At 67.5% G+C, this 55346-nt stretch carries 55 protein-coding genes (1 of these 55 only partly in view); 26 read left to right on the top strand and 29 right to left on the bottom strand.

From position 1 onward, the window contains the following. Positions 1-61, bottom strand: partial view of a polysaccharide deacetylase family protein gene (locus tag ABZ004_RS26130; RefSeq protein WP_355683669.1) — the start only. Its footprint begins 749 nt before the window's first position; 61 of the gene's 810 nt are visible here — the first part of the coding sequence; its start codon is at positions 59-61; its stop codon lies beyond the left edge, outside the window. A 131-nt stretch (positions 62-192) separates the two neighbouring features. On the opposite strand from ABZ004_RS26130, the gene ABZ004_RS26125 reads away from it, so the two are divergent. The 3 genes from ABZ004_RS26125 to ABZ004_RS26115 all read left to right on the top strand — a co-directional run bounded on the left by ABZ004_RS26125 (position 193) and on the right by ABZ004_RS26115 (position 2474). Then, complete coding sequence (locus ABZ004_RS26125) at positions 193-702, top strand: SigE family RNA polymerase sigma factor (protein WP_355683667.1); 510 nt, start codon at positions 193-195, stop codon at positions 700-702. Then, the gene (locus ABZ004_RS26120) at positions 699-1517 is read left to right on the top strand and encodes a hypothetical protein (protein ID WP_355683665.1); all 819 of its coding nucleotides are present in this window, start codon (positions 699-701) and stop codon (positions 1515-1517) included. The genes ABZ004_RS26125 and ABZ004_RS26120 overlap by 4 nt, the downstream gene beginning before the upstream one ends. 99 nt (positions 1518-1616) lie before the next feature. Further along, positions 1617-2474, top strand: a complete 858-nt coding sequence (locus ABZ004_RS26115; RefSeq protein WP_355683663.1) for an amino acid-binding protein — start codon at positions 1617-1619, stop codon at positions 2472-2474. Here ABZ004_RS26115 and ABZ004_RS26110 read toward each other — a convergent pair. From ABZ004_RS26110 to ABZ004_RS26090, 5 genes are all read right to left on the bottom strand, one after another. Then, the gene (locus tag ABZ004_RS26110) at positions 2448-3290 is read right to left on the bottom strand and encodes a hypothetical protein (RefSeq protein WP_355683661.1); all 843 of its coding nucleotides are present in this window, start codon (positions 3288-3290) and stop codon (positions 2448-2450) included. The genes ABZ004_RS26115 and ABZ004_RS26110 overlap by 27 nt on opposite strands. Positions 3291-3330: 40 nt before the next feature. Then, complete coding sequence (locus ABZ004_RS26105) at positions 3331-5016, bottom strand: Mur ligase family protein (protein ID WP_355683659.1); 1686 nt, start codon at positions 5014-5016, stop codon at positions 3331-3333. Positions 5017-5021: 5 nt separating this feature from the next. Then, positions 5022-5798, bottom strand: coding sequence for an enoyl-ACP reductase FabI (gene fabI / locus ABZ004_RS26100; RefSeq protein ID WP_355683657.1), 777 nt, complete (start codon positions 5796-5798; stop codon positions 5022-5024). A 19-nt stretch (positions 5799-5817) separates the two neighbouring features. Continuing rightward, positions 5818-6522: a 3-oxoacyl-[acyl-carrier-protein] reductase gene (fabG, locus tag ABZ004_RS26095; protein WP_355683656.1), complete on the bottom strand. Its 705-nt coding sequence runs from the start codon at positions 6520-6522 to the stop codon at positions 5818-5820. A 73-nt stretch (positions 6523-6595) separates the two neighbouring features. Continuing rightward, complete coding sequence (locus ABZ004_RS26090) at positions 6596-6808, bottom strand: dodecin (RefSeq protein WP_355683654.1); 213 nt, start codon at positions 6806-6808, stop codon at positions 6596-6598. Positions 6809-6880: 72 nt separating this feature from the next. On the opposite strand from ABZ004_RS26090, the gene ABZ004_RS26085 reads away from it, so the two are divergent. Continuing rightward, on the top strand, positions 6881-7252 hold the full coding sequence (locus tag ABZ004_RS26085) for a DUF3099 domain-containing protein (RefSeq protein ID WP_355683652.1): 372 nt from the start codon (positions 6881-6883) through the stop codon (positions 7250-7252). 193 nt (positions 7253-7445) lie between these two features. Then, positions 7446-7649 carry a hypothetical protein gene (locus tag ABZ004_RS26080; protein WP_355683650.1) on the top strand — a complete coding sequence of 68 codons (204 nt, stop codon included), beginning with the start codon at positions 7446-7448 and terminating at the stop codon, positions 7647-7649. A 56-nt stretch (positions 7650-7705) separates the two neighbouring features. Here the strand turns inward: ABZ004_RS26080 and moaA are convergent, their stop codons facing one another. Beyond that, a complete protein-coding gene (gene moaA, locus ABZ004_RS26075) occupies positions 7706-8722 on the bottom strand; it encodes a GTP 3',8-cyclase MoaA (RefSeq protein WP_355683648.1) in 1017 nt (338 codons plus the stop codon). Between the two features lie 58 nt (positions 8723-8780). On the opposite strand from moaA, the gene ABZ004_RS26070 reads away from it, so the two are divergent. Continuing rightward, positions 8781-9554, top strand: coding sequence for an SURF1 family cytochrome oxidase biogenesis protein (locus ABZ004_RS26070; protein WP_355683646.1), 774 nt, complete (start codon positions 8781-8783; stop codon positions 9552-9554). Positions 9555-9786: 232 nt separating this feature from the next. Continuing rightward, positions 9787-10542 carry an SDR family oxidoreductase gene (locus ABZ004_RS26065; protein WP_355683645.1) on the top strand — a complete coding sequence of 252 codons (756 nt, stop codon included), beginning with the start codon at positions 9787-9789 and terminating at the stop codon, positions 10540-10542. A gap of 136 nt (positions 10543-10678) precedes the next feature. Here the strand turns inward: ABZ004_RS26065 and ABZ004_RS26060 are convergent, their stop codons facing one another. Continuing rightward, positions 10679-11761, bottom strand: coding sequence for a DNA primase small subunit domain-containing protein (locus tag ABZ004_RS26060; protein WP_355683643.1), 1083 nt, complete (start codon positions 11759-11761; stop codon positions 10679-10681). Positions 11762-11955: 194 nt separating this feature from the next. On the opposite strand from ABZ004_RS26060, the gene ABZ004_RS26055 reads away from it, so the two are divergent. From ABZ004_RS26055 to msrB, 3 genes are all read left to right on the top strand, one after another. Then, complete coding sequence (locus ABZ004_RS26055) at positions 11956-13551, top strand: M4 family metallopeptidase (RefSeq protein ID WP_355683641.1); 1596 nt, start codon at positions 11956-11958, stop codon at positions 13549-13551. A gap of 143 nt (positions 13552-13694) precedes the next feature. Next, positions 13695-16100, top strand: coding sequence for a lamin tail domain-containing protein (locus ABZ004_RS26050; protein ID WP_355683639.1), 2406 nt, complete (start codon positions 13695-13697; stop codon positions 16098-16100). 129 nt (positions 16101-16229) lie between these two features. Continuing rightward, positions 16230-16649, top strand: coding sequence for a peptide-methionine (R)-S-oxide reductase MsrB (msrB, locus tag ABZ004_RS26045; protein ID WP_355683637.1), 420 nt, complete (start codon positions 16230-16232; stop codon positions 16647-16649). A gap of 24 nt (positions 16650-16673) precedes the next feature. Here msrB and ABZ004_RS26040 read toward each other — a convergent pair whose 3' ends face one another. Continuing rightward, positions 16674-17057: a VOC family protein gene (locus ABZ004_RS26040; RefSeq protein ID WP_355683635.1), complete on the bottom strand. Its 384-nt coding sequence runs from the start codon at positions 17055-17057 to the stop codon at positions 16674-16676. Then, positions 17054-17752, bottom strand: coding sequence for a hydrogen peroxide-dependent heme synthase (gene hemQ / locus ABZ004_RS26035; protein WP_355683633.1), 699 nt, complete (start codon positions 17750-17752; stop codon positions 17054-17056). Before hemQ ends, ABZ004_RS26040 begins: the two co-directional genes overlap by 4 nt. An 84-nt stretch (positions 17753-17836) precedes the next feature. Between hemQ and ABZ004_RS26030 the strand changes: the two genes are divergently transcribed. After that, entirely contained in the window at positions 17837-18547 is a 711-nt protein-coding gene (locus ABZ004_RS26030; RefSeq protein WP_355683631.1) for a DUF4328 domain-containing protein, read from the top strand. Continuing rightward, the gene (locus tag ABZ004_RS26025) at positions 18544-19206 is read left to right on the top strand and encodes a DUF4328 domain-containing protein (RefSeq protein ID WP_355683629.1); all 663 of its coding nucleotides are present in this window, start codon (positions 18544-18546) and stop codon (positions 19204-19206) included. Before ABZ004_RS26030 ends, ABZ004_RS26025 begins: the two co-directional genes overlap by 4 nt. On the opposite strand, the gene hemG is transcribed toward ABZ004_RS26025, so the two are convergent. From hemG to hemE, 3 genes are read right to left on the bottom strand one after another with little or no spacing between them, the layout of a single operon-like run. Beyond that, positions 19179-20639, bottom strand: coding sequence for a protoporphyrinogen oxidase (gene hemG / locus ABZ004_RS26020; protein ID WP_355683627.1), 1461 nt, complete (start codon positions 20637-20639; stop codon positions 19179-19181). The genes ABZ004_RS26025 and hemG overlap by 28 nt on opposite strands. Before the next feature lie 12 nt (positions 20640-20651). After that, complete coding sequence (locus ABZ004_RS26015; protein ID WP_355683626.1) at positions 20652-21164, bottom strand: GNAT family N-acetyltransferase; 513 nt, start codon at positions 21162-21164, stop codon at positions 20652-20654. After that, the gene (gene hemE / locus ABZ004_RS26010; RefSeq protein WP_355683702.1) at positions 21157-22167 is read right to left on the bottom strand and encodes a uroporphyrinogen decarboxylase; all 1011 of its coding nucleotides are present in this window, start codon (positions 22165-22167) and stop codon (positions 21157-21159) included. Before hemE ends, ABZ004_RS26015 begins: the two co-directional genes overlap by 8 nt. 146 nt (positions 22168-22313) lie before the next feature. Here hemE and ABZ004_RS26005 point away from each other — a divergent pair, with 146 nt between their 5' ends. Both ABZ004_RS26005 and ABZ004_RS26000 read left to right on the top strand, forming a co-directional pair. Then, entirely contained in the window at positions 22314-22916 is a 603-nt protein-coding gene (locus ABZ004_RS26005; protein WP_355683624.1) for a DUF3000 domain-containing protein, read from the top strand. Continuing rightward, complete coding sequence (locus tag ABZ004_RS26000; protein ID WP_355683622.1) at positions 22913-24187, top strand: HRDC domain-containing protein; 1275 nt, start codon at positions 22913-22915, stop codon at positions 24185-24187. The genes ABZ004_RS26005 and ABZ004_RS26000 overlap by 4 nt, the downstream gene beginning before the upstream one ends. Here the strand turns inward: ABZ004_RS26000 and ABZ004_RS25995 are convergent. Beyond that, positions 24184-25521 carry a hypothetical protein gene (locus ABZ004_RS25995; protein WP_355683620.1) on the bottom strand — a complete coding sequence of 446 codons (1338 nt, stop codon included), beginning with the start codon at positions 25519-25521 and terminating at the stop codon, positions 24184-24186. The two genes, ABZ004_RS26000 and ABZ004_RS25995, sit on opposite strands and share 4 nt — an antisense overlap. 83 nt (positions 25522-25604) lie before the next feature. On the opposite strand from ABZ004_RS25995, the gene ABZ004_RS25990 reads away from it, so the two are divergent. Further along, positions 25605-26450 (top strand): hypothetical protein, encoded by an 846-nt coding sequence (locus ABZ004_RS25990; RefSeq protein WP_355683618.1) that lies wholly within the window; start codon positions 25605-25607, stop codon positions 26448-26450. Here the strand turns inward: ABZ004_RS25990 and ABZ004_RS25985 are convergent. Beyond that, the gene (locus tag ABZ004_RS25985; protein WP_355683616.1) at positions 26382-27116 is read right to left on the bottom strand and encodes a DUF5995 family protein; all 735 of its coding nucleotides are present in this window, start codon (positions 27114-27116) and stop codon (positions 26382-26384) included. The genes ABZ004_RS25990 and ABZ004_RS25985 overlap by 69 nt on opposite strands. An 80-nt stretch (positions 27117-27196) precedes the next feature. Here ABZ004_RS25985 and ABZ004_RS25980 point away from each other — a divergent pair, with 80 nt between their 5' ends. Continuing rightward, on the top strand, positions 27197-28078 hold the full coding sequence (locus ABZ004_RS25980) for a class I SAM-dependent methyltransferase (RefSeq protein WP_355683614.1): 882 nt from the start codon (positions 27197-27199) through the stop codon (positions 28076-28078). Between the two features lie 55 nt (positions 28079-28133). On the opposite strand, the gene ABZ004_RS25975 is transcribed toward ABZ004_RS25980, so the two are convergent. From ABZ004_RS25975 to ABZ004_RS25965, 3 genes are read right to left on the bottom strand one after another with little or no spacing between them, the layout of a single operon-like run. After that, entirely contained in the window at positions 28134-28622 is a 489-nt protein-coding gene (locus tag ABZ004_RS25975; RefSeq protein ID WP_355683612.1) for a glutathione peroxidase, read from the bottom strand. Next, on the bottom strand, positions 28619-29302 hold the full coding sequence (locus ABZ004_RS25970; RefSeq protein WP_355683610.1) for a dienelactone hydrolase family protein: 684 nt from the start codon (positions 29300-29302) through the stop codon (positions 28619-28621). Before ABZ004_RS25970 ends, ABZ004_RS25975 begins: the two co-directional genes overlap by 4 nt. A 57-nt stretch (positions 29303-29359) precedes the next feature. Next, positions 29360-30031, bottom strand: a complete 672-nt coding sequence (locus ABZ004_RS25965; protein WP_355683608.1) for a hypothetical protein — start codon at positions 30029-30031, stop codon at positions 29360-29362. Positions 30032-30230: 199 nt separating this feature from the next. On the opposite strand from ABZ004_RS25965, the gene ABZ004_RS25960 reads away from it, so the two are divergent. The 3 genes from ABZ004_RS25960 to ABZ004_RS25950 all read left to right on the top strand — a co-directional run bounded on the left by ABZ004_RS25960 (position 30231) and on the right by ABZ004_RS25950 (position 34438). Further along, positions 30231-31436: a thiolase family protein gene (locus ABZ004_RS25960; RefSeq protein ID WP_355683606.1), complete on the top strand. Its 1206-nt coding sequence runs from the start codon at positions 30231-30233 to the stop codon at positions 31434-31436. Beyond that, entirely contained in the window at positions 31433-33547 is a 2115-nt protein-coding gene (locus tag ABZ004_RS25955; protein WP_355683604.1) for a 3-hydroxyacyl-CoA dehydrogenase NAD-binding domain-containing protein, read from the top strand. The genes ABZ004_RS25960 and ABZ004_RS25955 overlap by 4 nt, the downstream gene beginning before the upstream one ends. Positions 33548-33652: 105 nt before the next feature. Beyond that, on the top strand, positions 33653-34438 hold the full coding sequence (locus ABZ004_RS25950; RefSeq protein WP_355683603.1) for a class I SAM-dependent methyltransferase: 786 nt from the start codon (positions 33653-33655) through the stop codon (positions 34436-34438). On the opposite strand, the gene ABZ004_RS25945 is transcribed toward ABZ004_RS25950, so the two are convergent. The 6 genes from ABZ004_RS25945 to dxs all read right to left on the bottom strand — a co-directional run bounded on the left by ABZ004_RS25945 (position 34405) and on the right by dxs (position 42844). Continuing rightward, complete coding sequence (locus ABZ004_RS25945; RefSeq protein WP_355683601.1) at positions 34405-35034, bottom strand: class I SAM-dependent methyltransferase; 630 nt, start codon at positions 35032-35034, stop codon at positions 34405-34407. The genes ABZ004_RS25950 and ABZ004_RS25945 overlap by 34 nt on opposite strands. Next, a complete protein-coding gene (locus ABZ004_RS25940) occupies positions 35034-36335 on the bottom strand; it encodes a basic secretory protein-like protein (protein ID WP_355683599.1) in 1302 nt (433 codons plus the stop codon). Before ABZ004_RS25940 ends, ABZ004_RS25945 begins: the two co-directional genes overlap by 1 nt. Positions 36336-36446: 111 nt before the next feature. Then, positions 36447-37928: an amino acid permease gene (locus tag ABZ004_RS25935; protein ID WP_355683597.1), complete on the bottom strand. Its 1482-nt coding sequence runs from the start codon at positions 37926-37928 to the stop codon at positions 36447-36449. A gap of 219 nt (positions 37929-38147) precedes the next feature. Beyond that, positions 38148-39440: a hypothetical protein gene (locus ABZ004_RS25930; protein ID WP_355683596.1), complete on the bottom strand. Its 1293-nt coding sequence runs from the start codon at positions 39438-39440 to the stop codon at positions 38148-38150. Between the two features lie 172 nt (positions 39441-39612). Next, positions 39613-40989, bottom strand: a complete 1377-nt coding sequence (locus ABZ004_RS25925; protein ID WP_355683594.1) for a hypothetical protein — start codon at positions 40987-40989, stop codon at positions 39613-39615. Further along, positions 40949-42844: a 1-deoxy-D-xylulose-5-phosphate synthase gene (dxs, locus tag ABZ004_RS25920; RefSeq protein WP_355683592.1), complete on the bottom strand. Its 1896-nt coding sequence runs from the start codon at positions 42842-42844 to the stop codon at positions 40949-40951. The genes ABZ004_RS25925 and dxs overlap by 41 nt, the downstream gene beginning before the upstream one ends. Before the next feature lie 158 nt (positions 42845-43002). On the opposite strand from dxs, the gene ABZ004_RS25915 reads away from it, so the two are divergent. Beyond that, a complete protein-coding gene (locus tag ABZ004_RS25915; protein WP_355683590.1) occupies positions 43003-43515 on the top strand; it encodes a DUF402 domain-containing protein in 513 nt (170 codons plus the stop codon). 808 nt (positions 43516-44323) lie between these two features. Here the strand turns inward: ABZ004_RS25915 and ABZ004_RS25910 are convergent. Both ABZ004_RS25910 and rfbB read right to left on the bottom strand, forming a co-directional pair. After that, positions 44324-46114, bottom strand: a complete 1791-nt coding sequence (locus tag ABZ004_RS25910) for a LamG domain-containing protein (RefSeq protein ID WP_355683588.1) — start codon at positions 46112-46114, stop codon at positions 44324-44326. A 100-nt stretch (positions 46115-46214) separates the two neighbouring features. Further along, on the bottom strand, positions 46215-47213 hold the full coding sequence (rfbB, locus tag ABZ004_RS25905) for a dTDP-glucose 4,6-dehydratase (RefSeq protein WP_355683586.1): 999 nt from the start codon (positions 47211-47213) through the stop codon (positions 46215-46217). 54 nt (positions 47214-47267) lie between these two features. Here rfbB and ABZ004_RS25900 point away from each other — a divergent pair, with 54 nt between their 5' ends. Continuing rightward, the gene (locus tag ABZ004_RS25900; RefSeq protein ID WP_355683585.1) at positions 47268-47762 is read left to right on the top strand and encodes a DUF402 domain-containing protein; all 495 of its coding nucleotides are present in this window, start codon (positions 47268-47270) and stop codon (positions 47760-47762) included. On the opposite strand, the gene ABZ004_RS25895 is transcribed toward ABZ004_RS25900, so the two are convergent. Next, complete coding sequence (locus tag ABZ004_RS25895) at positions 47759-49276, bottom strand: CocE/NonD family hydrolase (RefSeq protein ID WP_355683583.1); 1518 nt, start codon at positions 49274-49276, stop codon at positions 47759-47761. The two genes, ABZ004_RS25900 and ABZ004_RS25895, sit on opposite strands and share 4 nt — an antisense overlap. A 107-nt stretch (positions 49277-49383) precedes the next feature. Here ABZ004_RS25895 and ABZ004_RS25890 point away from each other — a divergent pair, with 107 nt between their 5' ends. Genes ABZ004_RS25890 through ABZ004_RS25880 form a run of 3 tightly spaced genes read left to right on the top strand, consistent with a single transcriptional unit; the run spans position 49384 to position 52296 of the window. Beyond that, positions 49384-51327, top strand: coding sequence for a Na+/H+ antiporter (locus ABZ004_RS25890; RefSeq protein ID WP_355683581.1), 1944 nt, complete (start codon positions 49384-49386; stop codon positions 51325-51327). Continuing rightward, on the top strand, positions 51327-51743 hold the full coding sequence (locus ABZ004_RS25885; protein ID WP_355683579.1) for an HIT family protein: 417 nt from the start codon (positions 51327-51329) through the stop codon (positions 51741-51743). Before ABZ004_RS25890 ends, ABZ004_RS25885 begins: the two co-directional genes overlap by 1 nt. Positions 51744-51798: 55 nt before the next feature. Then, positions 51799-52296, top strand: a complete 498-nt coding sequence (locus ABZ004_RS25880; RefSeq protein ID WP_355683577.1) for a hypothetical protein — start codon at positions 51799-51801, stop codon at positions 52294-52296. A 77-nt stretch (positions 52297-52373) separates the two neighbouring features. Here ABZ004_RS25880 and ABZ004_RS25875 read toward each other — a convergent pair whose 3' ends face one another. Beyond that, positions 52374-52931, bottom strand: coding sequence for a HEAT repeat domain-containing protein (locus tag ABZ004_RS25875; RefSeq protein WP_355683575.1), 558 nt, complete (start codon positions 52929-52931; stop codon positions 52374-52376). Between the two features lie 81 nt (positions 52932-53012). On the opposite strand from ABZ004_RS25875, the gene ABZ004_RS25870 reads away from it, so the two are divergent. Both ABZ004_RS25870 and ABZ004_RS25865 read left to right on the top strand, forming a co-directional pair. Beyond that, positions 53013-53639, top strand: coding sequence for an RNA polymerase sigma factor (locus ABZ004_RS25870; protein WP_355683573.1), 627 nt, complete (start codon positions 53013-53015; stop codon positions 53637-53639). Beyond that, on the top strand, positions 53636-54697 hold the full coding sequence (locus ABZ004_RS25865) for a hypothetical protein (protein WP_355683571.1): 1062 nt from the start codon (positions 53636-53638) through the stop codon (positions 54695-54697). Before ABZ004_RS25870 ends, ABZ004_RS25865 begins: the two co-directional genes overlap by 4 nt. Positions 54698-54706: 9 nt before the next feature. Here ABZ004_RS25865 and ABZ004_RS25860 read toward each other — a convergent pair whose 3' ends face one another. Then, the gene (locus ABZ004_RS25860) at positions 54707-55282 is read right to left on the bottom strand and encodes a DUF3558 family protein (RefSeq protein ID WP_355683569.1); all 576 of its coding nucleotides are present in this window, start codon (positions 55280-55282) and stop codon (positions 54707-54709) included. Positions 55283-55346 lie beyond the last annotated feature (64 nt).

Genomic DNA, 55346 nt, shown 5'->3' with positions numbered 1-55346 from the left:
CCGCACCGACGGCCACTACTGCGACCGTTCGCGTGAAGACCGTGACGAACTTGCTGGACATGCCCTATCCCCCGTGACTGACGAACCCTTCGTCAGCAGTTGAGACGTCGTCCGGCCCGATTTTGTTGGACGTGGCCCGTGTCACCCTGAGGGTTCGGCCGACGCGTTGAGGGGGGTGAGGAAGGGATGCCGATGACCGACGACGAAGACTTCGACGCGTTCGTGCGCGCGCGGTGGACGACCACCGCGCGGCTCGCCTACGCGCTGACCCTGGACCATCAGAAGGCGGAGGACCTGGCGCAGGAGTCCTTCACCAAGCTCTGGTTCCACTGGCGCAAGGTGCGTCGCGAGAGCCCCGAGGGGTATCTCCGCAAGATCGTCACCACCACGTTCCTGTCCGGTGCCCGGCGAAGGTGGTCGGCCGAGCGACCGACCGAGACCCCGCCCGACACCGCGATCGGGTCCGCAACCGAGCAGGTGGACGACCGGTTGGCGCTGCACGCGGCGATGGGTCGCCTGAGCCCGAAACAACGGGCCGCGGTCTATCTGCGGTATGCCGAGGACCTGTCCGAGCAGACCGTCGCGAATCTGCTCGGCTGCTCCGTCGGATCGGTCAAGCAGCACACCCGGAGAGGGCTGGACGCACTCCGCATCAACACCACAGACCAGTTGGCCGACCTGGCCGGAAGGAACACAGCATGACCGACGACCTGCAGACCAAGTTCGCCGTACTGACCGATGCGCGTCCTGAGCCGTCGGATCCGGCTGCGCCCATCCGGTTGCGGATCAAGCGTCGGCAACGTCGCCGGCGTGGCGCTGCCGCAGTACTGGTGACTGCCGCGGCCGTCACCGTGACGCTCGCCGCCGGCCCCGTACTCGGTGCCTTTCAAGGTGACCCAGGTGGCGGGGGGTTCGCCGCGCCGCCTAGGCCGACTCCGACGCCGGGAGCCGCCCAGCAGCTCCACAAGTTGCCGCCACCCTGGTCGGACAAGAAGTTCACCAAGATGCCAGATGCCAACGCCTACCGGCCCGCTGCCTATTACGTTGCCCAGGGCAAGATTCCCACCGAGAGCTGGGCAATCCTGTCGACGGACGAGAGCTGCCTGGTCGCCGACGAAGGCAGCGCGCAGAGTTTCGGCGTACCGTTCGTCTGTTTCATCCACTGGCCGGCCGGCCGGAAGGCAGACTTCTTCGTGACACAAGGCCACACCAAGGAGAAGAGCACGGTCAAGATCGATCACACCCTCGTTCTGGGTGCGGTGGCGACCGAGGCCCGGAAAGTCCGGATCGTTGCCGGCGGCAAGGCTTACCTGACCGACGCAGTCGGTACGCCGACCACCGACCGGTTGCGGTTCTTCGCCCTCGAGATCCCGCAACGCGACCTCAAGGTCACGTCGGTCACTCCGCTCGACGCCGCGGGCCGTCCGGCACCGGCCCCGAGCAACCCGCCGACCGCGATCAAGTGCCCTGACACCTGCGGCACCGCCACCCCAGGCAACGGCACTCCCTCGAAGTGAAGGTCCGGCCCCTCCTCGGGGAGGGGCCGCTCTTCATGCCGAGGAAGCTCTTCATGCCGAGGCAATCCCCAGGCAACAAGTCGCTGCGAGCCTGGAGGTATGGAACAACTCCGGAGATCTGTCACGGCAGGGATGGCGTGTGACGTCTGCGGGCGGTTGCCCCATCCACACCGCCTGCGCCTGACCTTCGCCAAGCTCGCGGCGATCCTGCCGGTCGAGCTCGCCCTCCACGTGGCCGTGCTCGCGCTGCATCCGCCCTACCTGGCCGCCGTCGCGCTACTCGCGGTGACCACGACCGCCCTGGTGATCTGGGTGGTGGAACCCTCCGCGATGCGGCTGCTCCGGCGCTGGCTGCACGCACCCGGGCACCACCTCCGCCGCCGTACCCGCGACGAGCTGGCCCAGGCACCGTCGTTGTGGCGGATCAGGGTGACCCTCGACGACCGGGCCGGTGAACTCGAGCGGCTCACGCATCGACTCGCCGAACTGGACGCCAACATCCTCGGCCTGCACGTTCATCCGGTCGACGGCGGAGTCCGGGACGAACTGGTCGTCTCGACGCCGGACACGATCGGCCCGGACGATCTGCTGCTGGCCATCGCTGACGGCCGCGACGTCCAGGTCTGGCCGACCACCGCCTTGGCCCTCGTCGACGGGCAGACCCAAGCCCTCAACCTCGCTGCCCGCGTGGTGGCCGATCCCGCCGAACTCCCGCACGCGGTCTCCGAACTGCTCGGCGCTCGGCTGGTCACCGACCAACTCGCGATTGCCAAAGGCCTGCTGCCCGAGGACGGGACGATGCTCAAGATCCCGTCGCCGTGGAGCGGGCTCTTCGTCTTCACCCGGACCGGCGAGCCGTTCACCCCGGCCGAGTCGGCGCGGGCCCACCGGCTCGCCCAGGTCGCCGAGCTGGCGCGCGACCAGGATTGTCTAGACGGACTCGCGCCGGGCCAGTAGACGGCGTTTGGGTTCGGTCCGGTCGATCCAGTCCAGGTCGTCGGACAGCATCGCGTCGTTCCCGCGTTCGTCGTACGGCGTGGGTGGTGGCGGGGGCGGCGGGAGCGCGCGGATCTTCAGCGCGACCATCGGGATCGCCAGCAGCACCGCGACCGTGAGCCAGGGCCAGTAGTTGCGGAGCAGCGGAGCGAACGCCTTGAAGAACGCATCGGTGGCCCGGTTCGCGACGTCATCCGTCGAGCCGCCGCCGTCGATGCTCTTGAGCCCTGCCACCACGGCGAAGGAGACGAGGTAGGTCGCTGCCAACGGCAACCATGAGTACGCCGAGGGCCAGCCTCGCCGCCAGCATGCGACGTACAGGAGCCCGGCGAGTCCCGCACCGACCAGCAGACCATTGAGCTGCCAGATCCAATGCCAGTCAGCGAGCTTGTCGGCCGGGCGCAAGGCGTACCACGCGACCGGCAGAGCCAGCGCGAATGCGGCGATGACCGAACTACGGGTGCCCATGGCACCGAAGAGCCCGCCAATAGCACTTGCCACCAGCAAGCAGATCAGCAACTCCTTCCGGTCAAAGGAGTTGCCGCTCAGCCACCAGGTGCCCGCGGCAACCACCACGACGAGCGGCACGGCGATCCGCAGCCGTTGCACGAGCAGGCCGGCCAGCACTCCACCGGCGAACCCGCCCAGCACGACCAGATCGGTGCGTGGCTCGACGAAGGCGGTCGCGCCATCCGGCAGTCCGGCCAGGTAGGTGGGGCTGAAACCGACCACGAACCAGGCGATCACCGCCGCTGGGACCGACCACAAGTAGCGCACACGACCTCGATCCACCCCTCGGGGCGGAAAGCCTGAGGGGTCAGTGCTGGGCTCGTTCGACCTTCGCCTTCAAGGTCTCCGGGTTATCGACGGTAGCCCCCTCGGACCGCAACCAGGCGTCAAGACTCGCCCGATCCTGCAGAGACATCACCGCGACCACGTCGCCGGCCTTCGCCTCGGCCACCAGCGCCTGGGCGGCCTCGAGCTCGGTCGGGAAGGACGGCACGTCGTCGACACCTACCGAACTGGCACCCTCACGGAAGACCGCCTCCAGCTCCTCCGGCGGCCGGCCACGCAGGTACTCACCCTTATGCCCGATCACCACCCGGTCAGCACCGCGGGCACCGATCGCACCCATCGCGGAGACCATGTCGTCGGCCCGGTCACCCGGCGAACCGAGCGCGAGCAGCAGCCGGCTACCCGGTTCGCGGACACCGTTCATGATCTCGAGCAGCGCTTCGAGGCCGGCCTCGTTGTGGGCCAGGTCGATCACGACGGTGAAGTCGCGCACGGAGTACATGTTCATCCGTCCGGGGTTGTTCTCCCCCGGCGTGAACGAGCTGAGTCCGTCGATCACCGCGGCCCGGGGCAGCCCGAGTCCGAGCGCTGCCGAGGCCGCCGCGAGAGCGTTCTCCACGTTGTAGTGGGACAGACCGGACAACGTCATCGGTACGTCGACGATCTTGAGCAGCGGCTCCGCGTCGCGCGAGTTGTCGAGCACGGTGATGAAGCCGTCCAGCACCGTCGTCGCCCGGCCGCCCTCGTCGAGCACGGTCCGGATCGACGGTGAGTCGGGATCGCGGGAGAAGACCCAGCACTTGGCCGGCGAGCCGAGCCGCATCGCGAACGTCCGCGGGTCGTCGCCGTTCACCACACACCAGCCGCGCGGGCGGGTGATCTTCGTGATGACCGCCTTCACCTCGGCGAGCTGGTCGACCGTGTCGATCCCGCCCAGGCCGAGGTGGTCGGCGGTGACGTTCGTGACGACCGAGACGTCGTTGTACGCGACCCCGACGCCGCGGCGCAGGATCCCGCCTCGCGCGGTCTCGGTGACGGCGAGCTGGACGCCGGGCTGCGACAGCACCTGCCCGGCTCCGCTGGGACCGGAGAAGTCGCCGTACTTGACCAGCTCACCATCGAAGTACACGCCGTCCGTGCTCGACCAGCCGACGTGCAGCCCGGCGGCCCGGCCGATGTGCGCGATCATCCGCGAGGTCGTCGTCTTGCCGTTGGTACCGGTCACCGCGACGACGGGGATCTTCGGCCGCAGGGTCGGCGGCGGATCGCCGGCCGGCTCGTTGCGGACCCGCTCACCGACGCTGGCGACCAGCTCCGGCAGTTCCGCGGCGCCGAACGCGTCGACCACATCGACGATCGCGTGCCCGAGCGCCCGGGCCCGGCCTTCGTGCGCCCAGGGGAAGGCCACGACCAGCCGGTGCACATCGGACTCGGACCGCACCCGTACGCCGATCCGCCCGATCCCCGCCTCGCGGGCGATCCGCCGGACGATGTGCCCGACGACGCGGACCGCGAACCGCTGCCGGAAACCGGAGCCGATCCGGCCGGGCCGGGTGGCACCGAGTCCGAGCGCCGAGGCATAGGCCTTGGCCGCCGGAGCCGGCGCGTCGATCAGGGCGGTCAGGTCGAGCGTGAGCTTGACCGCCGCCCGGCTGAAGTAGAGGTTCGCCCCGTCCAGAACGCGGAGCTCGACCAGTGAACCGGACACGAGTACTAGGCACCCATCGCGTGGTAGCCGCCGTCGACGTGAATGATCTCGCCGGTGGTGGAGGGGAAGAAGTCACTGAGCAGGGCGACGATCGTCCTGCCGGTCGGTTCCAGGTCGGACGGGTCCCAGCCGAGCGGAGCCTTGTCCAGCCAGGGCTCCTCGAACTTCTCGAAGCCCGGGATCGCCTTCGCGGCCAGCGTCTTCAGCGGGCCGGCCGAGACCAGGTTGCAGCGGATGCCCTGCGCACCGAGATCGCGGGCCAGGTAGCGCGAGGTCGACTCGAGGGCTGCCTTCGCGACACCCATCCAGTCGTACCCCGGCCAGGCCACGGTCGCGTCGAAGGTCAGCCCGACGACACTGCTGCCGCGGCCCATCAGCGGTGCACACGCGACCGCCAGCGCCTTCAGGGAGTAGGCGGAGACATGCACGGCCCGCGAGACGTCGTCCCACGGACCTTCGAGGAACTTGCCGCCGAGGATCGTCTCCGGGTTGCCGTAGGCAATGGAGTGCACGACGCCGTCCAGGCCGTCGACGTGCTCGCGGATCGCGTCCGGCAGTCCGGCCAGATGGTCGGCATCGGTCACGTCCAGTTCGAGCACGGGCGGCTCGACCGGCAACCGCTTCGCGATCCGCTTGGTGATGCTCAGCGCACGGCCGAAGTTCGAGATCAGCACGGTCGCGCCTTGTTCCTGCGCGACCTTGGCCGTGGCGAACCCGATCGAGGAGTCCAGGGTGACTCCGGCGACCAGGATGCGCTTGCCGTCGAGGATGCCCACCGGCATGCCCTTTCTAGAGAGTTTGTTAGTGGCCCATACCGATACCGCCGTCGACCGGGATGACCGCGCCGGTGATGTAGCCGGCCTCCTCGGAGGCGATCCAGCGGACCGCGTTCGCGATCTCCTCGGTCAGCCCGAACCGGCCGAGCGGGATCTGCCCGAGGTACTGCTTCTGGGTCTCTTCCGGCAGCACCGCGGTCATGTCGGTCTCGACGAAACCGGGCGCGACCACGTTGGTGGTGATGCCGCGGCTGCCGAGTTCGCGGGCCATCGACCGGGCCATCCCGATCAGGCCGGACTTGCTGGCCGCGTAGTTCACCTGGCCGGGCGAGCCGAGCAGGCCGACCACCGAGGAGATGAACACGATCCGGCCCTTGCGCAGCCGCAGCATCCCCTTGGCCGCCCGCTTGGCGACCCGGAACGAGCCGGTCAGGTTGGTCGCGATGACCGAGTCCCAGTCGTCGTCGGACATCCGCAGCAGCAGCGTGTCGCGGGTGATCCCCGCGTTGGCGACCAGCACCTCGACCGGGCCGTGCTCGGCCTGGATGGTCTCGAACAGCGCCTCGACCTGCTCGGCGTCGGTGATGTCGCACTTGATCGCGAGGAAGCCGTCCGGCGGCGGGCTGCTGTTGTAGGTCACCGCGACCTGGTCGCCCGCCTCCTTGAAGGCGGTCGCGATGGCCAGTCCGATGCCCCGGTTGCCACCGGTGACGAGTACCGATCTCGACACGTCTGCGTCTCCTCACTCAGCTGTACGGCGGATTGCGGGACGAACGCTATCTCAGCCTCCCGGCCGCCGGATCTCAGGCGTCCTCGAGGCGGAAGCCGACCTTCAGGCCGACCTGGTAGTGGTCGATGGCGTTGTCGACGATGTGCCCGCGGATCTGGGTCACCTCGAACCAGTCCAGGTGCCGCAGTGTCTCGCCGGCCCGGCTGATCGCGTTCGTGATCGCCGCGTCGATGCCGTCCTTGGACGTGCCGACGATCTCGGTCACCCGGTAGGTGCGATCGGTCATCTCAGTTCCCCTTCGCCTGGGTGCGCCGCGATCTGGTCCGCGGCGTACCGTTGGTCCTGGTGAGGAGAATAGATGTCGCGACGCAGTGAACGGGCCGGCGAAACGGTCATCTCGGTGACCAGTGCGCAGCCGGGTGCCTCCGCGGACCTGGAGAGCCGGATCGCACGGTATGCCTGGATGATGTCGATCCGCATCGTCTGCTTCGTGCTGGCGGTGCTGACCCCGTCGCCGTGGCGGTGGATCTTCCTGGTCGGCGCGGTCTTCCTGCCGTCGGTCGCGGTGGTGCTGGCGAACGCCCGCAAGACCACCAAGGTGGCCGCGGCGGACTCCTACGTCGCACCGCCGCGACCCGAGATCGGGCCCGACTCTGGGCACGATGCCAGGTCGTTCCGCAGCCCCGATGTGATCCGCGATCCGGGGCCCGATCCCGACACCGAAAAGTGATCTTCGCCGGGACTGGATTCTCACGACTGATCCGTGTCAGAATCTCCCGCGTGCTCTGAAGTTCATGGATGGAATTCAGAGACTTGATGCGGCGTCGGACGGCTCCCCCCGTGGCTGTCCGACGTCGCTTCATTTCCGGCCCGCGGTATTTGCCCAGGCTATTGATTATTGAGTGATCAGGGACAATTGCCGGATGACAGAAGAAGCACTCCCGTCCGGCTGCTCCGCCCGCGGATGCAAGCAGCCCGCCCTCTGGGCGCTGCGCTGGAACAATCCGAGGATTCACACGCCCGACCGGCGCAAGACCTGGCTGGCGTGTGACGAGCACAAGCAGAGCCTGTCCGACTTCCTTGGTCAGCGGTCATTCCTGCGCGAGGTTGAGCCATTCACCGGCTGAAAGGCAGCACCCGCCGGGCGTTACACCGGAAAAAGTAAATTTCCGGTTCAGAAACTTCAGCCGCCGATCGCGGACATCGGGCGTGCCGGTTGGAGGAAGCTCGGATCGGCGATCCCGTGGCCCGGAAGTTTTCCACGCATCGCCTGTCGCCAACGCTCTGCGAGTTCCTCGTCGGAGGCACCCGACCGCAGCGCCGTCCGGAGATCGGATTCGGTCCGGGCGAACAGACAATCCCGCACCTGACCGTCAGCGGTCAGCCGCACCCGGTCGCAGTCACCACAGAACGGCCTCGTCACCGAAGCGATGATGCCGACCGTCGCCGGCCCACCCTGCACGGTGAACGATTCAGCCGGCGCACTCCCCCGCGTCGCCGCATCGACCGGCTCGAGCCCGAACGGCTCACCGAGCAGCTCGAGGATCTCGTCCGCGGTGACCATCGTGTCCCGGTTCCAGCCGTGCTGGGCGTCCAGCGGCATCTGCTCGATGAAGCGAAGCTCGTACCCGTGGTCGAGGCAGAACTGCAGCAGCTCCCCCGCCTGGTCGTCGTTCACCCCACGCATCAGGACAGCGTTCACCTTGACCGGCCGCAACCCGGCGCGCTGAGCCGCTTCGAGTCCGGCGAGTACGTCCTTCAGCCGGTCCCGCCTAGTCATCTCCTGGAAGGTCTCCGCGCGGACCGTGTCGAGGCTCACGTTCACCCGGTCCAGCCCGGCTTCCTTGAGCGCTTCGGCTTGCCGGGCCAGCCCGATGCCGTTGGTCGTCAGCGAGACCTGGGGACGGGGCTGCAGTTCCGTCGTACGGGAAACAATGTCCACGATGCCGCGGCGGAGCAGCGGTTCACCGCCGGTGAACCGGATCTCGTCGACTCCGAGGTGCGTGACGGCTACCGCGACGAGGCGGACGACCTCGTCGTCGGTGAGCAGTTCCGGCTTGGCGAGCCAGTCGAGGCCCTCCTCCGGCATGCAGTAGGTGCAGCGAAGATTGCACCGGTCCGTCAGCGAGACACGGAGATCGGTGGCCACCCGGCCGTAGTTGTCGGCTAGGCCTAGCGGCGAAGTACTCGGCCTGGTCATTTCACCAGGGTACGTGGGTGCGCGTAGGGAGTTTCAGCCGATGGCTTAAGTTCGAAGCGTGTCCCGAACGCTGCTGAACCCCCGGTGGATCCTCACAGCCCTGCTGATCCTCGTGTTGGCCGGCGTGTGCGTGGAGCTCGGCCGGTGGCAGCTGCACCGGCTGGACGACCGCAAGGCTCGCAACGAGGTGACCCGGTCCAACCTGGCGGCCGCTCCGGCACCGGTCGCGCAGATCGTTGGTCCGGACCACGTGGTCGGCCAGCAGCACGACTGGCGCACGGTGGTCGTCAGCGGCCGGTACGACGCCGCCAAGCAGGTCGTCATCCGCTATCGGAACATCGACGACCGGCCTGGTTTCGAGATCGTCACCCCTCTGATGCTGGACGACGGTACGGCGATCCTGGTCGACCGCGGGTTCCTCCCGCGGCAGGGTGCCGAACTCGCTCCCACGAAGATCCCGCCCGTGCCGACCGGTGAGGTGACCGTGACGGGGCGGCTCCGGCGGAGTGAGCAAGGCGGGCACACCACTGGCGGCGTACCGGTCGATGGCACTGCCCGGCTGATCAACGGTCCCGACTTCAGCAAGGCACTCGGTCTCACCTTGTACGACGGGTATGTGGCCCTGGACAAACAGGATCCCGCTTCCGACCAGGCGTTCGATACGCTCCCCGGTCCGGAGATCGACAACGGGCCGCACTTCTTCTACGCGTTGCAATGGTTCTTCTTTGCGCTGATGGCGATCGGCGGGTTGGTCTACTTCTCCCGGCGGGACGTGCAGGATTCCGCTGCCGAGCAAGCGGAACAGCCTTCCGAGACAGTCGCGGTCGACTGATCTCTGCTGCTTGCCATCCGCAACGATGAATCTGTTTGCCGTCGGCATCGACCGGTGACACAGATCGTGGGCACCGGCCGTCGGCGTGTCGGCCGGCCCGGCAGCCGGTACGCCGTACGCAGGCTCGCAGTTGCTGTGAGCCGGTGAGATCGCTGTCCGCCGACTGAGATCGATGCCACCCGGTCCGGCGCGCGACTCAGCGAGACCTGGTGGGGTTTGGCAGGATGGGCTCGTGGACCTCGGATTGCGCGATCGCACCTACATCATCACCGGCGCCAGCGGCGGGCTCGGTTTCGCCACCGCGAAGGCGCTCGCGGCCGAAGGCGCCCGGCTGGTGATCTCCAGCCGGAACTCCGACTCGATCGCCCGGGCGGCGGCCGAGCTCGGCGAGAACGTGGTCGGCATCTCGGTCGACAACGCCGATCCGGAGAGCGCCGAGCGACTGGCCGCGACCGCGATCGCCAAGTGGGGCTCGCTGCACGGCGCCCTGATCAGCGTCGGCGGGCCGCGCCCCGGCACCGCGCTCGACACCGACGAGGACGACTGGCGGGCGGCTTTCGACAGCGTGTTCCTGGGTGGGCTCCGGATCGCCCGTTCGGTGGCCCGGGCCGGTACCGACGACACGTCGATCGCCTTCGTACTCTCGTCGTCGGTCAAGTCGCCGATCGCCGGGCTGGCGATCTCCAACGGCCTCCGCCCCGGCCTCGCGATGGTCGCCAAGACCCTGGCCGACGAGCTAGGCCCCAACGGCGTCCGCGTGAACGGCCTGCTCCCCGGCCGCATCGCCACCGACCGCCTCAAGGAACTCGACGGCAAGGGCGGCGACCCCGAAGCAGCCCGCCGCGCCGCCGAGAAAACCATCCCGCTCCGCCGCTACGGCACCCCCGACGAATTCGGCCGGGTAGCCGCCTTCGTCCTCTCCCCCGTCGCGTCCTACCTCACCGGCGCCATGATCCCCATCGACGGCGGCGCCCTCCGCACCCTCTAACCGGCCCCACGCCGCCGGCCCCCTAACCGCAGGTCCGGACACCTTCCCGTCGCCTCGGACATGGCATGACATGTCCCCACCTCCGGTTTCCTGTCCTGACCCCCGGTCCACTGTCCGGGGGGTGGTGTGGAGTGGGTTACGGCGGGGTGATGCGGTTGCCGGACTCGTCCCAGTGGCCTTCGACTTTTTTCGATGGTTGGACTCGTGGGGGTTCGCCGGGCATTTTGGGGTAGTCGGGGGGCCAGTTGAGTTCGCCGCCCGGGAGGGACTCCCAGAGGTTCAGCAGGGGTGTGAGGTCGTAGGGCTTCTCGTTGATGGTGGCCCAGGGGTCGCCGTCGGCGAGGTAGTCGGGGACCGAGGTGACGTTGAAGGCTTGCGGCGAGGTCGTCTCTGCCAATCGCTGCCAGGTCATCGGGGTCGAGACCGGAGCGCCGGTTCTGGCCCGGACGCTCCACACCGACGCCACGCTGCGGTCTCTCAGGTTCTGGTTGTAGTCCAGGAAAACCGAGGACTCGCCTCGCTCTTCCTTCCACCACGCGGTGGTGACCGCGTCGTCGCGGCGATGCAATTCCCGGCCGAATCCGATCGCGGCATGGCGGACGTCCTCGAAGGTCCAGCGCGGCTCGATCGGGACATAGACATGGATCCCGCGGCTACCGCTGGTCTTCGGAAAACCCTTCAGCCCGAGCTCCTCGAGCAGTTCCCGGGCCACCAGCGCAACGCGTCGTACGTCGGCGAAGGTCGCCTTGGGTTGTGGGTCGAAGTCGATCCTCAGCTGGTCCGGGTGGTCGACATCGGACCGGCGTACCGGCCAAGGATGGAAGGTCAACGTGCCCATCTGCGCGGCCCACACGAAGGCGGCGGGCTCGCTCGGGCACAACTCGTCCAGGGGCCGTCCGTTCGGGGTTGTCACCCGCACCGTCTCCACCCAGTCCGGCGCGCCCTTCGGCAGCCGCTTGGAGTAGAAGCCGTCCCCCTCCTTCTCGGGGGTCGTCAACGTCATCCCCTCGCGGTACCCGCCGGGCCACCGCTCGAGGGCGGTCGGCCGCTCGCCGATGCCGGCCATCAGGACGTCGGAGAGCGAGGCGAAGTAGGAGCAGATGTCCAGCTTCGTCAGGGCCGGGGTCGTCGCGGTGGCCTCGAACAGGACCCTGTCGGGCGACGACACCCGGACCTCACGTTCGCCGACCTGCAACTGCGTTGCTGGAGCCTTAGCCATGCCGGTGACGCTACCGCCCCGCACGGACCAAATGCCGCACCGTCCGGACCGCGGCACCCGAGAAATTCGTCATCACCCTGCGGAAAAGAGAAGTTTTCTCAACCTCTGGCCACCCTAGGTGACTGAGCGGTAACGTGCCTCCACCTCGTTCCTGGGGCGTGAGGCCCCCGGGACACTCTTGAAGGAGCACGAGGATGAATAGATCCGCCTTGCTCGCCGCTGCCACCGCAGTGGCCACTGCAACCGCCATGGGGCTGACCGGAGCCGGTACGGCGTCGGGTGCACCCAAGGCCGACCCCGGCCCGACCCCCGCCGCAGCGGTCGCCCGGGCCAAGGCCGCCATCCCCCAGAACCTGGGCACCCTGCGCGCCACCGGTGCCGACGCGTTCGCCGTACGGGACGTCATCGTCGATGCCGACGGCTCCACCCACGTCCGGATGGACCGGAGCATCGGTGGGCTGCCGGTCCTCGGCGGCGACGTCGTGGTGCACCAGTCCAAGGACGGCGCCTGGAAGGGCGCCAGCATGACGCTGGCCAAGCCGGCGAACGTCAGCCGGACACCCAAGGTCAGCATCGCGTCCGCCACCAGCAAGGCACTCGGCAAGGGATACAAGACCGAGGGCAAGCCGAGTCTGGTGATCGAGGCCCGCAAGGGCGCGCCGCGACTCGCCTACCTGGTCACCACGGTCGGCACCCAGGCCGACGGTACGCCGAGCAACATCACCACCACGATCGACGCCCTCACCGGCGCCAAGCTGATCAGTGAGCAGCACATCGAGACGGTGACCGGCGACGGCAAGAGCCTGTACTCCGGGACGGTGCCGATCGACACCACCGCTGCCACCGGCGGCTTCACGCTGACCGACCCCGTCCGCGGTGGCGGTGTCACCCAGGACGCGCAGAACAAGACCGACTCGATCCTGTGCCAGCTCTTCGGCTTCGGCTGCCCGGTGGCGGTCAAGTTCACCGACGCCGACAACCACTGGGGCACCGGCCTGAACTCGGACCGCGCCTCGGCCGCGGTGGACGCGCACTACGGCGCGGCGACCACGTTCGACTACTACAAGAACACGCACGGCCGGAACGGCATCTTCAACGACGGCAAGGGCGTCCCGAGCCGCGTGCACTACGGCACCAACTACGTGAACGCCTTCTGGGACGGCAAGAAGATGACGTACGGCGACGGCGACAACGTCGTCGCGGGACCGCTCGTCTCGATCGACGTGGCCGGCCACGAGATGTCCCACGGCGTCACCTCGGCCACCGCGAACCTGACCTACTCCGGTGAGTCCGGCGGCCTGAACGAGGCCACCAGCGACATCTTCGGCACGATGGTCGAGTTCTACTCCAACAACATCAACGACCCCGGCGACTACTACATCGGCGAAGAGATCATGAAGGACCGCCCGGCCCTGCGGTTCATGGACAAGCCGAGCAAGGACGGCAACTCGCCGGACTGCTACTCCTCGGGTGTCGGCAACCTGGACGTGCACTACTCGTCCGGGATCGCCAACCACTTCGTCTACCTCGCCTCCGAGGGCAGCGGCGCCAAGAACATCGGTGGTCTGCCGCACGACTCGCCCACCTGTAACGGCTCCACGGTGCTCGGCATCGGTCACGACAAGGTCGGCAAGATCTGGTACCGCGCGCTGACGACGTACTTCACCACCGGTACGACGTACGCCCAGGCCCGGACCGGCACGCTCAATGCGGCCACCGACCTGTACGGCGCCAACAGCCCGGAGCGCGCCGCCGTCGCCGCGGCCTGGTCCGCGGTCAGCGTCAACTAGTCCGCGACTTCGCCGGGTCCTGTCCCACTGGGGCGGACAGGACCCGGCACAGCCGAAGGATCACCCGTGCGGTTCACCGAAGGTTGTGCGGGAATGTCGGTGAGGGGTTGGCGGGACCCGGTAGCGGTGTGAGAATCCGGCGCATGTCTGCCCACAACCGATCACGGCGCCGCCTGGGCGCCCTCGTGATCACCTCCAGCCTCGTCGTACCGGGTGCCGCCGCCATCGCGGCCGCTCCGGCACTCGCCGCCTCGTCCACCGTGGTCATCACCGAGGTGTACGGCGGCGGCGGCAACTCCGGCGCGCCGTACACGAACGACTTCGTCGAGCTGACCAACAACAGCAGCTCCCCGGTCGACCTGACCGGCTGGTCGATCCAGTACGCGTCCGCCGCCGGCACCTCGTGGACCAACAAGATCGCGCTGACCGGGAGCATCGACCCCGGCGGCGTCTACCTAGCCCAGGGCGCGTCCGGCGGAGCCAACGGCCAGCCGCTCCCCGCCGCCGACGCCACCGGCAGCGTGAACCTGTCCGCCACCGCCGGCAAGGTCGCCCTGGTCACCTCCACGACGAGCCTGACCTGTACGACGGGCTGCGCCACCGCGGCCGGCGTCGTCGACTTCGTCGGGTACGGCGCCGCCAACGACTCCGAGACCGCACCGGCTCCGGGCACGTCGAACACCACCTCGGCGACCCGCAAGGACCCGACCAAGGACGCGGACAACAACGGCGCCGAGTTCGCGGCCGTCAACCCGTCGCCGAAGGTGCTCACCGCGACGCCGCCGGACCCGGACCCGATCGACGCCAGGATCCACGACATCCAGGGCGCCGCGCACCGGTCGCCGCTGACCGGCAAGCTGGTCGGCAACGTCACCGGCGTGGTCACCGCGAAGAGCGGCAACGGCTTCTGGTTCCAGGACCCGCAGCCCGACGACAACCCGGCCACCAGCGAAGGCGTGTTCGTCTTCACCAGCTCGGCCCCGACCGTCGCGGTCGGCGACGCCGTCACGGTCAAGGGCACGGTGTCCGAGTTCCGCCCGGGCGGATCGGGTGGCACCACGAACCTGACCACGACCGAGATCACCAACCCGACGGTCACCGTCACCGGCACCGCACCGGTCCCGGCGGCGACCATCGTCGGCCCGGGCGGCCGTGTTCCGCCGTCCACCGTGATCGACGACGACTCCACCGGTGACGTCGAGACCACGGGCACGTTCGAGCCGACCACCGACGGCCTCGACTTCTGGGAGTCGCTCGAGGGCATGTGGCTAGGCATCAACTCCCCTGAGGTAACTGGCCCAACGAGCTCCTTCCGTGAGCTTTCCGTAGTACCGGCTGGTTCGAGTGTGCGGACAGTGCGCGGCGGCATCCTGCTGCAGAAGACCGACAGCAACCCCGAGCGGATCCTGCTCGACGACGTGCTGGCTCCTGTTCCGGACGCCAAGACCGGTGACAAGCTCGCGGCCGCCGACGGATCCCCGATGGTCACCGGCGTACTGGACTACGGCTTCGGCAACTTCAAGTTCCAGGTCACGCAGACGCCGACCGTCATCGACGGCGGCGTGAAGCGCGAGACGACGACGCCCTCCTCTCTCGTGCAGGTCTCGGTGGCGACGTTCAACGTGGAGAACCTGGACCCGTCCGACGGCCCCGCCAAGTTCGACGGGCTGGCCCAGGCGGTGGTGAAGAACCTCGCCTCACCAGACATCCTCGGCCTCGAGGAAGTGCAGGACAATGACGGCGCGACGAACTCAGGGAGCACTGCCGCGGACCTCACCCTGAACACGCTGGCCACCGCGATCGTGAACGCGGGCGGCCCGAAGTACGCCTGGCGCGAGATCGACCCGGTGAACAACGCCGAGGGTGGCGAGCCGGGCGGCAACATCCGGGTCGCGTTCATGTACCGCACCGACCGGCCGGTGAAGTTCGTCGACCGGGCCGGCGGCGGTTCGACCACGCCGACCACCATCACCACCGACCGGTTCGGCAGGCCGCACCTCAGCTCGTCGCCCGGCCGCGTCGACCCGGCCAACCCGGCCTGGGCCGCCACCCGCGTGCCGCTGGCCGGCGAGTTCACCTGGCTCGGCCAGTCGCTGTTCGTGGTGGTCAACCACTTCAGCTCCAAGGGCGGCGACGACCCGCTCTGGGGCCGGTTCCAGCCGCCGGTCCAGTCGAGCGCGCCGAAGCGGCACCAGCAGGCCCAGGCGGTCCGCGGGTTCGTCGACCAGATCCTGGCCAAGGACTCGGGCGCGAACGTGATCGTGCTCGGAGACCTCAACGACTTCGACTTCTCCGAGACCGCGGACATCCTGATCGGTTCCGGCAAGACGAGCTTGATCAGCCTGCCGAAGACACTGCCGTTGCCCCAGCGCTACAGCTACGTGTTCGAGGGGAACAGCCAGATCCTCGACCAGATCCTGATGTCGAAGAACCTGCAGCCGGCGTCGACGTACGACATCGTCCACATGAACGCGGAGTTCCCGGATCAGATCAGCGATCACGACCCGCAGGTCGTCCGGGTGATCCCGCTGCCATCCTGGTACCGGTGACCCTGCTCACAGTGCGATGACGGGAGCCTTACGGCGGCTCCCCTGACTGGGTTCTGCTTGTCGTACCACCAATAATGGAAAGGAGCCGGCGGCCCTTGGGCTGCCGGCTCCTTCGACTGAGGAGGACGCATGACAGAGAACACCCGCCAGTACGCCGTACAGAAGTCCGATGAGCAGTGGCGGGCCGAGTTGTCGCCGGCGGAGTTCCAGGTGCTGCGCAAGGCGGGCACCGAGCGGCCGTTCACCGGGGAGTACACCGACACCAAGACCGTCGGCGTCTACAAGTGCCGGGCCTGTGACGCCGAACTGTTCCGCAGCGAGACCAAGTTCGACTCGCACTGCGGCTGGCCGTCGTTCTTCGCGCCGCTGGCCGAGGACCGGGTCGAGTACATCGAGGACCACGACCTCGGCATGAAGCGCGTCGAGGTCCGCTGCGCCAACTGCGGCTCGCACCTCGGCCACGTCTTCGAGGGCGAGGGCTACGGCACCCCCACCGACCTCCGCTACTGCATCAACTCCGTGAGCTTGTCCCTCAGCCCGGTTGAATAACTAGTGAACTTCGGACTCAGGCCACTAGATGGGGGTGGCGAGGGCTACCGGGTTGCCGTCGGGGTCGGAGACGTAGGCCTGGCGTTCGCCCCAGGGCATGGTGGCGGGGGGCTGGAGGACCTGGTAGCCGGCGGCACGGAAGGTTTCCACGTCGGTGTCGACGTCGTCAACGTAGACAAAGAGTTCGAAACGCGGGGCGGTGCCGACGGTGATGCCTAGCTGGGCTTCGGGCCAATTGGAGTCGGCGATGCCCAGCGAGGACTCACCGCGTTCCAGGCCGACATAGTGCGGGTCGCCTTCGAGTGGGAACTGGTAGCGCGACTCGTAGCCGAGTAGCGCGTAGAACTCGACGGACCTGCGCACGCTGCCGACGTACAGGACCGGGAAGGCCTTTCGCTGGGTGGTCACGCGAGATTGGCGACCAGCTCGCCCAGCTCGGTCCGTTTGCCGGTGTAGAAGGGCACCTCTTCGCGCACGTGCCGCCGCGCGGTCGACGCCCGCAGATCCCGCATCAGGTCGACCATCCGGTGCAGTTCGTCGGCCTCGAACGCCAGGATCCACTCGTAGTCACCGAGGGCGAACGACGCGACCGTGTTGGCCCGTACGTCAGGGTAGGTGCGCGCCATCTTCCCGTGCTCGGCCAGCATGAACCGGCGCTCCTCGTCCGGCAGCAGGTACCACTCGTAGGACCGGACGAACGGGTACACGCAGATGTACGGCCGCGGCTCCTCGTCCGCCAGGAACGCCGGGATGTGCGACTTGTTGAACTCGGCCGGCCGGTGCAGCGCGAACTGCGACCAGATCGGCGCCAGGTGCCGGCCGAGCCGGGAGCGGCGCAGCGCGTGGTACGCCTTCTGCAGAGCATCCGACGTCGGTGCGTGCCACCAGATCATGAAGTCCGCGTCGGCCCGGAAGCCCTCGACGTCATAGAAGCCGCGGATCACCACGTCGTCCGCGGCCAGCTTGCCGACGAGATCGGCCAGCTCGGCGGTGAGCTCGTCGCGGTCCACGTCGCCCAGCGGCGTCTCCACCTTGAAGACCGACCAGAGGGTGTAGCGGATCACGTTGTTCAGCTCGCGCGCCTTCGGCTTCGTCTCGGTCACCTCTCCATTGTCCCTAACCCCAACGAACAAAGCTGCACCCGGGTGGGCGCTAGGGTCGCGCCACAGCCGACTTCGGGGGTCATCATGAGCGTTCCGTACGACGGGCAAGCGGCGCCGCCGTCGGCCGGCGGCCCCTTCGCGGCCGGCCGCGTTGGCAAGACGGCCGCGGTCCGGGTCTGGATCAACGCCATCAGCGGCCTGCTGCTCCCTGTGTCGACCTGGATCACCTACTTCTCGTTCAAGGACGACCTGCAGAGCTTCGACCCGGACGGCTACCCACCGTTCGAGCTGGTCGCCCTGCTCATCGCCGGGATCACGGGCATCGCCGCGGCGGTGGCGTACATCGCCTGGCTACGTCGGGTGCGCGGTAACGCCGAACGCTTCTGCAAGGCGCCGCACCGGCGTCGTCGCGGCTGGCTGATCTGGGGCTGGATCTGCCCGGTCGTCAACCTATGGTTCCCCAAGCAGATCGTCGACGACATCGTCGCGGCCAGCACGCCAACGACCGATCCGCAGGCAGCCGAACTGCCGCGCCTGCGAACAGCGGTGGTCCAGACGTGGTGGATCACCTGGGTCGCGAGCAATCTGATCACCGTTCTCGATCCAGGCAATCTGGCTGGCCAACTGTCCGCCGGCGATCTCCTCCGGACAGCGATCCTGACGACCCTCAGCGGTGCGCTGACCGTCGTCTGCGCCGTCTACGCCGTTCGGGTGATCCGGCTGATCGACAACCTGCAGGCATCGCGACCGTCGGTCGCTTGGTGGGAGATCACTGTCAACGAGGGGACATCATGAGCGTGCCGTACGACGGCGTCGCGCCGGCGCAGGCCACCGGCTACCTGAACGCCGACCGGATCGGCCGGGGCGCCTCGATCCTGGTCTGCGCCGTGGCGGGCTGCCAGGTCCTGGTCACGCTTGAGGGGTGGCGTCAGTACGCCGACTCCAAGGACGACCCGCAGAGCGTCAACCTGGGATCGCTCCGCCCGCTCGACGGGGTCAGCTTCGTCCTCACGCTCGCAGCGGCGACTCTCTTCATCCGGTGGCTTCGGCGCGCCCGGATGAACGCGGAGTCCCTCTGCCGGGCGCGGCAGCGACACGACCGCGGCTGGGTGATCGTGGGCTGGTTCGCCCCGGTCTTCTGGTTCTGGATTCCCAAGCAGATCGTCGACGACATCGTCATCGCCAGTTCGCCGGCGACCCCGCGGGACGCCGAGCTGTTGCCGATGGAGCAGACCCCGGTCGTGCTGATCTGGTGGACCGCCTGGCTCGCAGGCAGTCTTGTCAACATCCCCTACCCGTTCCTCCGGCCCGATCCGATGACCGCTGCCGGCCTCGCCGGATCTGCCGTGTTTACGACCCTGAGCACGGTGTTCACGGTGGTCGCCGCGGTGTACGCCGTACGGGTGATTCGTTACGTCAACGAGCTTCAGGCGTCACGCAGCGTCGCCAGGTGACTCTGCACCTGAGTTGCCGCCTTGCCGGCTGCAGCTACGCAGGCAGCGATGCCTACTCCCCTGTACCCCGCTCCGCACACCGCTAGCCCAGGATGCTCCGCCACTGCCGCTTCAACGCGGTCTACGCGGCCTAGATGACCCACGGCGTACTGCGGAAGCCCACCGCCCCACCGGGTCACCAGAGAGGCGATTACGGGCGCATCTAGTCCTACCGCTGCACGCAGGTCGGCTGCTGCGAGTGCGGTGAGCTCCTCGTCGGAGCGCTGGAGCACGTATTCCTCACCGAGCCGCCCGACCGAACACCGCAGTACGGCGAGATCTCCTCCGGCGTCGGCGCTCCACTGCCACTTCGCGTGCGAGAAGGTCGAGGCCTTGATCGTGTGACCCTCCACCGAAGGCACCAGAAAACCAGAGCCGACTGCTGTCTCCGGCCAGTCCTCCTTGCGAACCGCGAGCGTCACAATCGCCATGCTGGCGTAGTCAATCGTCCCCAGCTCAGTCGAGGCTTGCGGGACCAGCTCCGCCAGCATGCGCGCAGCAGGTGCAGCCGGGACTGCCACGACGACAGCGTCCGCATGCAGGAGCGTTGGCGAGGGCACCGGCCCGAGCTCCAGCTCGTAACCGCCCGGCTGCGCGCCACCCGCCTCTCGCCCACCTCCTGCCGACGTGCGGCTGATGCGGCTTATGCGGCGGACCGTCGCGTTTCGTTGCACCACCACTCCGCGTCCGACCAGGTCCTTCTCCAACGCCTCGATCAACCTGTGGATGCCTCCGCGCACACCGGCAAACACAGGTGCACCCTCGACAGCTCTGCGTTGTCCTAGTTCGCGTAGTTCGGCTGTGGCTGCCAGGAGGCTGGGTGCTGTCTTCAGCTTGGCGAACAGCTCGGGTACTGCGGCCGCCAGGGAGATCTCCTCGGCGCGCCCGGCGTACACACCGCCCAATAGCGGGTCGACCAGCTTGTCAGTGACAGCAGATCCCATGCGCTCGGCAACGAACCGGCCGATCGCCACGTCCTCGGTCAGCGCCGGCTCTACCTTCGATGCCTCGGCCGCGACCTGAGCGGCAGCCTCGGCACCCAGTACGTCGACAGTCGCGTCGGCTGAGGTCGGCACGCCCATCACCGTCGGCGGGATCGCACGGATCCGGTCGCCGATCCACAACCCGGCAGAGGTCGTTGCCGGGTACACCAGGTCGTCAGCGAGCCCGACCGCCTTGATCAGGTCGACGGCTTCGGGACGCCTGGCGAGCACCGACTCGGCGCCGAGATCGATCGGAATGCCTTCCAACTCGGCGCCGGCCAGCTTGCCGCCCAGTCGAGGTGACGACTCCAGCACGGTGATGCGGGGTGGGTTCGGACCACTCGCGAGGGCATGAGCCGCAGCCAGCCCGCTGATCCCGCCACCGACAACAACTACCGACCTAGGCTCCACAGGCCCATCACATCAGACCGCTCGATCGACCAGCCGCCGGGTGTAGCGGAGGTTCGGCCGGCCGTTGAACGTACTTTCGCCGGTCACCACGAAACCGGTCCGCTCGAGGACGCGCTGGGAGCTCTTGTTCTCGAGGCTGGTTCCCGCCCGCAGTTCCGTCAGGCCGTACTCGCGAGCCGCCAGCGCACACACCTCGAGCACAGCGGCCGTCGCCAGCCCACGGCCGGTGACGCGCTCCGCCAGCCGATAACCAAGCTCCGCGGACCCATCGGCCACATCGACCAGGTTCACCCGCCCGATCACGCTGCCGTCGTCCTCCACCAGCACATGGAAGTGCAGGCTTCCCGTCTCCTGGTCATCCACCAGCGCCTGGTGCCGCTCACCGAACTCCGCGAAGTAGTCGTCACCCCGATCAGCAATCCGCCCCGCGAAGTACGCCCGATTCTCCACCTCGAACGCAAGAACGGCCTCCGCATGATCAGCCCGAAGCCGCTCAAGCCGAACACCGGGCGGCAGCTCAGGCACGGGCCGACTTGGTGTGGACCGCTTTGACGATGCGGTGGAGGACTTCGGGGTCGGTGTTGGGGGGGACGCCGTGGCCTAGGTTGAAGATGTGGCCGGGGGCCGACTTGCCTTCGGTGAGGATTCGGTCGATCTCGGGCTCGATGGCTTCCCAGCCGGCGAAGAGCAGGGCGGGATCAAGGTTGCCCTGGACCGGCTTGGGGGTGCCGATTCGGCGTACGGCCTCGTCCAGCGGGACGCGCCAGTCGACGCCGACGACATCGGCGCCGGCCTCGCTCATCAGGTGCAGCAACTCGCCGGTGTTCACGCCGAAGTGCAGCCGCGGTACGCCGTACTGCTCAAGCGCGGCGAACACCTTCGCCGAGTGCGGCTGCACGAACTGCTCGTAGTCGCGCGCCGACAACCCGCCGGCCCACGAGTCGAAGAGCTGGATCGCCGAGGCACCGGCCTCGATCTGCACCGAGAGGTACGCGATCGCCACGTCCGCGAGCCGGTCCGCCAGCGCGTGCCACAAGGCGGGATCGGAGTGCATCAGCGCCTTGGTCTTCGCGAAGTCCTTGCTGGGCCCGCCCTCGACCAAGTACGACGCGACGGTGAACGGCGCGCCCGCGAACCCGATCAGCGGCGTACCGCCCAGCTGCGACACCAGCTGCTGCACCGACTCGGTGATGTAGGTGACATCGGCCGGCGTGACCGGCCGGACCACCGCCAGGTCGGCGGCGGAACGGATCGGCGAGGCGACGACCGGCCCGACGCCGGGCTGGATCTCCAGGTCGACGCCGACCGCCTTCAGCGGCAGCACGATGTCGGAGTAGAAGATCGCCGCGTCGACGCCGTAACGGCGTACCGGCTGCAGCGTTATCTCCACGACGAGCTCGGGTCGCTTGCAGGACTCGAGCATCGTGATGCCTTCGCGGATCGCCCGGTACTCCGGCAGCGAGCGACCCGCCTGGCGCATGAACCAGACGGGCGTGTGCGGCACGGGTTCACCCCGGGCGGCCAGCAGGAAGGGTGAGTCGGCAAGAGCCTCGGTAGCTACGGGTGATTGAGAAGATTGCGTCACGGGCACAGGACCGATGATCCCATGCCCGGATGCTGTCACCGGCGCGTCGTCACCGGCGTCGGTGAGTAATCAGTCGTAGGCTGCGAAGCATGGGTGCCCGCAAGCAGGTCGACGCGCCACCCGCGGAGTTCGCCGAGGCCTTGACGCAACTGCGTGAAGCCCGGTTCCGGCCCGAGGTTTTCGTCGAGGAGATGCCCGCACCGCAGCGGATCGCACCGCATGCGGCGGCGGTCAGCGCCGACGTGACGGTTGACGGTGACGATGTCGCCACCGGCCGTCTGGTCGTCCTCTACGACCCGGCCGGGAACGACGCCTGGCAGTCGACCTTCCGCTGTGTCGCGTACGTGCGCGCTGCCGTCGAGCCGGAGATGGTGACGGACGCGCTGCTCGGTGGCGTGGGCTGGACCTGGCTGATCGAGGCATTGACCGACCGGGGTGCCGACTTCCTGGCCCCGAGCGGTACCGTCACCCGGGTGGTATCGGAGAGTTTCGGCGGGATGGCCGATGACGACGCGACGGCGGAGATCGAGATCCGTGCGTCCTGGAGTCCTGTGCCGGGCGCGGACGGTTCGATCGACGTGACCCAGCACGCCGAGGCGTGGGGTGAAGTGCTCTGTACTGCGGCGGGCCTGCCGCCGGTTCCGCCGGGCGTCGTCGCGATGCCGACCCGGCGCGGTCAGCGGGGCAGATGAGCCCGGCCGAGACCCAGCAGGAGCCGCCGCCCGTCCCGGACGACCCGACCGAGAACCTGCCACTCCTCGAACTGCGCGACGGCCTGTCGGAGGTCATCGAGACCGATGACGCCCTGACCGAGGTCATCGAGGCGTTCCGGGCCGGCACCGGACCGGTTGCCGTCGACGCGGAGCGTGCGTCGGGGTATCGGTACTCCCATCGCGCGTATCTGGTCCAGCTGCGCCGCGAGGGTTCCGGCTCGGCGCTGGTCGACCCGATCCCGTTCGGGGACCTGTCCGCGCTCGGTGACGCGATCGTCGACGCGGAATGGATCATCCACGCCGCCAACCAGGACCTGGCCTGCCTGGCCGAGGTCGGGATGGTGCCGCGCAAGGTCTTCGACACCGAACTCGCCGGCCGGCTGCTCGGCTACCCGAAGGTCGGGCTCGCGTCGCTGGTCAGCGAAGTCCTCGGCTACAAGATGCGCAAGGAGCACTCGGCGGCGGACTGGTCGACCCGGCCGCTGCCCGGGCCCTGGCTGGTCTACGCCGCGCTCGACGTCGAGATGCTGATCGAGCTGCGCAACGAGATCGAGGCCGAGCTCCGTCGCGAAGGCAAGTGGGAGTGGGCCGAGCAGGAGTTCGCCGCGATCCTGGCCGCGCCGCCGCGCGAGCCGAAGCCGGATCCTTGGCGTCGTACGTCGGGCATGCACCGGGTGCGGAACCGTCGCAGCCTGGCTGTGGTGCGAGCGTTGTGGGAGGCCCGCGACCAGATCGCCGCGGCCGCCGACATCTCCCCCGGCCGGATCCTGCCGGACGCCGCGATCGTCGAGGCCGCGGCCGCGATGCCGGCCGACCGGGAGACGTTGCAGAAGCTGACCGCGTTCAAGGGCCGCGGAGCGCACCGGCACATGCGGACCTGGTGGGAGGCGATCGACCACGCGCGCCGCCTGCCGGAATCCGAGCTGCCCAAACAAGGACCCCGGTACGACGGTCCGCCGCCGGCCCGCGCCTGGGCCGATCGCGACCCCGATGCCGCCGCCCGGTTGTCCGCGGCAAGATCGGCGGTGAGCGAGATCGCCGAGGCGCACCGGTTGCCGACCGAGAACCTGCTCTCCCCCGACACGATCCGGCGGCTGGCCTGGACTCCGCCGGCCGATGCGGACCTTGCGGCGGTCACGAAGTTCCTGCGCGAGCACAACGCACGGGAATGGCAGATCGCGATGACGGCCGAAGTCCTCACCGACGCCATCGCCACCGAAGCACCAGCCGCGCCCGAGCAGCTGGACTAGAGTTCACCGACACGGGGGTGGCGGATCTCGGCTCCTGTTGCGACTGGGGAGTGCCGGGCGCCGCGTAGTACGTGGATGAGTATGTCTGGGCGCAGGAGAACTATGGGCGGGACAGCCAACTGCAGGACTCCGTTGAACGCACGTGCCACCGGCACGGAGACATGCGCTGCCCGGACGACCTTCGCGATGTAGCTGTTGAGCTGTGCGGTACCGCGTGGCCTCACGCCAACAGTGGCCGGATGTCCGAAGTCTCCACCGACCGCAATGCGCCAGGGCCCGTCGATGACTCGTGCAGCTTTGCTATGGAACTTCCTGGGGAGCTCTGGCGACTGCAGCCCGACAGACTGCACGACGCGCTCCAGTGCGGCGGCCTGCAGCGCTGCCGATGACATGCCTTGGCCGTAGATCGGGTCGAAACTACTGGACGCGTCCCCGAGAGTGACAAGCCCCTGCAACAGCTGAGTCTTCTCGTAGTGCCGCCGCTGACTGGATGGAAACCGGTACGTCGCTATCTCGGACACCCGCGTGCAACGATCCATCAGCTGACCGATAGCGGGACTAGGCAACGACCCTGCGAAGGAGCGGACGCCCTCCTCGTCGGCAGGTGGCACATCTCCATGTACGCCTGCCAGCGTGACCTGCCAACGCTCCCCCTCCACCGGCAACGCAGAGCCGCCCCGGAAGGAGCCCGGATTGTCCACGCAGGCAACGAAACCGCCGTCGAGGTCACCGGGCGACCGCTGCATCAGGAACGACGCGTAGCCGATGTCGATCCCGATCTGAGTGACCGGGGGTTCGAGCCGACCCGACTTCGCCAGGTCGTGGGCAATGCGCGAGTTTCGCCCCGAGCAGTCGATAACAAGCTCCGCCGGCCGCTCGACACCGTTCACCACGACACCTGTCACCCGCTGCCCGTCGACGACGACCCGGTCGACCAGCACGCCGTCCTCGACCGTCACGTTGGGCAGTACGGCCACCCGAGCGCGCACGACGTACTCGAGTAGTGGCCTTGTCAGGCAGAGCACTGGCGGTCCCCAGTCGCCCTGAGCGCGGTAGGCGCCGCCCTGGAAGACCCAGGCGTCTTGACCGCCCACTGGCACAGCTCCTAGCGACTCCAGCTCTTCCCCGATGCCAGGGAACCACTCGCGAAGCAGCGCCAGCCCGCCTGCGAGCAGCAGATGCAGGTGGCGCCCCTGGGGCACATGCCCCCGCGGTACGACGTCATCCGTCAGCCGCTCACGCTCCAGCACTGCAACTGACGAAGCATGCCCAGCTACTGCCCGCGCTGCAAGCAGCCCCGCAATGCTGCCGCCGACAACGATCACGTGAGCCACAACACCAGCCTAAGCGCTCCGTAATCGTTCGCCTCTTGACTGGCCGACGCCTCCGGGTCAATCGTCAGAGTAGGGGGCTTTCCATGAACACATCGGACGATCGCGTACTGCCGTACACCAAGGTGCTCTCGCTCTGCATCGTTCCGTTCCTGCTAGCCGGGTTCGTGATCCTGTACTTCTTCCCGCTGCACACCGCACGCCTCTGGGCCTGGCCACTGCGTCCGACGATGACGGCGATGGTCCTCGCTTCGGCGTACCTGGGTGGCGCCTACTTCTTGATCCGGGCAGCGTTCGAGCGGCGATGGCGTGTGCTCGCGCCTGGACTGCTGTCGGTCACCCTTTTTGCCACGCTGCTTGGTGTGGCCACAGTGCTGCACTGGGACAAGTTCACTCATGACAGCGCGGCCTTCTGGATCTGGTCGGCGCTCTACTTCACCGCACCCGTCCTGGTATTCGCTGCCTGGCTGACGAACCGCCGGTACGCCGTTGCCGTCGGCGACGACCTGCTCTCTCCTGCGGTCCGTGGTGTGATCGCGACCGTCGGAGTGGTCGCCCTGGTGCAGGGAGCCGCCCTGTTCATCACGCCATCGACGTTCCTGGACCTGTGGCCGTGGACGCTCACTCCACTCTCGTGCCGAACGCTCGGCGCCGTGGTGTGCCTGGGCGGTGCCGGGCTCGGCGTACTGCGCGACGCCCGCTGGTCGACGCTTCAGCGGATGCTGGAGGTCGAGGTGATCATGGTCGCCCTCATGCTGCTCGCGGCGCTCCGGGCGCACGATCAGTTCGATTCCTCGAAGCCGCTCGCGTGGCCGCTGCTGATCGGGTTCCTGGTGCTTTTCATTGCCTCACTAGGGCTCTGGTCACGGCGGTGGCAGAACCACGCCGAACCCGGCCACAGCGAGCCGCAGCAGCACCTGGCCGGGAGCTAGTAGGTCGGCGATCTTGGCCGCGCTCAGCAGCTCCAGCTCCGCGAGTCGAACTCTGTAGGCCTCCGGGGAGATCAGGCGGGCCTGGTGGAGTTCGATCGTGTTGTGCCAGACCTTGCGCCGGGACTCGCGCAGGAACCGCTTGGACGCTGCCTGATTGAGCGGTCGCAACGCACGATCCAGCAGGCTTCGCGCCGACTTGGTCGCCAGCTCGGCGTCCTCGGCCGCGACCCGGTCGGCAAGTACTCCGTCGATCTGCTCGTGATCGCGCCGCCTGCTGTCCAGGACCGCGGTATCGGCGAACTGCTCGACCGGGATCACCGCGAGCAGCGCCTGCGGCAGGTCGTAGTTCACGTGCGCGTTGACGCCGAGCAGCACCTGCCGCAGCGGCGCCAGATCTCCGGGTGCGTCGAACGCGAGCCGCCAAGGACGCGGAACCTGGGCTCCGGCCCGCGCTGCGTCGAAGGCGTCCAGATACAGGTCGGCAAAGACGGCATCCCATTCCTCGACCCACGCCGGATCCTCGAACACGCCCCGCTCGACCGCCCGGGCGACCGCGATCGTCGTCCGCTGGTACGTCGCGAGGAACTCCCGCTTCGGCTCCTCCGCCGGTGTCAGCGTGTCGAGCCGCTCCTGCAGCGCGGCAACGACCCGCGCGATCCCCTCCATAACGCTCAGTATCGAGCCGTTTTCCCAGAAACAGCAACAGATGTTGCGGTACGCCGCCCGCCGGGCGGAGGGTCGTCGTCATGAGCACAGAAACCACCGCGGGTCATGGGCACGGACACGGTCACGACACCGATCTCGACTGGGAAGCCATGGCCGACAACCTGGAGGCCTACGGCGAACTGAGTCTGCCGGCACTGCGGAGTACGGCGACTCGATTGGGCTCGCTGATCGACTCGCCGACGCGCATCTTCGACGTGGGCAGCGGACCCGGCGTGATGACGTCCGTGCTGGCCGAGGCGTTCCCGGCGGCCGAGGTCATCGCGATCGATCCCACTCCCGCCCTGCTGGAGCGCGCACTCGCCCGCGGGAAGCGGCTCGGCCACCCGATCAGCGTGCGCGAGGGCGAGCTGCCGGACCTGGACGACGGCAGGCTCGGCACCGCGGACGTGATCTGGAGCAGCAAGGCCGTCCATCACCTAGGCGACCAGCAGGCCGCGCTGACCGAACTTGCCTCCGTACTACGACCCGGCGGGCTGCTCGCCGTCGCCGAGGCCGGCCTCCCGATGCGCTATCTCCCCCGCGACCTCGGCTTCGGCCGTCCTGGGTTCCAGGCGCGCCTCGATGCCGTCCAGGAAACCTGGTTCACTGCCATGCGCGCCGAGCTGCCCGGCAGTGTCTCCGTGGTCGAGGACTGGCCTTCGATGCTCACGACTGCGGGACTCACGTCGGTCGGCAGCTTCAGCACCCTGCTCGACCTGCCCGCACCGCTCAGCGACGTCGGCCGCACCTACCTCCATGGCCACCTCACCCGCCACCAGGACGTGATGAGCGAATCACTGGACGAGGACGACCGCGAGACCCTCGCCGTGCTCCTCGCCCCCGACTCCCCCGAAGGCATCCTGAGCCGCCCCGACGCCTTCCTCCTCACCGCCACCACCGTCTACACCGGCCGCAAGCCCTGAGACGTGCTCCGAGCGCCGACCCCAAGGGGTGCGGCGCTCGGAGTACGGGGTGGAATCAGTGGGCGAGCTGGGCTTCGATGGCGTTGGTGATCTCGTCGGACTCGGGGAGGGTCTGCGGGCGGAAGCGGGCCGCTACGGTGCCTTCGGGGGTGATGAGGAACTTCTCGAAGTTCCACTGGACGTCGCCGGCGGCGCCGTCCGCGTCGGGGGTCGTGGTCAGCTCGGCGTACAGCGGGTGCCGGTTCTCGCCGTTGACCTCGAGCTTGTCGAGCATCGGGAACGTCACGCCGTACGTCGTGGAGCAGAACGTCTCGATCTCCTCGGCAGTACCGGGCTCCTGGCCGCCGAACTGGTTGCAGGGCGCGCCGAGCACGGTGAAGCCGCGCGACGCGTAGCGCTTCTGCAGGTTCTCCAGACCTTCGTACTGCGGGGTCAGGCCGCACTTGGACGCTACGTTGACGACCAGCACCGCCTTGCCCTTGTAGTCGGCCAGTGTGGTGTCCGCGCCGGACAGGGTGTGCAGCGGGATGTCGTACAGGCTCATCGAGATCCTCGTTCGGTTGGGAGGTGACGGGACAGGAATGCGGTGGTGCGCTGCCAGGCCAGTGCCGACGACTCGGCGTGGTGGAAGGCAGGGAGTGGGTTGTCGAAGGCGTGGTCCGCGCCGGGGTACCGGTAGATCTCGTTGCGCGGGCCGTCGATCTTCTTGATGATCCGGTCGAGGTCGGCGCCCAGGTAGAAGTCCGCTTCGCCGAAGTGATGCAGGCTGGGTGCATCGACGGTGAGGTCGAGCAACCTGGGCAGGGCGGAGCCGTAGTAGCTCACCAGTACGTCGGGCTCGGAGACGGCCGCCACGTTGTAGCCGAGTCCACCGCCGAAGCAGAAGCCGACGATGCCGACTCCCTCTTCGCGGCTGCGCAGGTAGTCGAGTGCTGCGACCGAGTCGGAGACAGCCAGGTCCCAGTCGAGGCGCTGCATGACAGCGACCGCGCGATCGAGCAGGTCTGGTGCCGACTCGTCCAACTCGGTGTCGTCCAGGCGCCAGTAGAGCTCTGGGGCCAGTACGTAGTACCCGAGGCCGGCCAGGTTCGCCGCACGCTCCCGGATGTAGTCCGAGATGCCGAAGATCTCCTGCAGCAGCAGGATCGCCGGCCCTGTGCCACTAGGCGGTTCCCAGATGTGCGCCGGCATCAGGCCGGTACCGGTATCGATCTCCAGTGTCACAGACTGAGCCTACGTCGGCGCGTAGATCACCGGCGTGAGAACCTCACCACAACTGCCCTAACGAGCTCGCGTCGTCTGCTTTGGAGCCTCCTCCACAGTCGTCTTCTGATAGGGCATCCAGTACTCCGCTTCGGCGATCGCTGCGCTCAGGAGGTCGAACAATCTGTCGTCAGGGTTCGGCACGCAGGCTTGTGAGATCCCCTCTACCGCGCAGGACACCGCTCTGGGCGCCGTACGTCGGCCGTAGTCCGGGTGATTGCGGTGTGCCTTCGCAGTGAAGGTCCTGGCCCACTTGGCAGCGGCAGGGACCGCCTCCAGTGCTGCCTGTGATTCCGGCTCCATGCTGTCGAGCGGACGCCCGTCCAGCTGAGCTATCTGCCGCTCCCCGACGAGCAGGGCGACGGCGAGGATGTACTGCCGTTCTTGCGACACCACCGGCAGTGCGTGCTGGATACACCGGGCAGTGATCCGCGGTACTACGTGCGGGTCGTCCGGTGTCAGCCCGATCACCGACGGGATGAGCGGAGCGAGCCGGCCGCGCCCGGCGTCCGTCGTACAGTCGTTGACGTCGCGGGCGACTCCGGCGAGCAGTGGGTGGGTACAGGCCGGGTGGTCCGACCAGGGCTCGCCGGCGAGATACGAGGCGAACTCCATGAAGCAGGCGCCCTTGCGCGCGTTGCGGTGTTTGCCCCGGGACAGCACCGGGACACTCATTTCTAGCTTGTCCATGCTTGCTCCAGCGAAACGACCTGAGTCTAGACGGCTCCAGTGACGTACCTGACACCAGCATGCGCCTGATCCCCGCGTGATGCCACGGCTTGCGCCAACCCCTTGTGAGCAGCGGCACAGGCGTGGCGGGTGGGCCGCTCTGTTACCGACGGGTAGCATCGGAGCTGCTCCAACTCCTGAACCCCAGAGGAGGGCCCTCGTGCCCCGTGAGATCCGCGATGTCGTGTTCGTCGACGGCGTCCGCACCCCGTTCGGAAACGGCAAGGCCACCGGCCTGTACGCCGAGACGCGCGCCGACGACCTGGTGATCAAGTGCATCCGGGAAATCCTCCGGCGCAACCCGTCGCTGCCGCCGGAGAAGGTGGAGGAGGTCGCCATCGCGGCCACCACCCAGATCGGCGACCAGGGCCTGACCATCGGCAGGACCGCGGCCCTGCTGGCCGGTCTGCCGAACACCACTCCCGGGTACTCCGTCGACCGGATGTGCGCGGGCGCCCTGACCGCCGTCACCACCCTCGCGTCCGGGATCGCCTTCGGCGCGCAGGACGTGGTGATCGCCGGCGGCGTCGAGCACATGGGCCGGCACCCGATGGGCGAGGGCGTCGACCCGAACCCGCGGATCATCTCCGAGAAGCTGGTCGACACCAGCGCGCTGGTGATGGGCTCCACCGCCGAGAACCTGCACGACCGGTTCCCCTCGATCACCAAGGCGCGGACCGACGCCTTCGCCGTCGCCTCCCAGGAGCGCGCCGCAAAGGCCTACGCGAACGACCTGATCCAGCCGGACCTGGTGCCGATCGCTGTCCGGTCCGCGGAACTCGGCTGGGGTCTCGCGACCACCGACGAGCCGATGCGCCCGGGCACCACGATGGAGGACCTGGCCAAGCTGAAGACCCCGTTCCGGCCGCACGGCCGGGTCACCGCGGGCAACTCGGCGGGTATCAACGACGGCGCCACCGCCGCCCTGCTGACCTCTGCCGAGGCCGCCGAGGAACTCGGGCTGAAGCCGAAGATGAAGCTGGTGTCCTACGGCTTCGTCGGCGTCGAGCCCGAGGTGATGGGCTTCGGGCCGGTCCCGGCGACCGAGAAGGCGCTGAAGCTGGCCGGGCTGACCATCGACGACATCCAGGCGTTCGAGGTGAACGAAGCCTTCGCCGTACAGGTGCTGGCTTTCCTCGAGCACTATGGCATCGCCGACGACGACCCGCGGGTCAACCCGTACGGCGGTGCGATCGCCTACGGTCACCCGCTCGCTTCGTCCGGCATCCGGTTGATGAACCAGCTCGCCAAGCAGTTCGAGCTGCGCCCTGAGGTCCGGTACGGCCTGACCACCATGTGCGTCGGCCTCGGCATGGGCGGCACCGTCATCTGGGAGAACCCGAACTTCGAGGGGGCAGAGGCATGAGCCTGCAAGACCTGATCGACGAGGCTGTCAAGATCGAGAACGACGAGCTCGTCACGCTGGCGCCGTCGCGCGATGTCGTGCTGCCGAACAAGGCCGGCACGATGGCGCTGATCACGCTCGACAACGGGCAGGACCACACCAAGCCCAACACCTTCGGACCGCGCGGTCTCGCCGAGCTTAACAAGGCGATCGAAGCGGCCCTGGCGCGCGACGAGATCGTGGCCATCGGCATCACCGGCAAGCCGTTCATCCTGGCGGCCGGCGCCGACCTGTCCGGCGTACCGAAGCTAACCGATCGCGAGCAGGCGCTGAACCTGGGCAAGATCGGGCACGGCGTGATGCGCAAGCTGCAGGACGGTGGCAAGCCGTCGTTCGCCTTCGTCAACGGTGTCGCGCTGGGCGGCGGCCTCGAGGTCGCGCTGCACGCGTCGTACCGGACCATCTCGGTGGCGGCCGGGATGATCTCGACGCCCGAGGTGTTCCTCGGCCTGCTGCCTGGCTGGGGCGGCAACTTCCTGCTGCCGAACCTGATCGGTGCCGACAAGGCCGTCAAGGTCGTGGTCGAGAACGCTTTGAACCAGAACAAGATGCTCAGCGGTCCCGAGGCGGTCAAGCTCGGCATCGGTGACGTGCTGCTGGACTCGGCCGACTTCCTCGAACAGTCGTTGCTCTGGGCAAGCAAGGTGCTGACCGGCGCGGTGACGGTTACCCGGCCCGAGATCGACCGGGGCGACGCGTGGGATGCGGCTGTCGCCCGGGGCAAGGCTTTTGCGGATCTCAAGGTCAGCGGCGCCGCGCCCGCGCCGTACCGGGCGTTGGATCTGATCACGGCAGCCAAGGACAACGATCGCGATCGCGGGTTCGCGGCTGAGGACGAGGCGCTGGCCGACCTGATCATGAGCGAGGAGCTGCGCAGCGGTCTCTACGCCTTCGATCTGGTGAACAAGCGCGCCAAGCGTCCCGCGGGTGCGCCGGACAAGTCGCTCGCCCGTCCGGTGAGCAAGGTCGGCGTCGTCGGTGCCGGCCTGATGGCCGGTCAGCTCGCGCTGCTCTTCGTACGCCGGCTCGAGGTGCCTGTGGTGCTGACGGACCTCGACCAGGAGCGGGTGGATCGCGGCGTCGGTTATGTACACGGCGAGATCGACAAGCTGCTCGGCAAGGGCCGGATCCGTCCGGACAAGGCGTCGCAGCTGAAGGCGCTCGTCACCGGCTCGGTGGATCGTGCTGTCTTCGCGGATGCCGACTTCGTGATCGAGGCCGTCTTCGAGGAGCTCGAGCTGAAGAAGACGATCTTCGCCGATCTGGAGAAGATCGTCCGGCCGGACGCGATCCTTGCGACCAACACCAGTTCGCTGTCGATCACTGCGATGGCGGCCGACCTGGAGCACCCGGAGCGGGTCGTCGGGTTCCACTTCTTCAACCCGGTCGCGGTGCTGCCGCTGCTGGAGATCATCCGCGCCGAGCAGACCGACGACGCGTCGCTGGCGACTGCTTTCGCGGTGGGCAAGACACTGAAGAAGTCCTGCGTGCTGGTGAAGGACGCACCGGCGTTCGTCGTGAACCGGTTGCTGACGCGCTTCCTCGGTGAGGTCAGCGCGGCGGTCGACGAGGGTACGCCGGTGGTCGAGGCCGACAAGGCGCTGTCTGCGCTGGGTCTGCCGATGCCGCCGTTCGTGCTGCTGCAGCTGGTCGGGCTTCCGGTCGCGCTGCATGTGGCGGAGACGATGAACCGGGCGTACCCGGACCGGTTCGCGGTGTCGGAGAACCTGGCGAAGGTCGTTGCTGCCGGCAAGAGTTCGTTCTATGTCTGGAGCGCCGAGGGCAAGCCGTCGGTCGACCCGGAGGTCGAGGCGCTGATCACCGTCGGAGACAAGCCGTCGACCGCCGAGGAACTTCGCAGCCGGGTGCTCACCGCACTCGCCGAAGAGATCCACATCATGCTCGACGAGGGCGTCGTCGCCGAAGCCCAGGACGTCGACCTCTGCCTCCTCCTCGGAGCCGGCTGGCCGTTCCACCTCGGCGGCATCACCCCGTACCTCGACCGCTCCGGCATCGCCGAAAAGGTCAACGGCACCCGCTTCCTCCCCAAGGGCGTCGCGAGCCTCACCTGAGAACCGCTGGGGGTGCCCGGAGCCGGAAGCCCGGCCACCCCCAGCACTCAGCCCGCGGTCGAAAGTCGGTTTCGTGGGTCAGCCGGTCGGCCTACGATCGGGCGGGTGGATGTTGATGAGCTGGTTCGTGGGTGGCGGGTCGAGGAGACCGGGCCGGCTGAAGGGTGGGACTTTTCGGCGCTCGAGGGGCGCGTCGAGGAGCCGGAGTTGCCGTGGGACTTTGATGCGGTGACTCGGGAGGGGCTCGCCGGCGCGAGGGCCGTGCTGGATATGGGGACCGGCGGCGGCGAGCGGTTGCTGCGGTTCAGGGAGCTGTTGCCGCCGGACACGACAGCGACAGAGGGTTGGGAACCGAACATCCCGGTCGCCCGGAAAGCACTTACGGCGTACGGGATCCAGGTTGTTGCCTTCGGCCAGCCTGATGACGATCCGCGGCCGGCACCGATGCCGTTCCCGGACGAGCGGTTCGACCTGGTGCTCAACCGGCACGAGTCCTACCACCCGCAGGAGATCGCGCGAGTCCTCACGCCAGGCGGGTTGTTCTTGACCCAGCAGGTCAGCGGCGACGAGTTCGCCGAGGTGCGCGAGGCATTCGGCGTACCGGCTCCCGCGGCGCACGTTCACTACGCGCCCTTCCGCGAAGCCCTCACCGAAGCAGGCCTCGAGGTTCTCGATGGCGCGGAGTCCGTCGACCACTACACCTTCAAAGACATCGGCGCCCTGGTCGCCTACCTCCAGCTAGTCCCCTGGGACGCCCCCGAAGACTTCACCGTCGACCGCTACACCGACGCCCTGCTAGCCCTCCACGCCAAAGGCACCCCGCTACAGGTAACCCGCAAACGCTTCTGGCTCAAGGCTCAACGAAACGTGAGAGTAGCGAGCCAGAAGTAAGGAAACTCTGTCCACTCGACCTCGGCGAACGCAGTCACGTCATCGATGAACTGTTCCCGAGTTGGGAAGTTCTTCAGTACTTCGAAGGTGCGCCCGTCCGTCAAGGTACGGGTCTGGAAGGTATCGCCATCGGCGGTGGTCCTGGTGACTGGACTGCTGCTGCCTTCCACATAGCGGTTGTCCATCAGGATCAAGCGCCCTCCCGAGCCGAGGCGCTTCTGCATTCCGCGGAGAAACGTCGCGATGGCGGAGCGCGGAATGTGCGACCAGAAGAAGCCGGCGAAAGCGGTGTCGAAATCACCGGCGACGGCTTTGAGGTCGTAGGCATCGGCACGCTGGAAAGCGACTGCGCCGTCGTATGAACGGGAGCGCGCGATCTCCAGCGGCTCCTCATTCAGATCGGTTGCGAGAACGGACTCAGCAGCTGTGGACAGCGTGGCGGTCCAGTAGCCCGTTCCTGCGGCGATCTCCAGAACTGTGCGATCGCGGACCAGCTCGGGAAGCAGGCTGTGCAAGCGCGCTAGATCCGTCTGGCGTTCGGGCTTGGCGTAAATGGCGTCGTACTCGGCGGCGCGTTCGCGGTAGTAGTCCGACATCAGCCGCGCCAGTTCTTGATGGCGGCTGCTAATGCGGCCGGGGTTTTGCCGGTGTGTTTTTGGAGGATGGTGGCGTAGGCGGCCGGGGTGGTGTTGTGGGTGGAGAGGTCTGCGTAGAGCGCGGCGAGTTTCTGGGGGCCGATCTTTTCGGCGAGGTAAGCGGTGGACCACCAGGCGAGGGCATAGGCGCGTTCGCCGTCACCGTCGAAGTCGGCCGAGGTCAGCAGGGCCTTCATCGTCGGCAGGTACTTCTTCCGGACCTGCCGGCGATATGGGTCGACGGTCCAGTGCGGGTCGTCCTCGATGGCGGCGCAGCGCACATACTCCGCGACGCCTTCGACCAGCCACTCCGGCGTCCGCCAGTTGAGCGAGTCGGTCGCGACGTGCGTCATCTCGTGCACCAGCAGGTCCTTGTCGGTGCTCTGCCGGTACTTCGGGTTCACGACGATCCGGCTGCCGACGGGCGCACCGGTCTTCAAGCGGAACGGCTCCCCGTCGTACAAGGTGACCGCCATCGCCGCGATCGTCCAGCCGTCGCCAGTGCCCGTGGTCCAGAGGTTGCTCATCACCTGCGGCTCACGCATCGCGACAACCATCACCGCACCGTCCCAGCCCAGCGGCCAATGCCTCCGCACGGCGGCGACGGCAGCCGACGAGCTCTTGGCAATCTTTGCGCCGAGCGCCGCCTCCGCCTTGTCGACGATCACGACCACCTTCTCGCGCCGGGTGACGGCGACCTCGCCGAAGTCCCACGGCTGCTGATGGCCGTCCCGGCTCAACTCGGAGTCGATCTCGCTGTCGGAGATCAGCACCCACTGGTTCCCGCGCCGGGTGAACGAGTAGCCGAGATCGGTCTGCACCGGAGAGCGATCCAGCCCGGTCAGCTGGTACCGCATCATCAACCGAACAGTGAAGGTCTGCGCTCCGTACTTCTCCACCAGCGCCGGCGTCTTGCGCTCGGATTCGACGAAGTAGTTCAGCTTGCTGAAACCGAACATCCGCAGATTCTTGAAGAGCCTGGTCTGCCCGGTCACCAGCTGGGGATCCACAGCCTTGAGGAAACCGGCTTGATCACCCTTGAGTACGGCGCTCGCCCGCTGCGCCAGCAACACGTTGATCTGCGCCTTCCGCGCCGCCTTCTCCGCATCGGAGACGACACCGGGCGTGGCTCCTACGGCAACCGCGGTACTTCCGGTGGGCCGTGACCCGTGATCGCCCCGGGTCGCCACGACGGCGCCCGCCGTACTGGCGACTGCCACAGCGGCAACTCCCGCGATGATTCGCCCCCGCCGCTTGCTCATCGCTCTCCTCAGCCCCACCCGTGTTCCAGCGAGGGGATCCTACTCCGTCGCCACAACGCACGAAGAACCGCGCCCTCAGGGGTCTGAGAGCGCGGCCTCCGAGCGACGGAGTTACGCCCGGGTGCTTTCCCCGGTACGTTCTGTGGTGCCGACGCGGCTCTTGCGGTAGCCGTAGAGGGCGTAGACGACGAAGCCGAGCACCATCCAGATCGCGAACCGCAGCCAGGTCTCCAGCGACAGGTTCAGCATCAGGTAGATGCAGATCAGCGCGGCGAGGATCGGCACCACCGGGTTGCCCGGCACCCGGAACGAGCGCTGGATGTCCGGCCGGCTCTTCCGCAGCAGCGGGACGGCGATCGACACCAGAGTGAACGCGGCGAGCGTGCCGATGTTCACCATCTCCTCGAGCTTGCCGACCGGTGTCACACCGGCCACGATCGCCACCACGACACCGATCCCGATGGTCAGCCGGTACGGCGTACCGAACGTCGGGTGGGTCTTGCCGAGAGTGGCCGGCACCAGGTGGTCGCGGCTCATCGCGAACACGACGCGGGCGGCGCCGATCATCAAGGTCAGCACGACCGTGGTCAGACCGGCAACGGCACCGGCCGAGATCAACGTCGCGAACCCGGGTTTGCCGACCGCCTTGAAGGCTTCGGCCAGCGCGGCCTCACTGCTGATGTCGGTGTACTTGACCATGCCGGTGATCACGATGCAGACCAGCACGTAGAGCACGGTGCAGATCGCGAGCGAACCGATGATGCCGCGTGGCAGGTCGCGCTGCGGGTTCTTCGCCTCCTCGGCGGTGGTCGCGACCACGTCGAACCCGATGAACGCGAAGAACACCAGCGAGGCACCGGAGACCAGGCCCATCACCCCGAACGTCGACGGGGTGAACCCGAACAGCGCCTGGAACAGCGGGGTGGTGATGGTGACGTCGCCGTTCTCGGCCGGCACGCTCGGCGGGATGAACGGGGTCAGGTTGGAGCCCTTGATGTAGAACAGGCCGGCGATGATCACGAACAGCACCACGAACAGCTTCACCGCGACCAGCGCCAGGTTGACCCGCAGCGACTCCTTGATGCCGATCGTCGCGAGCGTCGCCAGCACGAGGACCAGCAGCATCGCGAGCACATTGACGTCGGCGCCCGGCCCGATCGAATCCGGCCAGCCGAGCCCGATCTGATCGAGGAACAACTTCGCGTACGCCGACCAGCCCTGCGCGACCACACTCGATCCGAGCATCAGCTCGAGCAGCAGGTCCCAGCCGATGATCCAGGCGAAGATCTCACCCAGCGAGAAGTACGAGAACGTGTACGCCGAACCCGACACCGGCACCGTCGACGAGAACTCCGCGTAGCACAGCGCCGCGAGCGCGCAGCAGATCGCGGCGAAGACGAACGACAACGCGATCCCGGGACCGGCGTACGCCTTCGCCGCCCGCCCGGTCAGGGTGAAGATACCGGCGCCGATGATGACGCCGATCCCGAAGACGGTCAGGTCGAGGGCGGTGAGGCGTTTCTTGAGCTGGTACTCCGGCTCGTCGGTGTCCGCGATCGACTGCTCGATCGTCTTCTTTCGCAACAGGCTCATCTGTACGCCTCCTCAACTCGGACGGAACCCTCCGAGCCTGCCCGTCTGACAGCACGAGGTCAAACCGCCACTCAGCGTCACGACAGCCGGCCGGAGGGCAAAATCCACGGCGACGGTCCGGTTACCCAGATCGGCCCCGGCCGATGCGCCCGGCCCCGTTTAGTTGACACATCGTTGCCTCGGACAGCGTTGGCACAATCGTTGCCCCGGACAGCAAGGTCAGCGCGGCGGGTGGTAGTCCTTCAGCGCGAGCCACAAGGACGCCTCGGTGAACCCGGTCCTGGTCAGCAGGATCCGGTCCCGGGCCGACTGGTCGGTGCCGCTGCGGGCCAGGTCCTCGTAGAGGTCCTCGACCGGCTGCAGCCCGATCCGGGAGACCAGGAAGCGCACGGCCAGCCAGCTCACGCCGTACACGTCGGTGTTGGTCTGGTAGAAACCGGCGTCGGTCGGCAATGCGTTCAACGTCGGCAGCGCGTCGTCGATGACCTCCTGCTCCCACTTGCTGACCTCGCCCGGTCCGCTGATCGCCTCGATGCCCCGCCAGGAGACGTACTCCGCGGCGCCCTCGGCCAGCCAGAGCGGTTCGTACCCGCCGAGATCCGCGGTCGCGACGTGAGTGATCTCGTGCGACAGCAGGATCTCGTCGACCCGGTCGCGCTCCTTCGGGTTCACCACGATGTAGGCGCCGGCCACGGTGCCGTCGGCCGAATCCTCGCCGGGCAGCGAGGAGAACGTCGACCCCGCGCTGGCGGCCGACTCGATGTCCTCGTCGGCGAACCGCGCATCGCGCACATCGTTGTCGTCGAGCGCCGCGATGAGCACCGAACCGCGCCACTTCCGGGGCCAATAGGCCGCGACCTCGGTCAGCGCCTCCGACGCCTCGGTGACGATCGCCCGGCCGCGCGCGGTGTCGCCCTTGTCGACCAGCACCATCACCCGGGGCCCCCGATGCACCTCGAGCCGGCCGAGATCCCAGGGCTCCTGGTGCGCGCCGGGCCCGAGATCCTTGTCGAGATCGTTGTCGGCGGCGATGATCCAGCGGCCGCCGCGATTGACGAAGCTGTAGCCGAGCTCGGTGTAGACCGGCAGGACGTCGACGTTCGGGATCTGGTAGCGCATCAGGACGCGGACCAGGTACGTCGTGGAGCCGTGCGCGCGGACCGCGGCGGCGTCGAAGCGCTCCTCGGCCTGGTTGTAGTCGATCTGGCCGAAGCCGATCTCGACCAGGTTCGCGAACAGCACCTTCTGCTGCTGGCGGAGCTTGGTGTTGGCCGGGTCGATGTCCTGCAGGAACAGCCTCTCGTTGCCGATCCGGACCGCGCGCGACCGGCGCAGCAGGATCGTGTCGACCGCGACCCGCCGGGCAGCGATGGCCGCGGCGGTCTTGGTCGGCGGGCTGGTCCCCTGGTTCGGATGCTTCGGCGGGGTGGCGGTGGCCACCGGCCTGGCCCGGGCATCCTGTTCCCGGTCGTGGACGGCATAGCCGACGCCGCCGCAGACCAGGGCGACCACGACAAGAAGGCCCAGCCAGCGGCGGGGCCCGTGGGGCGGAACCTGAGCGCCTGGCGGGCCGGCGCTAGGTGTTGTGAAACTCACGTCGGGTCGATTCCTCCGGTCCGCCCGTCTGCTACAGCCCGGCTACCCTACTCGGTCGAGGCCGGTCTGGGGCAAACACGGCGTGCCCCTACTTGGCCGCTGCTGCCCTGAGGACCTGGAAGAGACCCGCTTCGGTGACGCCGACATGCTCGGTCATGATCCGGTTGCGCTCGGCCTGCGTCGTACCGAGGGCTGCCATCTCCTGGTAAAGGGTGGAGACCTCCGTCCCGCCGTACTTGTGGAACAGGTAGTCCATCGCCAGCCAGGACAACGGATAAGAACTCGACGCATTGTCGAAGAAGGTTGCGTCGGCCGGAAGTCCCTTGGCCTTCGTCAGGTACTTCGTCCGCACCCTCGCCTGGTACTTGTCGAGCGCCAGATCCGGCGCGCCGTCCATCGGCAGGAATTCGACGTACGTCGCGGCGCCCTCCACCATCCAGCGCGGCGCAGAGGCCCCGTACGGCGCGGTCGCCACGTGCGTGAATTCGTGCGCGAGCGTGCGGGCGTCCACCTTCGTCCGGTTGCGCGGGTTGATCACGACGTACGAGTCGGCCCGCTCCCCCGTCCCGGTCACCTCGCCGGGCAGCGTCCGGTAGACCCAGGTCGCCATCGCGAGCGCGTCCTCGGCGTTCTTCGGCAGCGAATAGTCAGCGCCGCGGACGACCTTGTCGTCGAGGGCGATGACGAAACCGGAGCCGGTCCAGCCGCCGGGCCAGCTCTTGCTGACGGCCTTCACCGCGCTGACGGCCTTGGCGACGAGGCTGGTGGCGAGCGCGTCCTGGTTCTGCTCGACGACCACGAGCACGCGCGGACCACGCTTCACCAGGACGCTCCCGGTGTCCCAGGCCTCTTGGTGCGATCCACGCGGCAGCAGGTGATCGAGGTCGGTGTCCGAGACGAGCATCCAGTGGCCGTCCGGGCGTTTGGTGAAGGTGTAGCCGAGCATGGTCCGGACGGGCACCGGGTCGATGCCCTCGATCTGGTAGGCCATCGCGACAGCTACGGCGTACGTCGAAGGTCCGTACTTGTCCACCAGTGTTTGGTCGAACTGGTCCCGGAGCCGCTCGTAGCCGAGTTTGGCGAACCCGAACTGGCGGAGGTTCTCGAACAACACCCGCTGCTTGGCAAGCAACGTCTTGTTGCCCTGGTCCACGGTGGCGAGGAACTCGGCCTCGTGGTTCTGCTGGACCGCCTGCGCCCGGGTCTGGAGGAGCTTGTCCACCTCGGCGGCCCGGGCGGCGACGTCCGGCGTACCGGAGGCGCCGTTCGAGGCAGCCTGGGAGCTCTCCGGGCCGTTGGAGCGGGACTGGTGCAGGGCCAGTCCGCCGGCGACTGCGGTGGCGACGAGAACCAGCGAGAGGAACAGCGGCCAGGCCCGCTGATGCCGGGAAGCCGCCGAATGGCGGCCCCTCGCCGGCTCCGCGTCAGGCCCCGCCGGGCCTGCCGCTCGCGGTGTCTGGCTCACTGGTGATCGCGTCTCCTTGGTGCTTGGCGATCATCTCGATCACGTCCCGTGCGAGCCCCTGACCGGTCAGCCCGATCTCCTGCAGGATGGCGGGCCGCTTGGCGTGATCGAGGAACTGCTGCGGGATGCCGAAGTCACGGACCGGCGTGCTGACGCCGGCGTCTCTCAGCGCCTGCGAGATCGCCGCTCCACAACCGCCGGCCCGGCCGTTGTCCTCGATCGTGACGACGAACTTGAACGTGCCGGCCAGCTCGACCAATGCCGGGTCGACCGGCTTCACCCAGCGCGGGTCCACGACCGTGACACCGAATCCTTGGTCCTGGAGTCTGGCGGCAACGTCGACCGCCGTGGCAGCCATCGAGCCGATGCCGATGATCAGTACGTCGGTGCCGGTGCGGACCAGGATGTCGGTGGTGCCTGTTCTGTCGATGGCCTCGATGTCGTCGAAGACCTCACCCTTTGCGTACCGCAGTACGGTCGGGGCGTCGTCGACGTCGACGGCTTCGTTGAGCAGCTCCTTGAGCCGCTTGCCGTCGCGGGGTGCCGCGAGCCGCAGCCCGGGGACGACCTGCAGGATCGACATGTCCCACATGCCGTTGTGGCTGGCGCCGTCGTCACCGGTCACGCCGGCCCGGTCGAGCACGAAGGTGACGCCGCACTTGTGCAGCGCGACGTCCATCAGGAGCTGGTCGAAGGCGCGGTTGAGGAACGTCGCGTACAGGCCGACGACTGGGTGCATCCCGCCCATCGCGAGGCCGGCGGCACTCGTCACCGCGTGCTGCTCGGCGATGCCGACGTCGAAGATCCGGTCCGGGAACTCCTGCGCGAACGGCGCCAGGCCGGTCGGGTGCAACATCGCGGCGGTGATCGCGACCACGTCCGGCCGGCGGTGACCGATCTCGATGAGCTCCTCGGCGAACACGTCCGTCCAGCCGCGCGGCTTGTTCTTGGGGCGGACCTGGTGGAAGTTGTCTTCCTCGTCCTGAACGGCGGCGGCGTACCCGAAGCCCTTCTGGGTCACCGCGTGCACGATCACCGGGCCGCCGAACTGCTTGGCCTTGGCGAGCGCGTCCTCCATCGCCTGCCGGTCGTGACCGTTCACCGGGCCGACGTACTTCAGGCCGAGATCCTCGAACATGCCCTGCGGGGCGAGCATGTCCTTGAGGCCCTTCTTCACACCGTGCAGCACCTCGTACATCGGCGGGCCTACGTACGGCGTACGGCCGAGGTTCTTCTTCACCAGGTCGAGGATCTTCTCGTACCGCGGGTTGGTGCGCAGGCTGGTCAGGTGCGTCGCGAGACCGCCGACGGTCGCGCTGTAGGAGCGGCCGTTGTCGTTGACGATGATGACCAGCTTGAGGTCCTTGGCGGCGGCGATGTTGTTCAGCGCTTCCCACGCCATGCCGCCGGTGAGACCGCCGTCGCCGATCAGGGCGACCACGTGCCGGTCTTCTTTCCTTAGCCGGTAAGCCTTTGCCAGGCCGTCGGCGTACGAGAGTGAGGTCGAGGCGTGGCTGTTCTCGACGATGTCGTGCTCGGACTCCTGCTGGCTCGGGTAGCCACTCAGGCCGCCCTGCTGACGGAGCGTGTCGAACTTGGGCGCCCGGCCGGTCAGCAGCTTGTGCACATACGTCTGGTGACCGGTGTCGTAGATCAGCCGGTCCTTCGGCGAATCGAACACCCGGTGCATCGCCAGGGTGATCTCCACCATGCCCAGATTGGGCCCCAGATGACCACCGGTCCGGGACACGGTCTCCACCAGGGTGTCGCGGATCTCCGCGGCGAGTTCAGTGAGCTGATGGTCGGTCAGACCCTTGAGGTCCTCCGGTCCACCGACCGTCTCCAGCACGCGCATCGAGCTCCTCCGCAGGTTGTCCTCGAATGCTTGAGTCTATGCACGGCCGCCCCGTATTCCGAACGCGGAGGGCGTCACTGTGCGTTTCTCACACTTAAGGACGAGCGCCGGGGCGAGCTTGTTCGCTTGTGATGCCCCTCTCACCTACAGTGATCGCCATGGAGCTGGTGAGGACCCTCTTCTGCAAGTACGACGGCACGCCCCACCGCCTCTTGGAAGCCATAAGTCTGGGTGAGGACGAACACGGCCTCTGGACCGGCTCCCTCCCCGGCACCCGAGCCCAACGCGCCGACGGCACCTGGGTCACCATCGACCACCACCGCGTCCGCCTCTTCCCCCGAGGCCAATGGTGGTCCGCCCTCTTCAACGACGAACCCCACGCCACCCTGGTGTACTGCGACATCACCATGCCCGCAGAATTCGGCGTCGACTCCGTCACCGCCGTCGACCTGGACCTAGACGTCCGCCTCCTCCGCGACGGCACCGTAAAAGTCATGGACGAAGACGAATTCGAGCTGCACCAACTCAAGTACTCCTACCCCGCCCAGGTGATAGCCACCGCCCAAGCTACCTGCACCTGGATAGCCGCCAACATCGCCGTGGCCGAACCCTTCACCAGCACCTACAAAACCTACCTAACAAAACTCAAGTCCCTCACCCCAGCCAGCTAGGTATGCAGCGGCTGACTGTCGGCACTCCGCCCGGCCTTCGCTCCCGCTATTCAGCCCGCGCCGCGCTCCAGGCTCACCCACTGGTGGGATCACGACGGGTCCTCTATTTGAGAGGCCAATGTCGCAGCCTCCTGTTCAGTAAATAACGGCGGGCCCCACAGATTCGACCTAGCTTCGTCGAGAAATTCGATGGGTAGTCGAACTCCATACTTCAATACATAGTGGGCAAGATCGGTCCGCCAATACCAACTTCCGTCGGAACGCAATCCGGAAGTCAGAAAGACTTCTTCGCCATCGATTACATCAGATTGAAATCCGATCGTGTATCTGATCGAGGTAGCCCGCACGAGATAAAACGCCACCCGCCGTCTTTCGACTTCATTCAGAATTCCTACAGCGTCTCGAATCGATTCGTACTCAAGCCCGCCATCCCATAGCTCCGCGAAGGTGCCTAGGCGTCTCATTGCTGCGCTGCCCATCCTCCGTCTGGATCGAGGTGAGGGCCTGATGCGCCAGGCGTAAGGTGCGCCCGGGTCATGGCCGCCGATCTGACACTCTGCCCAGGTCCGCCAGATCTGCTTGTCAGCATGGGAGGTCGACCTCGGCTGGTGAAGTCGATGCGGCTGATCGTCGTGGGATCGTGCCAGGCGAGTTCGTAGCAGGTTAGCCAGCGTGCGTACGACGTACTGCAGGGCTCTGGTCGCCGCTTGTCGGTTGTTGGCACCGGGCAACTCTCTCACCGGGTCAGAGGATCTCGGCGGCGGAGGAGCGGGGATGGGGTGCTCCTCCGCCGTCGGGAGTTAGAGGGTCAGCTGCAGTTGGTGGGGTCTAGGTAGGCGGTGCAGAGGGTGGGTTGGGCGGCTGCGCCGGCGTACAGGCGGAGGTCGTCGAGGCGGCCGTTGAAGGGTTTGGTGTTGGTGCGGGAGGTGCCGATCATGGTGGTGCCGCCGCGGGTGGGGATCGCCGGGAAGGCTTGGTTCGAGAAGCCGCGGAGGTCTACTTGGATGGCGAGTTCAGGGTTGACGGAACCGTCCGAGCCGGCGGCGTAGGTGGCGGAGATGACATGCCAGTCGGTGACCGTGTCACGGTCGACGGTGGCGACGGCTGTGGTTTCGGTGGCCGAGGTGGCGTCACCGCGGGCGAAGATCCATTCGCTGGTGGTGGCGTCGACCGGGCGGTACTCGATGCGCCAGGTGTCCTTACCAGAGGTGCCCTGCCGAGCAACGACCATGGACTTCGAGGGGTCACCGATCTTGACGCGGGCGGCGACGGTGAAGCTGGCGCTGCCGTCGATCACGGAGTGGTCGAGGGTCAGGGACTCGCGAGTGTGGCCGGTCATTTCGAGGACTCGCCCGTACTGCGGGTCGTCGACGAAAGCGCCGGCCTGGCTGCCGGTGAAGCCCGCGACGGTCAGATCGGCGCCGCGAACGGCTTCCGGCGTACGCCAGGTGGTGCCGACCCGGGTGGCATTGTCGAGCGGCCAGTACGCCGCCACGCCCGAACTCACCACGCCGCTGCGCAAACGCGAATCGACCAACTCGGGAATCTCGTCAGCCACCAGAACGCGCTGCCAGATGTTGACTTCGTCGAGGGATCCGGCGAAGTAGCCGGTGAAAGCACCGGCGAACTTGCCGCGGCCAACCGTCAGCGGGCCAGCAGCCTTCCATGCCGGAGTGGTCGGCGAGGTGGAGGTCTGCTGCAGGCGGCCGTTGACGAAGAGCTCCAGGTTGCCGGTGGTCGCGTCGTAGGTGCCGGTCAGGTGGGTCCAGGCGGTGTTGACCGGTGCTTCCTTCGAGGACGCGCGATAGAAGGCCGGGTTGGAGACATCAGCTGAGGTGCGCCCGAAGACCCAGCGCTTGCTGGCGGCGTCGTAGTACAGGCCGAAGGCGCTGCTGTTGGTTCCGGTCACGGCAGCGACAACACCGTTCGTGGTGCTGCTCGTCGGGCGGGCCCAAGCCGAGATGCTGAAGCTCTTCGAGGTGTCGACCACTGGCTCGGACGCCTGGGCGAAATCATCCACACCGTCGAATGCGGCGGATCCGTTCACCCGGCCCTTGCCGTCGAAGGCCGCTCCCCCGGTCAAGGTCAGTGGATGTGTGAGGCCGGGACCATCAGCCGCCGTGGTACCGCTGCCGTCGTCGAAAGCCCAGGAACCGATGGGTGCAGGGCGTGGGCCGACGTTGAATCGGAAATACGTCAAGCCGCCGGGCTGCCCGATGCTGCTGACACTCCGCACCTGGAGGGTTTGCAAGGTATCGCTGGTCGGAGTCAGCGTGATGGTGGCTGACGAACCGTCCACAGACCCGTAGGTGGTGTTGAGGTTGTAGTCGAACCGCACCACATCCGCCGAGGTCGCCGTCAGGGTGAACGTCACCGATTCACCCAGTTCTACGATCTCCGGGCACACCGGCTGGTCGAGACAGTTGCCCAACTCAGCACCGTGATAGGTCGCCGTGACCGTGGGCGGACTCGGCGGCACCGGCGGCTCGTCCGCCGCAGCAGCCGAAAGATTTACCCCACCGATGGCCAGCACCAGACCAGCCGCCGCAGCGGTCACACGCCAACTCAGCACGCCACTCAACTTTCCCCACCCAGCCATGCAGCCCTCCCGGCCTTCCAAGCCGCAGGCGAAAGCCGACGGCCGGGCCATCCTTCCGGGGAGGGGATTACTGCGTCCAGCTAGTTGCACCTATGTGCAATTAGCGGCCGAGGAGTTTGTACTTTGCTTCGGCGGCTTGTTTTTGGGGTTTCCACCACGAGGGGTTGGACTTGTACCAGTTGATGGTGGCGGTGAGGCCTTCGGTGAAGTCTGAGTAGCGGGGGGTCCAGTTGAGTTCGGTGCGGATTTTGGTGGTGTTGTTGGAGTAGCGGAGGTCGTGGCCGGGGCGGTCGGGGACGTGCTCGTAGGCGTCGGACGGCTCGTTCATCAGGGTGAGGATTGCTTCGATGATTTGTTTGTTGCTGCGTTCGTCGCCGGAGCCGATGAGGTAGGTCTCGCCCAGGCGGCCTCCTGCGATGATGCGGTGGACGGCCTCGTTGTGGTCGTCGACGTGGGTCCATTCGCGGACGTTCTCGCCGGCGCCGTAGAGCTTGGGCTTGTCGCCGAGCAGGATGTTGGTGATCTGGCGTGGGATCAGCTTCTCGACGTGCTGGTACGGGCCGTAGTTGTTCGCGCAGTTGGAGATCGTCGCGGCCACGCCGTACGAGCGGGCCCAGGCGCGGACCAGCATGTCGGAGCTTGCCTTGCTGGCGGAGTACGGGCTGGAGGGGTCGTACGCCGTCTCCTCGGTGAACTGGTCGACCGAGTCCAGTGGGAGGTCGCCGAAGACCTCGTCGGTGGAGATGTGGTGCATCCGCTTGTCGTGCTTGCGGACCGCCTCGAGCAGGGTGAAGGTGCCGATGATGTTGCTCTGGATGAACGGCGACGGATCGTTCAACGAGTTGTCGACGTGGGATTCGGCGGCGAAGTGGACCAGGACGTCGGTCTCGGCGACGAGCTTGTCGACGAGCGCGGCGTCGCAGATGTCGCCGTGGACGAAGGTGACCTGCTCGGCCACCGACGCCAGGTTGCTCTCGCTGCCGGCGTACGTGAGGGCGTCGAGCACGGTGATCGCCACGTCCGGCAGGCGGCGGACGGTGTCGTGCACGAAGTTCGAGCCGATGAAGCCGGCTCCGCCGGTGATGAGCATCCGTCGCATGCCGCACAGGATAGCTAGCAGTTCAGTGACCGATCACGCCGGTACGGTGACGCCATGCGTAACGTCCGGGTGGTCTACCGCAAGTACGACCAGAGGCTGCATTGGCACCAGTGGATGCTGTATCTGGGCGAGGACCAGTACGGCGTATGGCTCGGCGCGCGGGCGAACTCGGTCTCGCAGCGCGGCGACGAGCCCGAGATGCACCATTCACAGGCGCACGTGCAGTTGTTCCCGCGCGACCGCTGGTTCACGGCGATCTTCAACGACGAGCCGCGGTCGACCGTGATCTACTGCGACATCACCACCCCGGTGACCTTCGGCGAGACCGAATTCACGATGATCGATCTCGATCTGGACGTGGTGAAGAAGCGCGACGGGACGGTGTACGTCGACGACGAGGACGAGTTCGCCGAGCATCAGGTCCAGTTCGGCTACCCGCGCGCCACCATCGAGGCTGCCCAGAAGGAATGCGACTGGCTGGTCCGGGCGGTCCAGACCGAGGAGCCGTTCCTCTCGACGTACAAGACCTACCTCGACAAGGTCCGCTAACGCGCCTCGTGCACGGTCAGGGTGAGGTGGTCGAGTTTCAGCGCGTTGGGAACGCGGCCGTTCTGACCGGCGAACATGTCGGCGACCGGGGAGACTGTTAGGAACAGCGACTTGCCGGCTGGGACGTCGACCGCGATCCCAGGTAGGTCGACCGAGCGGCGGGCGCCACGCACCACCCTTGTCTCACGCAACGGCATCGTGTTGTTCTGGACGATCTTGGCGTCGAGGACAGTGCTGCCCACGCTGAGAGCAAAGAAGGCACCTGCATCAGGAAGCAGGCTGCTGACCTTGGCTCTCAACGCAGGTACGCCGGCCACGGTGATCGGCCCCTTGGCAACCTCGATGTTGATTGGCAGTCCGACGTTCGCCGACGTCACCACCTGGCCGAGCCGGTACTGCTTGTTCGGCTCGAGACTTCGTTGACTCAGGCAACGACCGTCCGCGGTGGCGAGGTGGTAGCCGCCGAAGCCGGTCAGGCCGCTGTGCTCACCCAGCAATTGCAGGTCCATGAACCGCTGCTCCAGCGCCCCGAAGGAAGCGCTGCCGAGGGCGACGGAACAGGGATCCCCCGGCGTGACGAAACCTGGCGGCAGCACGCTGGGCAGAGTGTGGCCGCCGTTGTAGCCGAGGAAGATCGAGCGCGACCGGGCGCGCGGTGTGAGCGCCTGCTGGAAGTTCTCCAGTCCCTGGTTGAGGTTGAAGAGGTTGTCCGAGATGCCCTGACCGAACAGCACCGGAATGTCCAGTCTGCGCCCGTGCGCGACGTGCCAGGCAGGCCCGTTCTTGGCGAAGAACGCGTCGAGATCACGACCGGCCTGCCCGGTCGGCCAGGTGCCGGTCGTCACCAAAGCAACAAACGCCGCGCCCACCGCAGGAGGCAGATGGGTACCACCACCGGCGTACAGGATCGCCAGCCACAGTGTCCGGGCCGCTTCGTCCGGTGCGAGGCTCTGCTTGAGATCCCACCAGGTGATCTCCGGCGCCAGCGCGTCGAACCTCGTTCGCCCACGATCCCGCAGCTCGGTGAAGGCACCGGCGAACTGGTAGCCACCACCGTAGGAACCGCCGATCGCGCCGATCAAAGGATCACCAGCTCGTTGCTTGGTCACCCAGTCCAGCGAGGCGACGAAGTCGACCAGCTTGACCACGTCCCGGCCCTCGAAATCGGGGTTCATCACATGCGCGACGCCGGTGCTCTCGCCGAAACTCCGCTGATCGAAGCTGAGTACGCCGTACCCGGCGTCGAGCCACGACTTGAAGACCGCAGGGTCCTTGGTCCGGCTCCCGCCCCAGCCGTGGCTGTGGAAGATCAATGGAACGGTGTGCCCAGCCGACGCACTCGAGGGTTTGAAGAGCGAGTAGCAGATCTGCACCGGGGTGGCGGTCCCAGGCTCCGGCACGCTCGCCACGCACCCGTTCACCACAACAGGGTCAGCGGCAACCGCCGGAGCAAGCGGCAACAAAGAAGCCACGAGCGCGACAACAACACCGAGCAGAGCTGGACGGCGACTCATCACTACCCCCAGTGATCGATTCCTCTCGATGCGCACAACCTAAACCAGCACACCGACAAGAACCAGGGCTCCGCTGTGAGTGAACGGGGAGGATGAGCTGCGAGACTATGGCCGTGCATATCGCGATCATGGTTGTCGCTCTGGTCGCCGTGGTGGCGGCCGGGGCCGCGCTGGCCCGGCGGGTCGGGGTGTCGGCGCCGCTGCTGCTCGTCGTCATCGGGGTCGCAGCGTCGTACCTGCCCTTCGTCCCGCAGTTCGAGCTGTCCCACGAGGTCGTCCTGGTCGGCTTCCTGCCGCCGCTGCTGTACTCGGCGGCGATCAAAACCAGCCTCGTCGACTTCTCCAAGCACCGCCGGTCCATCGGACTCCTCTCGGTCGGCCTGGTCGCGTTCACCACCATCGGCGTCGGCCTGGTCGCCTACTGGCTGCTCGGCAGCGCCGCCAAGTCGCAGGGCCTCGAGCCCCTCCCCCTCTGGGCCGCCTTCGCGATCGGCGCCGTCGTCGCCCCGCCGGACGCGGTCGCCGCGACCGCGATCGCCAAGCGGGTCGGACTCCCCCGCCGCGTCGTCACCATCCTCGAAGGCGAAAGCCTCCTCAACGACGCCACCGCTCTGGTCGCCCTCCGTACGGCGCTCGCGGCCGGTACCGCGAGCATTGCCCTGCTCAACGGGGAGCACGACGTCCACAACCCGACCCCGTTGAGCGTCGGCCTGGACTTCCTGCTGGCCGCCGGTGGTGGCGTCGCGATCGGTCTGGTCTGCGCGATCGTGCTGGCCAAGGTCCGCAAGCGGTTCACCGATCCGGTGCTCGACACGACACTCAGCCTGACCGCGCCCTTCATTGCCTACATCGCTGCCGAGGAGGTCCACGCGTCCGGCGTACTGTCTGTCGTCGTCACCGGCCTGCTCCTCGGGCACAAGGCACCGATCATCCAGTCGGCCGCGTCGCGGATGTCCGAGCGCACCAACTGGCGGACGTTCCAGTTCCTGCTGGAGAACACGGTCTTCCTGCTGATCGGCCTGCAGACGCGCTGGATCCTCGACGACCTCTCGCACAGCCCGCTGTCGACCGGCACCATTGCGATCGCCACTGTCGGCGTGTTCCTCGCAGTGATCCTGCTGCGACCGATCTGGCTCTTCCCGGTCACCCTGCTGTCCCGCCGTATCCTCGGCCGCTCCCGGCCAGGACCGGTCAGCTGGCAAGCCCTGGTCGTCGTCTCCTGGGCAGGGATGCGGGGTGTGGTCACTCTGGCGGCTGTCTTCATCCTGCCCGAGGAGACGCCGCACCGCGAAGTACTGGTGTTCATCGCACTGACAGTGACCGCTGGAACCCTGCTGTTGCAGGGCTCCACTCTGCCTTGGCTCGTACGCCGGTTGCGCCTGCCCGGCCCTGATCCCGCAGAGGACGCGCTCCAGGAAGCCGCCGTACTCCAAGGAGCACACCGCGCCGCCGAGGCAGAGCTCGATCGCCTGATCACCCCGGACGACCCGCAAGAGGTGATCGCGCTACTCCGCCAGCGGGGCGAGTCCCGGGCCCAGGCGGCCTGGGAGCGACTCGGCCGGCCCGAAACGGAGTACGAGACGCCCAGTGAGGCCTACCGGCGGCTCCGGATCGCCATGCTCGACGCCGAGCGCAGTCACATCCTCAAGGTCCGTGACGACGGTCTGGTCGCTGACGAGGTGCTGCAGCGAGCGCAGATCCAGCTAGATATCGAGGAGTCGATCCTCGACCGCGCCGAGGCCGACGACGTCGGTGGTCAGTCCGAGTCGCTCCGGATCGTGCCGCCGCCGGGCGCCGAGTGCGAGCACCTCGCGCAGGCGCCGTGCGTGCTGACGCCGAACACACCGGAGGGTTGCGAGGAGTGCCTCGCGGTCGGCGGTACGTGGGTGCACCTGCGGCTCTGCCTGCAGTGCGGTCACGTCGGCTGCTGCGACTCCTCCCCCGAACGCCATGCCAGCAAGCACTTCGAGTCCACGCGGCACCCGGTGATGCGGAGCTTCGAGCCGGGCGAGGACTGGCGCTGGTGCTTCATCGACGAGAAACTCGGCTGATGGCCGACTGTCTGTTCTGCTCGATCATCGCCGGCTCCACCCCGGCGCACCTCGTCTACGAGACGCCCGAGATCCTCGGCTTCCTCGACATCCGGCCGGTGTTCAAGGGGCACACCTTGCTGGTCCCGCGCGAGCACATCGCGACGATGGTCGAGCTGCCCGACGAGCTGACCGTGCCACTGTTCGGCGCGGCGCGCTCCGTCGCAGCGGCGGTCCGTACGGCGTACGACGCACAGGGTTCGTTCGTCGCGGTGAACAACGTCGTCTCCCAGTCGGTCCCGCATCTGCATGTCCACGTCGTACCCCGGACGAAGGGCGACGGCCTCCGCGGTTTCTTCTGGCCCCGCACCAAGTACGCCGACGACGCCGAAGCAGCGTCGTACGCCGAAAACCTCCGCGCCGCGCTGTCCGCCTGACCGCAACCTGCCAGCCGAAGCATCGCAGCCTGCTTACTGCTTAGCCTCTGGAACCATGCCGAGTCTCCTGGATCGGCTGATCGTCATCGTAGAACTGCTGCTGGCACTCGGCGCGGACGGTGACGTTCTCAACCACGAGTTGAGGCCTGATGAAATGACCACGCTCAAGCGTCATGTCGACGCCTTGGAGGCCGGCCACCGGCTTCTGGATCGCGAAGGGAACTGGATCGATCCGGAGGTTGCTCGGGTGCCCTATGACGAGCTTCGGGCTATCGACGAACGGTTTGTCGGACCGGCCATGACCAGGCTGCTGCTGAAACGCGGTACCAGCCGGCCGCAGGTGATGCGGCTTGCGATGAAACTGGGGCGGCCGAGGTCCAAGGAGCAGATGGTGGAGCTCTTCCTTCGGTTCGGCGACCCGGACACTGCCGAGGAGTTCCTCAACTCCGGCTCGCGAATCTTCTCGGACGCGGCGAGAAAGTGGGCGGACGATCACAACCACTACGTCCTCGGCCGCCAAGGCAGTGGAAAGTTCAGCTGGGGACGGTTCTGACGCTTGACGGGGTTTCACACTCGCGGGTGACTTCGTGCCTGAGGGCGCACTGCCAGGAGGCTGCGCCCGGCCTGCGCTTAGCGCACATCGCGGTCCAGTCTGTCCTCCAAGCGTTGCAGGGCTCGGTCGACTGCCGCGCGGACGGCGGCATCTGGGTCGTCCGTCAGCTCCTCCAACGCCTCGGCATGCTCGTACTCCCCCGCGGCTCCGACAGCGCGCACTGCGGCGGCCCGCACCCGCGGTAGCTCGTGGCTGAGCATCGGTAGCAGGGAATCGACCAGCTCACCGAGCTCGCGCTGGGCCGTGATCTTTGCGACGTGCTCGCGCACCCGCCACGCCGGGTCGTCGGCTGCGGCCAGCAACGCCTCGACCACGTCGTCCCGCCAGATGTAGAGGAACGCTCGGGCCGCCCAGACCCGCACCCAGTAGTAGTTCACCGGATCGACGGGATGCGCCCAGCCGCCCGGATTCGCACTGCCGGTGATGGCGACCAGCTTCGGCAGCTCGACCCCGAACGCGTCCTCACCCGTGATCTCACCGGTCAGGAGCGCGACGCACCAGTCGATCACGGTGTCCTCACCGTGCTCGGCACAAGCGCCGAGGATCACCTCGCGCGGATGCTCCCGATCAGCCATACGCCCAGTAAAACCGTCAGCCCCGACAATTTCCGCGAACTGACCTGAGACGCCCCGCATACTCCCGGACATGGAGTGGTTATGACGACCACGGGAAGTCCCGAGGCCCCGGCGCCATCCGGTGCCGCGTCGGCGGCGGAACGAAAACCACTTCAGCTTGTGGCGACCGAGGAGGCCAGGTTCCGCGAGCTGTTCGAGGGGCATTTCCGGGACTTGCTCGGCTACGCGCTGCGGCGGGTCGGGTCGCCCGACGACGCTGCCGACGTGGTGGCCGAGACGTTGCTGGTCGCCTGGCGCCGGCAGGACGACGTACCGGTCGACGGCACCGCGCGGCTCTGGCTGTACGGCGTGGCGCGGCGGGTGCTCGCCAACCACCGGCGGGGCGACCGTCGTCGCGACCGGCTGGCCGAGCGGCTCCGCCTGGAACTCGACGAGGCGACGCCGGATCCGGCCGAGCAGGTCGGTTCGGCCGCCGCGGTCCGGTCGGCGATGAACCGGCTGAGCGCCGACGATCGCGAGCTGATCATGCTGACCAGCTGGGAGGACCTCGACCCGAAGGAGGTGGCCGCCGTGCTCGGCGTACCGGCTCGAGTGGTGCGGACGAGGTTGCACCGGGCTCGCAGCCGGCTGAGGAAGTTCCTCGGAGACGCCTTCGAAACTGACGGACATGTACGGGATGACACACGCCCGGCTGAGGAGGAGCGATGAACGACACCGAGCTCGACCGGCTGATCGCCGCGGCCAACCCGTACGACGAGGAAACGGTCCGGCGGTTGCCGATCGACGACGCCGGATCCGAGCTGCTGACGGAGATCCTCACCACCACCGCACCACCCCCCGCCTTGGCCGTGGCTCCGGGTCCGGGGCCGAGGCGGCGTCGACGGGTGGTGCTGCTTGCGGCTGCCGCGGCTGTCGTTGCGGTCGCGGTCGGACTGGTCGGGGCGCTCTTTCCCGTCAGCAACCCGGCCGCTCCGCCGTCGGCCTTCGCGGCGGAGGCGATTGCCGTTGCCGAGAGCAACCAGCGGCTGCTGATCGATGACCCGGCTTGGACAGTGACCTCGATCGGTGAGTTCACCCCCGAGTGGGGTGACTTGAAGTTCATGAAGGACGGGTGGAGGTTCGACATCTCCTGGATGCCGGCCAAGGAGTACACCGGCAGCCTCAAGGAGTACTACGGCCCCAACTACATCGGACAGCCGATCGATCTGCTGGGCCGGCGCGGCTCGATCTTCCAGAGCCGCGGCTTCACCGAGTTCACCGTCGTGATGCCGCCCGTCGGGAACAACTACCTGTCGCTGCGAGCCGACCTTGGGTCGGAGCGGGCCTACCGCGACGTGCTGGCGAAGGTGAAGCAGGTCGACGTCAACACCTGGCTGAGCGCCATGCCGGCCGACACCGTGTTGCCGAACCAGACCAAGAAGACCGTCGACGCGATGATCGCCGACATGCAGCTGCCACCCGGCTTCGACAAGACACGGCTCTACCAGGAGCACCTGATCGACCGGTATGAGCTCGGCGTACGGGTCGCGGGTGCCGTCAGCTGCGCGTGGCTCGACCGCTGGTACGCCGCGCGCAAGGCCGGCGACGCCGCACAGATGAAGCAGGCGGTGATCGCGATGAACGGCAGCCGCCACTGGAAGATCCTGGTGGAGATGAATGGATCCGGAGATTACCCGGAGGAGGTCTGGGGCTGGGCCGATTCGATGGCCAAGAACCTCTACTTCACCCAGGACGGCTATCGGAGCGGACTGGTCTGTCCCCGCTGAGCAAGGCCGCTAGCCGCGGGCGAGGATCTCGATCATGAAGCCTTTCGCGGTCGCGATGCTCGCCTTGCTGCCGGCGCCGGAGACCTCGATGCCGGTCACCAGTCCGCCGAGCAGCGCCGCGCCGTACCAGATCGGTACGCCGCTGACGGAGGCGCCGATCGCGAAGGCCTCGTCGGCGATGCCTTCGAGATCCTTGCGCCCACGGGCCTTCCGGGCCTTCGCGGCCGCGATGATCTTCTGCGAGAAGGCCGCGTAGTACTGGCCGTCGGCCCGGGTGATCGTCACCGTGCCGTGCGCGGCCTTCCACGTGCACACGGAGTACGGGCCTTGCTTGCTGACGGCAACCTTTCCGACCTTGAGGCCGAGGACGTCGCTGATCTCGGCGGTCGTGAACCGCTCGCACAGCGTCTTGCCGGCCACCCGGACGACCGGCTGCTCGTCGTCAGGCACGCTCGGCGGGGCAACCGGCGCAGACGACTTAGGCGTGATTGTCGGACCGGCGACCGTCGGTCCATAGGTGCTCGGTTCCTCTGCCGCACATCCAGCCAGTACTACGGCCGCCAGAGCCATCGAGATCGTCGTCATGCCCCGCATTGCATTCCCCCTGCATCACACCCGGCCACCCCAGCCGGAAACACGGCCACAATTC

This window comes from Kribbella sp. NPDC006257, assembly GCF_040613535.1.
Lineage (GTDB): Bacteria > Actinomycetota > Actinomycetes > Propionibacteriales > Kribbellaceae > Kribbella.
The sequence above is the reverse complement of the archived record's forward strand: the minus strand, read 5'-3'. Positions and strand labels throughout refer to the sequence as shown.

Bases quoted from the DNA above. Each gene is read 5' to 3' on its own strand.
- ABZ004_RS26125 (WP_355683667.1), top strand. From the start codon at position 193: ATGACCGACGACGAAGACTTCGACGCGTTCGTGCGCGCGCGGTGGACG.
- ABZ004_RS26120 (WP_355683665.1), top strand. From the start codon at position 699: ATGACCGACGACCTGCAGACCAAGTTCGCCGTACTGACCGATGCGCGT.
- ABZ004_RS26115 (WP_355683663.1), top strand. From the start codon at position 1,617: ATGGAACAACTCCGGAGATCTGTCACGGCAGGGATGGCGTGTGACGTC.
- fabI (WP_355683657.1), bottom strand. From the start codon at position 5,798: ATGCCGGTGGGCATCCTCGACGGCAAGCGCATCCTGGTCGCCGGAGTC.
- ABZ004_RS26090 (WP_355683654.1), bottom strand. From the start codon at position 6,808: ATGACCGATCGCACCTACCGGGTGACCGAGATCGTCGGCACGTCCAAG.
- ABZ004_RS26085 (WP_355683652.1), top strand. From the start codon at position 6,881: ATGTCGCGACGCAGTGAACGGGCCGGCGAAACGGTCATCTCGGTGACC.
- ABZ004_RS26080 (WP_355683650.1), top strand. From the start codon at position 7,446: ATGACAGAAGAAGCACTCCCGTCCGGCTGCTCCGCCCGCGGATGCAAG.
- moaA (WP_355683648.1), bottom strand. From the start codon at position 8,722: ATGACCAGGCCGAGTACTTCGCCGCTAGGCCTAGCCGACAACTACGGC.
- ABZ004_RS26060 (WP_355683643.1), bottom strand. From the start codon at position 11,761: ATGGCTAAGGCTCCAGCAACGCAGTTGCAGGTCGGCGAACGTGAGGTC.
- ABZ004_RS26055 (WP_355683641.1), top strand. From the start codon at position 11,956: ATGAATAGATCCGCCTTGCTCGCCGCTGCCACCGCAGTGGCCACTGCA.
- ABZ004_RS26050 (WP_355683639.1), top strand. From the start codon at position 13,695: ATGTCTGCCCACAACCGATCACGGCGCCGCCTGGGCGCCCTCGTGATC.
- msrB (WP_355683637.1), top strand. From the start codon at position 16,230: ATGACAGAGAACACCCGCCAGTACGCCGTACAGAAGTCCGATGAGCAG.
- ABZ004_RS26030 (WP_355683631.1), top strand. From the start codon at position 17,837: ATGAGCGTTCCGTACGACGGGCAAGCGGCGCCGCCGTCGGCCGGCGGC.
- ABZ004_RS26025 (WP_355683629.1), top strand. From the start codon at position 18,544: ATGAGCGTGCCGTACGACGGCGTCGCGCCGGCGCAGGCCACCGGCTAC.
- ABZ004_RS26005 (WP_355683624.1), top strand. From the start codon at position 22,314: ATGGGTGCCCGCAAGCAGGTCGACGCGCCACCCGCGGAGTTCGCCGAG.
- ABZ004_RS26000 (WP_355683622.1), top strand. From the start codon at position 22,913: ATGAGCCCGGCCGAGACCCAGCAGGAGCCGCCGCCCGTCCCGGACGAC.
- ABZ004_RS25990 (WP_355683618.1), top strand. From the start codon at position 25,605: ATGAACACATCGGACGATCGCGTACTGCCGTACACCAAGGTGCTCTCG.
- ABZ004_RS25985 (WP_355683616.1), bottom strand. From the start codon at position 27,116: ATGGAGGGGATCGCGCGGGTCGTTGCCGCGCTGCAGGAGCGGCTCGAC.
- ABZ004_RS25980 (WP_355683614.1), top strand. From the start codon at position 27,197: ATGAGCACAGAAACCACCGCGGGTCATGGGCACGGACACGGTCACGAC.
- ABZ004_RS25975 (WP_355683612.1), bottom strand. From the start codon at position 28,622: ATGAGCCTGTACGACATCCCGCTGCACACCCTGTCCGGCGCGGACACC.
- ABZ004_RS25965 (WP_355683608.1), bottom strand. From the start codon at position 30,031: ATGGACAAGCTAGAAATGAGTGTCCCGGTGCTGTCCCGGGGCAAACAC.
- ABZ004_RS25955 (WP_355683604.1), top strand. From the start codon at position 31,433: ATGAGCCTGCAAGACCTGATCGACGAGGCTGTCAAGATCGAGAACGAC.
- ABZ004_RS25945 (WP_355683601.1), bottom strand. From the start codon at position 35,034: ATGTCGGACTACTACCGCGAACGCGCCGCCGAGTACGACGCCATTTAC.
- ABZ004_RS25940 (WP_355683599.1), bottom strand. From the start codon at position 36,335: ATGAGCAAGCGGCGGGGGCGAATCATCGCGGGAGTTGCCGCTGTGGCA.
- ABZ004_RS25935 (WP_355683597.1), bottom strand. From the start codon at position 37,928: ATGAGCCTGTTGCGAAAGAAGACGATCGAGCAGTCGATCGCGGACACC.
- dxs (WP_355683592.1), bottom strand. From the start codon at position 42,844: ATGCGCGTGCTGGAGACGGTCGGTGGACCGGAGGACCTCAAGGGTCTG.
- ABZ004_RS25915 (WP_355683590.1), top strand. From the start codon at position 43,003: ATGGAGCTGGTGAGGACCCTCTTCTGCAAGTACGACGGCACGCCCCAC.
- ABZ004_RS25910 (WP_355683588.1), bottom strand. From the start codon at position 46,114: ATGGCTGGGTGGGGAAAGTTGAGTGGCGTGCTGAGTTGGCGTGTGACC.
- rfbB (WP_355683586.1), bottom strand. From the start codon at position 47,213: ATGCGACGGATGCTCATCACCGGCGGAGCCGGCTTCATCGGCTCGAAC.
- ABZ004_RS25900 (WP_355683585.1), top strand. From the start codon at position 47,268: ATGCGTAACGTCCGGGTGGTCTACCGCAAGTACGACCAGAGGCTGCAT.
- ABZ004_RS25895 (WP_355683583.1), bottom strand. From the start codon at position 49,276: ATGAGTCGCCGTCCAGCTCTGCTCGGTGTTGTTGTCGCGCTCGTGGCT.
- ABZ004_RS25890 (WP_355683581.1), top strand. From the start codon at position 49,384: ATGGCCGTGCATATCGCGATCATGGTTGTCGCTCTGGTCGCCGTGGTG.
- ABZ004_RS25885 (WP_355683579.1), top strand. From the start codon at position 51,327: ATGGCCGACTGTCTGTTCTGCTCGATCATCGCCGGCTCCACCCCGGCG.
- ABZ004_RS25880 (WP_355683577.1), top strand. From the start codon at position 51,799: ATGCCGAGTCTCCTGGATCGGCTGATCGTCATCGTAGAACTGCTGCTG.
- ABZ004_RS25875 (WP_355683575.1), bottom strand. From the start codon at position 52,931: ATGGCTGATCGGGAGCATCCGCGCGAGGTGATCCTCGGCGCTTGTGCC.
- ABZ004_RS25870 (WP_355683573.1), top strand. From the start codon at position 53,013: ATGACGACCACGGGAAGTCCCGAGGCCCCGGCGCCATCCGGTGCCGCG.
- ABZ004_RS25865 (WP_355683571.1), top strand. From the start codon at position 53,636: ATGAACGACACCGAGCTCGACCGGCTGATCGCCGCGGCCAACCCGTAC.
- ABZ004_RS25860 (WP_355683569.1), bottom strand. From the start codon at position 55,282: ATGACGACGATCTCGATGGCTCTGGCGGCCGTAGTACTGGCTGGATGT.